Annotated in this window: 38 protein-coding genes and 1 pseudogene; 19 read left to right on the top strand and 20 right to left on the bottom strand. The window is 53.9% G+C overall.

What is annotated here, in order from left to right; all coding sequences use genetic code 11:
* A pseudogene (locus tag QRD42_RS09140) lies at positions 1-493 on the bottom strand (AAA family ATPase); the annotation flags it as partial.
* 555 nt (positions 494-1,048) lie between these two features.
* On the opposite strand from QRD42_RS09140, the gene QRD42_RS09145 reads away from it, so the two are divergent.
* Both QRD42_RS09145 and QRD42_RS09150 read left to right on the top strand, forming a co-directional pair.
* Complete coding sequence (locus QRD42_RS09145; RefSeq protein ID WP_321988674.1) at positions 1,049-2,029, top strand: YadA C-terminal domain-containing protein; 981 nt, start codon at positions 1,049-1,051, stop codon at positions 2,027-2,029.
* A 411-nt stretch (positions 2,030-2,440) separates the two neighbouring features.
* Positions 2,441-3,994 (top strand): peptide MFS transporter, encoded by a 1,554-nt coding sequence (locus tag QRD42_RS09150; RefSeq protein WP_318376141.1) that lies wholly within the window; start codon positions 2,441-2,443, stop codon positions 3,992-3,994.
* 52 nt (positions 3,995-4,046) lie between these two features.
* Here QRD42_RS09150 and QRD42_RS09155 read toward each other — a convergent pair whose 3' ends face one another.
* Positions 4,047-4,658, bottom strand: a complete 612-nt coding sequence (locus QRD42_RS09155) for a response regulator transcription factor (RefSeq protein ID WP_072567459.1) — start codon at positions 4,656-4,658, stop codon at positions 4,047-4,049.
* Between the two features lie 376 nt (positions 4,659-5,034).
* Here QRD42_RS09155 and QRD42_RS09160 point away from each other — a divergent pair, with 376 nt between their 5' ends.
* On the top strand, positions 5,035-9,084 hold the full coding sequence (locus QRD42_RS09160; RefSeq protein WP_321988675.1) for an autotransporter outer membrane beta-barrel domain-containing protein: 4,050 nt from the start codon (positions 5,035-5,037) through the stop codon (positions 9,082-9,084).
* 37 nt (positions 9,085-9,121) lie between these two features.
* Here QRD42_RS09160 and QRD42_RS09165 read toward each other — a convergent pair whose 3' ends face one another.
* Entirely contained in the window at positions 9,122-9,694 is a 573-nt protein-coding gene (locus QRD42_RS09165; protein ID WP_321988676.1) for a DUF1349 domain-containing protein, read from the bottom strand.
* A gap of 58 nt (positions 9,695-9,752) precedes the next feature.
* Positions 9,753-10,553 carry a GNAT family N-acetyltransferase gene (locus QRD42_RS09170; protein ID WP_321988677.1) on the bottom strand — a complete coding sequence of 267 codons (801 nt, stop codon included), beginning with the start codon at positions 10,551-10,553 and terminating at the stop codon, positions 9,753-9,755.
* Between the two features lie 141 nt (positions 10,554-10,694).
* On the opposite strand from QRD42_RS09170, the gene QRD42_RS09175 reads away from it, so the two are divergent.
* Positions 10,695-11,300, top strand: coding sequence for an ATP-dependent Clp protease proteolytic subunit (locus QRD42_RS09175; RefSeq protein WP_072567463.1), 606 nt, complete (start codon positions 10,695-10,697; stop codon positions 11,298-11,300).
* Between the two features lie 74 nt (positions 11,301-11,374).
* Here the strand turns inward: QRD42_RS09175 and QRD42_RS09180 are convergent, their stop codons facing one another.
* From QRD42_RS09180 to bhsA, 3 genes are read right to left on the bottom strand one after another with little or no spacing between them, the layout of a single operon-like run.
* A complete protein-coding gene (locus QRD42_RS09180) occupies positions 11,375-11,584 on the bottom strand; it encodes a YdgH/BhsA/McbA-like domain containing protein (RefSeq protein WP_321988678.1) in 210 nt (69 codons plus the stop codon).
* 60 nt (positions 11,585-11,644) lie between these two features.
* On the bottom strand, positions 11,645-11,833 hold the full coding sequence (locus QRD42_RS09185) for a hypothetical protein (protein WP_318363184.1): 189 nt from the start codon (positions 11,831-11,833) through the stop codon (positions 11,645-11,647).
* Between the two features lie 39 nt (positions 11,834-11,872).
* Positions 11,873-12,130, bottom strand: a complete 258-nt coding sequence (bhsA, locus tag QRD42_RS09190; protein ID WP_321988679.1) for a multiple stress resistance protein BhsA — start codon at positions 12,128-12,130, stop codon at positions 11,873-11,875.
* Positions 12,131-12,376: 246 nt separating this feature from the next.
* Here bhsA and QRD42_RS09195 point away from each other — a divergent pair, with 246 nt between their 5' ends.
* Positions 12,377-13,012: a TetR/AcrR family transcriptional regulator gene (locus QRD42_RS09195; RefSeq protein WP_321988680.1), complete on the top strand. Its 636-nt coding sequence runs from the start codon at positions 12,377-12,379 to the stop codon at positions 13,010-13,012.
* A 164-nt stretch (positions 13,013-13,176) separates the two neighbouring features.
* Positions 13,177-13,449, top strand: coding sequence for a hypothetical protein (locus QRD42_RS09200; protein ID WP_072567468.1), 273 nt, complete (start codon positions 13,177-13,179; stop codon positions 13,447-13,449).
* Positions 13,450-13,511: 62 nt separating this feature from the next.
* Here the strand turns inward: QRD42_RS09200 and QRD42_RS09205 are convergent, their stop codons facing one another.
* Positions 13,512-13,988, bottom strand: coding sequence for a ferritin-like domain-containing protein (locus tag QRD42_RS09205; protein WP_072567469.1), 477 nt, complete (start codon positions 13,986-13,988; stop codon positions 13,512-13,514).
* A 326-nt stretch (positions 13,989-14,314) separates the two neighbouring features.
* Here QRD42_RS09205 and QRD42_RS09210 point away from each other — a divergent pair, with 326 nt between their 5' ends.
* The 5 genes from QRD42_RS09210 (at position 14,315) to QRD42_RS09230 (ending at position 19,398) form a co-directional block, all read left to right on the top strand.
* Positions 14,315-15,049 carry an AzlC family ABC transporter permease gene (locus tag QRD42_RS09210; protein ID WP_321988681.1) on the top strand — a complete coding sequence of 245 codons (735 nt, stop codon included), beginning with the start codon at positions 14,315-14,317 and terminating at the stop codon, positions 15,047-15,049.
* Position 15,050: 1 nt separating this feature from the next.
* On the top strand, positions 15,051-15,374 hold the full coding sequence (locus tag QRD42_RS09215) for an AzlD domain-containing protein (protein WP_318363187.1): 324 nt from the start codon (positions 15,051-15,053) through the stop codon (positions 15,372-15,374).
* A 424-nt stretch (positions 15,375-15,798) separates the two neighbouring features.
* Positions 15,799-17,124 carry a sensor domain-containing diguanylate cyclase gene (locus tag QRD42_RS09220; protein ID WP_234007221.1) on the top strand — a complete coding sequence of 442 codons (1,326 nt, stop codon included), beginning with the start codon at positions 15,799-15,801 and terminating at the stop codon, positions 17,122-17,124.
* A 48-nt stretch (positions 17,125-17,172) separates the two neighbouring features.
* Entirely contained in the window at positions 17,173-18,390 is a 1,218-nt protein-coding gene (locus tag QRD42_RS09225) for a diguanylate phosphodiesterase (RefSeq protein ID WP_321988682.1), read from the top strand.
* 111 nt (positions 18,391-18,501) lie between these two features.
* Positions 18,502-19,398, top strand: a complete 897-nt coding sequence (locus tag QRD42_RS09230; RefSeq protein ID WP_072567474.1) for a helix-turn-helix transcriptional regulator — start codon at positions 18,502-18,504, stop codon at positions 19,396-19,398.
* A gap of 7 nt (positions 19,399-19,405) precedes the next feature.
* On the opposite strand, the gene eutC is transcribed toward QRD42_RS09230, so the two are convergent.
* The 9 genes from eutC to hemB all read right to left on the bottom strand — a co-directional run bounded on the left by eutC (position 19,406) and on the right by hemB (position 29,618).
* Complete coding sequence (gene eutC, locus QRD42_RS09235; protein ID WP_321988683.1) at positions 19,406-20,182, bottom strand: ethanolamine ammonia-lyase subunit EutC; 777 nt, start codon at positions 20,180-20,182, stop codon at positions 19,406-19,408.
* Positions 20,179-21,567 carry an ethanolamine ammonia-lyase subunit EutB gene (locus tag QRD42_RS09240; protein WP_321988684.1) on the bottom strand — a complete coding sequence of 463 codons (1,389 nt, stop codon included), beginning with the start codon at positions 21,565-21,567 and terminating at the stop codon, positions 20,179-20,181. Before QRD42_RS09240 ends, eutC begins: the two co-directional genes overlap by 4 nt.
* Positions 21,568-21,576: 9 nt before the next feature.
* Positions 21,577-22,956: an ethanolamine permease gene (gene eat / locus QRD42_RS09245; RefSeq protein WP_321988685.1), complete on the bottom strand. Its 1,380-nt coding sequence runs from the start codon at positions 22,954-22,956 to the stop codon at positions 21,577-21,579.
* Between the two features lie 162 nt (positions 22,957-23,118).
* Positions 23,119-23,895, bottom strand: a complete 777-nt coding sequence (locus QRD42_RS09250; protein WP_072567478.1) for a YaiO family outer membrane beta-barrel protein — start codon at positions 23,893-23,895, stop codon at positions 23,119-23,121.
* Complete coding sequence (locus QRD42_RS09255) at positions 23,810-24,535, bottom strand: acetyltransferase (protein ID WP_321988686.1); 726 nt, start codon at positions 24,533-24,535, stop codon at positions 23,810-23,812. Before QRD42_RS09255 ends, QRD42_RS09250 begins: the two co-directional genes overlap by 86 nt.
* A complete protein-coding gene (locus QRD42_RS09260) occupies positions 24,459-25,655 on the bottom strand; it encodes a glycosyltransferase (RefSeq protein ID WP_318363195.1) in 1,197 nt (398 codons plus the stop codon). Before QRD42_RS09260 ends, QRD42_RS09255 begins: the two co-directional genes overlap by 77 nt.
* Before the next feature lie 6 nt (positions 25,656-25,661).
* Positions 25,662-26,327, bottom strand: a complete 666-nt coding sequence (locus QRD42_RS09265) for a PIG-L deacetylase family protein (RefSeq protein WP_072567480.1) — start codon at positions 26,325-26,327, stop codon at positions 25,662-25,664.
* 482 nt (positions 26,328-26,809) lie between these two features.
* On the bottom strand, positions 26,810-28,510 hold the full coding sequence (locus QRD42_RS09270) for a lysophospholipid acyltransferase family protein (protein ID WP_321988687.1): 1,701 nt from the start codon (positions 28,508-28,510) through the stop codon (positions 26,810-26,812).
* Positions 28,511-28,646: 136 nt separating this feature from the next.
* Positions 28,647-29,618, bottom strand: coding sequence for a porphobilinogen synthase (hemB, locus tag QRD42_RS09275; RefSeq protein ID WP_072567482.1), 972 nt, complete (start codon positions 29,616-29,618; stop codon positions 28,647-28,649).
* Between the two features lie 475 nt (positions 29,619-30,093).
* Here hemB and QRD42_RS09280 point away from each other — a divergent pair, with 475 nt between their 5' ends.
* Together QRD42_RS09280 and QRD42_RS09285 are read left to right on the top strand one after the other, a co-directional pair.
* Positions 30,094-33,066 carry an autotransporter outer membrane beta-barrel domain-containing protein gene (locus tag QRD42_RS09280; protein ID WP_321988688.1) on the top strand — a complete coding sequence of 991 codons (2,973 nt, stop codon included), beginning with the start codon at positions 30,094-30,096 and terminating at the stop codon, positions 33,064-33,066.
* Positions 33,067-33,150: 84 nt separating this feature from the next.
* Entirely contained in the window at positions 33,151-33,771 is a 621-nt protein-coding gene (locus tag QRD42_RS09285; RefSeq protein ID WP_318376347.1) for a helix-turn-helix domain-containing protein, read from the top strand.
* 14 nt (positions 33,772-33,785) lie between these two features.
* Here QRD42_RS09285 and ampH read toward each other — a convergent pair whose 3' ends face one another.
* The gene (gene ampH, locus QRD42_RS09290) at positions 33,786-34,943 is read right to left on the bottom strand and encodes a D-alanyl-D-alanine-carboxypeptidase/endopeptidase AmpH (protein WP_321988744.1); all 1,158 of its coding nucleotides are present in this window, start codon (positions 34,941-34,943) and stop codon (positions 33,786-33,788) included.
* Positions 34,944-35,148: 205 nt separating this feature from the next.
* On the opposite strand from ampH, the gene QRD42_RS09295 reads away from it, so the two are divergent.
* The 3 genes from QRD42_RS09295 to QRD42_RS09305 all read left to right on the top strand — a co-directional run bounded on the left by QRD42_RS09295 (position 35,149) and on the right by QRD42_RS09305 (position 38,095).
* A complete protein-coding gene (locus QRD42_RS09295; protein ID WP_321988689.1) occupies positions 35,149-35,682 on the top strand; it encodes an isochorismatase family protein in 534 nt (177 codons plus the stop codon).
* Between the two features lie 83 nt (positions 35,683-35,765).
* On the top strand, positions 35,766-36,986 hold the full coding sequence (gene sbmA, locus QRD42_RS09300) for a peptide antibiotic transporter SbmA (protein ID WP_072567487.1): 1,221 nt from the start codon (positions 35,766-35,768) through the stop codon (positions 36,984-36,986).
* A 14-nt stretch (positions 36,987-37,000) separates the two neighbouring features.
* A complete protein-coding gene (locus QRD42_RS09305; RefSeq protein WP_321988690.1) occupies positions 37,001-38,095 on the top strand; it encodes a DUF1615 domain-containing protein in 1,095 nt (364 codons plus the stop codon).
* A gap of 5 nt (positions 38,096-38,100) precedes the next feature.
* On the opposite strand, the gene QRD42_RS09310 is transcribed toward QRD42_RS09305, so the two are convergent.
* Positions 38,101-38,409 carry a DUF2755 family protein gene (locus QRD42_RS09310; protein ID WP_072567489.1) on the bottom strand — a complete coding sequence of 103 codons (309 nt, stop codon included), beginning with the start codon at positions 38,407-38,409 and terminating at the stop codon, positions 38,101-38,103.
* 255 nt (positions 38,410-38,664) lie between these two features.
* Between QRD42_RS09310 and QRD42_RS09315 the strand changes: the two genes are divergently transcribed.
* Complete coding sequence (locus tag QRD42_RS09315; protein WP_072567490.1) at positions 38,665-38,889, top strand: DUF2754 domain-containing protein; 225 nt, start codon at positions 38,665-38,667, stop codon at positions 38,887-38,889.
* Here the strand turns inward: QRD42_RS09315 and ddlA are convergent.
* The gene (ddlA, locus tag QRD42_RS09320) at positions 38,886-39,983 is read right to left on the bottom strand and encodes a D-alanine--D-alanine ligase (RefSeq protein ID WP_321988691.1); all 1,098 of its coding nucleotides are present in this window, start codon (positions 39,981-39,983) and stop codon (positions 38,886-38,888) included. The two genes, QRD42_RS09315 and ddlA, sit on opposite strands and share 4 nt — an antisense overlap.
* Before the next feature lie 106 nt (positions 39,984-40,089).
* Here ddlA and QRD42_RS09325 point away from each other — a divergent pair, with 106 nt between their 5' ends.
* Positions 40,090-40,773 (top strand): extensin family protein, encoded by a 684-nt coding sequence (locus QRD42_RS09325; protein ID WP_321988692.1) that lies wholly within the window; start codon positions 40,090-40,092, stop codon positions 40,771-40,773.
* Between the two features lie 31 nt (positions 40,774-40,804).
* Positions 40,805-42,010 carry a multidrug efflux MFS transporter gene (locus tag QRD42_RS09330; protein WP_072567493.1) on the top strand — a complete coding sequence of 402 codons (1,206 nt, stop codon included), beginning with the start codon at positions 40,805-40,807 and terminating at the stop codon, positions 42,008-42,010.
* Positions 42,011-42,068 lie beyond the last annotated feature (58 nt).

A 42,068-nucleotide genomic window follows, 5' to 3' on the forward strand; every position in this document is an offset into this window, starting at 1 on the left:
CCAGCTGCCAGTCAGGGATCTGCACGGCGGCGATAATCACCACCGTCAGGGCAAAGGGCAGCGCGAGAGTGCTTAAAATGCTGACCACTTTCTCACGTCCTTTACTCAACACCATAAACAGACCCGCGACGATAATAAACGCCAGCCATGCGCGGCTCATTATCGTAATATGAAGATGATCGCTCAGGAGATTATCCAGCGCGTTTACCAGCGATACCGCGTAAACCAGCGTGACAGGAAAATGCGCCAGACAAAAATAAACCCGTACCGCCTTTTGTCCTTTCGCGCCGAAGAAAGTGCCAAACATCGGCAGGGATTTATCTGCCGTCTGGTGATCGCGCATAAACACGCGGCAAATCAGCACGTGCGGTACTATAGACAGCGGGAAGGCGAGAAGCAGAAGCATAAAGAACACCAGCGGCCCACGCGTACCTATTTCTACGGGCAGAAACAACGTCCCCGCGCCAACGGTGGCACCGTAAACGCCGAGCATCCAGATGGTATCTCTGAATTTCCATCGAGGTCGGGAAGTGGCAATGTTTTCTACAATTTGCGTAGTCATAGTGTCATCTTTCATTAAAGGTTATTCAGAATGAGCTTAAGCGTGGCTGATGTATATATGGGTGGCCAGCAGTAAATGGAAATTTTAGTTAACAACCAAAGGCAATTGTTAAATTATTCCTTTGGAAGCTACGATCCATTCTGAAAAAACGCTTCAATTTAAATAATCACCTGCTATTTAATTATCATATTCGCAGGGCGATGGAAAGGGAATTTGTCCGGCATCAATTGCGGGACGCAGTATGTACTAAAAAATCGGCTGAATGTTACAGTTTTAAATAATTCTGCAACATTCGCTGGTGCATTACACTAACAATGTTTTTTAGCGGTTAATTATCGCGGGCGCGATGTAAACGAAGTTAACTAAAGTTAAACTGATAATATGTTAAGCAGCATTAATACTTGATTGAATGTCGGCTGTGCGTTATTTTTTGTTGCCGGGTGCATCCAATGTGCCGTCATTCCTGATTAATAACGATTTAATTTTATGAAAAAGACGCTTTTAACTTTGGCTATTTTATTGCCTGTGGGAAACGCGTATGCGCATGATAATTGTGCTGCGCTGGATAACTGGCAGTCTGAATGCAGCGCCGCAGAGCAGGCGGTGGAGGATAAAATAAACCAGACGCAACAAAATGGTATAGACAGCTGGTTAAACGATATTAACAACGAAGCGGATCGCCTTGGCGTCCATTTTGACAGCCCCGAAGAGGTTAATTACTGGAACGAGCATCATTACATTACGTGGGGCGACACCAGCGTATCCGATGATTTACTTGCTCAGTTGCATGATAGTATTACGGGGCATCACGACACCAGTAATCCCGATAATAACGGCAGCGATAATAACGGCGATAACAATAATAATAACGCCGATAACAATAATAACCCCGACAATACCGACAACCCTAATACTGACCCGGCGGATAACGGCGATACCTCACTGGCTTCGGTGATCGGTTACGCGGATGCTGTTTCCGATCACGCCGAAGCCGCCGCAGAAGGGCACGCCGATGACGCCGCCGCCGCAGCTGAAAAGCACGCCGACGCTCATGCGGACAGCGCCGCGGCTCATGCCAGAGCGCAGGCTAACACCTACACCGATGAACAGTTTGCCGCTGCGGAAGCCTACGCCAAAGTGCTGGCGGAATCCTCCGCGCGTTATGTTGATCAGGGCGTACAGGATGCAAAACGCTATACCGATCGCGTCGCTAAAGGTTTGCAAAAGCAAATTGATCGCAATAACAAAGCGATTAAACGCCTCGGTGCCAGCGCGCAGGCCACCGCTAACCTCCATTACAACGCTAACCGCAGTGGCTATGCCGTATCAGTAGGCGATTATCGCGGCGAAACCGCGCTGGCGGGCGGTTTGCAGTTCAGAGCGGGTAATCACAGTGCCGTTACGGTGCAGGGCAGTTATGACGCTGAAGCCTTTGGCGGCAGCGTCGGTTTACATGGAGACTGGTAACAGATGTCACCTTACATGAAGCTTTTTCTTTATCTGCTCATCGTTGGCTGGGGATTGTTTGAGGGCGTACGAAATAACCCTGATAAATAACCTCCCTGGAATTTACTCACCCGCATAATGTTCATGGCGGGCCATCAGTATCCTCATCAGTGAGATGAGGATACTGACCTCATTTGCAGTGCTGCCTGATGTCAATCACTATCCACAATCACCCAACATAAAATCTGCGAAACTAGACATTTGTCGACTTTTCATCTTAAAGTCGGGATTCTGCTGTCAGACAACGCTGGTGTTCAGTTAACAAATGGTTAAATAATATTTTGCCGGGTGTAAATGACCGACCGAAAACCTCCATGGTCGGCATACAACCGGTGTTTGCAGTCGCTACGACACACCTCTTTGGGAGAATTTATGCATTCCTCTGTTAATAAAAACGAAAGCCGGACTTTCTTCGGGCATCCTTATCCGCTTGGCTCGCTGTTCTTCACGGAAATGTGGGAACGATTCTCCTTTTACGGCATTCGCCCGCTGCTGATTTTGTTCATGGCCGCCACCGTCTACGATGGCGGTATGGGGCTGGCACGTGAAAATGCCTCGGCCATTGTGGGGATCTTTGCCGGTAGTATGTATCTTGCCGCGTTGCCGGGCGGCTGGCTGGCGGACAACTGGCTCGGCCAGCAGAGGGCGGTGTGGTACGGCTCAATTCTGATTGCCCTGGGCCACCTCTCCATCGCGCTGTCGGCCATGATGGGCAACAGCATGTTTTTTATTGGCCTGATGTTTATCGTCCTTGGCTCCGGGCTGTTCAAAACCTGTATTTCGGTGATGGTCGGTACGCTTTATAAAAAGGGCGATGCGCGTCGTGACGGCGGCTTCTCGCTGTTTTATATGGGCATCAACATGGGATCCTTTATCGCGCCGCTGATTTCTGGTTGGCTGATTAAATCCCACGGCTGGCACTGGGGCTTTGGTATTGGTGGCATCGGCATGCTGGTGGCGCTGGTTATCTTCCGCCTGTTTGCCGTACCGGCCATGAAACGCTACGACAGCGAAGTGGGTCTCGATTCCACCTGGAACAACCCGGTGGCGAAGAAAAACGGCGTCGGCGGCTGGCTGCTCGGCCTGGCGGCAGGCGTGGCAATTGTCGTGGCGCTTATCGCGCAGGGCGTGATTGTGATTAACCCGGTCGCTGTCGCCAGCGTGCTGGTATACGTTATTGCCGCCTCGGTGGCCCTCTACTTTATCTGGCTGTTTGTCTTTGCCGGGCTTAACCGTAAAGAGCGCGCCAGACTGCTGGTGTGCTTTATCCTGCTGGTTTCCGCCGCCTTCTTCTGGTCGGCCTTCGAACAGAAACCGACGTCATTTAACCTGTTCGCCAATGACTATACCAATCGTATGATCGGTGATTTTGAGATCCCTGCGGTGTGGTTCCAGTCCATTAATGCGCTGTTCATTATCATTCTGGCGCCGGTGTTCAGCTGGGCATGGCCGATGCTGGCGCGTAACAATGTGCGCATGAGCAGTATGACCAAATTCGTGATCGGCATTTTGTGCGCTGCGGGCGGCTTTGGGCTGATGATGCTGGCGGCGCAGAACGTGCTGGCGAACGGCGGGGCAGGCGTATCGCCATTCTGGCTGGTGGGCAGCATCCTGATGCTGACCCTCGGCGAGCTGTGCTTAAGCCCGATTGGTCTGGCGACCATGACGCTGCTGGCGCCGGAAAGAATGCGTGGTCAGATGATGGGGCTGTGGTTCTGCGCCAGTGCGCTGGGCAACCTGGCGGCGGGTCTGATTGGCGGTCATGTGAAGGCGGATCAGCTGGATATGCTGCCGGATCTGTTCGCGCGCTGCTCTATTGCGCTCCTGATTTGCGCGGCGGTGCTGACCCTGCTTATCGTTCCGGTGCGTCGTATGCTGGAAAATGCCCAGGTGAAAACTGAAGCAAAACCGGTTGCTGATGCCTGAGTGATATAACGACGCTATGGCAGGTGTAAGCCTGCCTTAGCGTCTTGCCGTATCAGGCATAGCGACCAAAGACATGATAAAGACCCGTCAGGTTATTGACTGCAAATTTATGATAAATGTTGCGACGATGGTGGCTCACCGTTTTGCCGCTGACGTCCAGATAACGTGAGATTTCCTTATTATTTCGCCCTGAAATAATGTAGGGCAATAAATCACTTTCCCGCTTCGTCAGGTTCTTCTCTTTTTCAATATGATACAGCCGCCTGTTTTTGGTGACGATAATATGCTGATTGCCGGAGGCAAAATCCTTCAGGCACGCCTTTAATTTGCGGATGGCACTGACGCAATCAATTGAGTAATCGGAAACGGTATTGATAAGAATATTTTCAATGGTGTTTTCGAAGCAGCTTTCACGCGTAATAAATATAAAATAACTATCTGGATACTTATTCTTAACAACCAGCAGATCGATGAGTTGCTGAATGTCTGACTGCCCATAATCCACCACTATCGCTTTTGTTTGACTAAGTATTTTCTTGGTGAATGTATTAATGGTATCGCTGTACATCACCCGTGAAAAGGATTTGCACTCGGTAAGTAGTTGACGGGAAAGCTCATGAAACCCTTCACGAAAGAAGCTGCATGACGTTATTACAGCGATCATTATCCATAACCTTTATTAAAAATATTCATGGTGGCAATAATTACCTGTGACGGCAATAAAAGGCAATTAAGAAATAGGATTTGGATTATAAGAAAACTCTTACCAAAAAAGAAGCAGATCGTGCGGAGAGATTATTTTTATTACGATGGTGCTTAATAACTGTATATAAAACAGGTGGCTATGTTTCTCTTTGAGATAAATCGTATTAGGGCAGCAACTGTCTGAATGGATCGCGAACTTTCCTCTGATATGTTTGGAGTCGTAACAAAATGTGAACTCATTAATTAAAGTACAGGCCCGCTGTCGGTAACGGGAACGCCGTAAACAAATCGCGGCGCATTACCTTAAATAAGGCTGAATACTTAAGGAGTATGGTATGGAGAAGAATTTCCGCATCACCCGCATTGCCAGAAGTGTAGGGCTGGTATTAGGTGGCAGTCTTATCGTTCCTCACCTCAGCGCTGCAAATACCTGTGTCTCTTATAGCGCCGGAACCTGCGGGCTTAAGGAGTTGCAGGTCACTACCAGCCTTAATCCAAAACCGACAGCCTGGTATTTTACCAGCCCAACCCAGGATGCCGCCATTAACGGCGATGCGGCCGCGAAAAGCATCTATTTCGCCAGCGGTACCTCGTCACGTGGCGATAATGACATTCAAAACCTGTTGGTTGATGGCGCGAAATTAGATAACGCTTATATTAACGCCAGTAAAAAAGGCACCGCCAGTATTACGCTGGCGAATAACGCGTCCGTGGACTGGCTGGAGGCTGGCGGCGGCACCACGCATTTACAGATAAAAGTCGATCGCTCCACCGTGAACGGCGCGCAGGCGGACGTGGACTACGATAAGAACGGCAAAACCCCTGCCAGTAAAAACTATGCCAGAGGATCGGCGCTCTACCTCAGTATCACTGATAACGGTAACCAGAAAATCGATATTGTTAACGGCAGCGTGCTGAACGGCAGAGTGTTAACCGGCGGTGGCGGTATTCATGAAATAAATATCGAAGAGAGCCAGTTGAATAAGGGCGGCGTGGTGATCTCCGGTAGCCGCAATAACAATACCATCGCGTTGAAAAATAGCCGTATTGATACCGCCGGCGCGGTGGTGCCAACGGATAAAGCGCTGCACATTACCAGCTTCGCCACCACGGAAATCCAGAACGACATTGCGCTGGAAAACAGCCAGCTTAACGGCAGCATTTCGGTCACCAACCCGAAAACCGGTTTAAATACCCTGACGCTGAACGGCAGTACCGTGACGAAAACCACTAATGCCAATGGCGATGCGATTATCGTGAACGGCGGCACCTCCACCCGTCTGGCGGCGGCGTCCAGCACCATTAATGGCAATATCGCGCTGACCAGCAGCGATCATGTGCAGGTTGATCTGCAAAACGCTCAGCTTAACGGCAATATGACGCTCGGCAACGCCATCGGTATTGATGTAAAACTCAGTAATAATGCGCATATCACCGGCGATGTGATCCTCGCGGGTGACACTGTGCAGAGCGCGAACGTGCTGCTCGACAATGCCGTTATCGACGGTCACCTCTACGGCAGCGTCAACAGCGCCCTGACGCTGGCCCGCTCAATGACCCGTCTGGATGGCAGTAAATTCAGCAATATCAGTAAGCTGAATATTATCGGCCAGACCGCGATACAGGGCGGCTTTACCGACGGTAACGTCGGCCAGGCGTTGCAGGTGAACGGCGGCAAAGTGACGGCCCCCGTCGATCTGAGCCTGGGAAAACTGACGTTCAATGCGGCGCAGATTATGGCGGATACGCTCTCCCTGCGCGATGGCGCCTCGCTTGAGCTGACTAACAAGAGCCTGCTGCAAACCCGGTCAGCACAGCTTTTTAATCAGGACGCCAGCACTGATACCACTGGCGGATTTAACGCTACCGGATCGCGCATCCGCATTAATGACAGCACCCTGGTGTTAACCGACAGCACCTATCAGCTCGGCTACGTGAAGTCGATAAACCAGCTGCTGGAAGGCCACACCAATGGCGCGCTGGTGATGACCGGACAACTGGTCAACGGCGATACGGCCGTGGGCACTGTCACTATCGCCGACGCCGCGGTTGCCGGGGCGGTACTTTCAGAGGTGCAGGTCACGGCGGATAAAAACCATCTGGTGATAGGCGCGTCCGGCGCGCCGCTGCCGGAGGATGCCATCGGCGTGGAAAACAGTTTCGGCGCCGCGCAGCTGGTGCTGGAAGGCACGCAGGATGCAGAGGTTGAAATCACTGGCGGCCAGTCGCTGACGCTGACCGGGGCGATGGGCGGCGCGCTGATTGGTGTCGCCGGGGCGCCTGAGGCAAATGTGAATATCAACGTCAGCAACGGCGCGTTAAACCTCGGTGCCAGGGCCACGGGCAACACCAGCGGCACGCTGCATGGCAATATCAGCGTGGGCAGCGACAGCCAGATGAACGTGGTCGCCGGACACCACAGCGTGACCTCCGGCAACAGCGAAGCGGCCATAGTCAGCAGCGGTACGGTGAATATCTATCAGAACGCTATTTTTGACGCCGATCTGGCGTTGCAGGATGAGGCGCAACTGAACGTTCAGGGGGCGCTTAATGCGGAGCATCTGATCGCAGGGCAGGACGCCATGATCACCGTCGGCAGTCTCACCGCCGCGGGATCGCTGGTGGTGGGCGATGCGGATCTGCAGGGCGCGCGGATGTTTATCGACCCGGCATGGAAGAGCGGCGCCACCCTGAAAGACGCCTCGCAGGTGGTAATGGCCGGTCGCGAGGTGAATGGTCGCCTGACCACCGGGCAGAATGCCCTGCTGGTGCTGGGGGACACGTCCAGCGCAGCTGCGCTGCAACACTTCGCCGACAGCGGGCTTCGCTGGGGCAAAGAGAGTATTACCGCGGCACTGGCGATTGGCGCACCGCAAACGCTGGCGGCAGGAACGGGCGGTCTGCGTATTGATGGCTCGCTGACCAGCGCATCGGCTTCCCGTGACGCCACGGTGAACCACGCTGAATTTGGCGAACATTCACTGCTGATGGTGAATGCTTCCGCCGCCGCAGGGCACGGGGCGCTGAACGCCACTGACGGCACGTTAAAAGTGGCAGACTCGGCCGCGCTTTATATCGCCGACGCCAGAGCCAATAAAACCTATACCATTGCGAACGGTTTCAGTGACATCCAGCGGGAAGGGCAGGGTTGGCAGGGGGCGAACCTGGTGGTGAACAAGCTGCTTGACGCCACCACACAGGAAAATAACGGCGCGGTAACGGTCACCACCTCCGCCAAAGCGTCGCAGGTGGTCCTGCCGGGCGTGGCGATCGGTAATGCGCTCAACAGCATGATCAGCAGCGGGTCGAACTCGCTGGCCAGTCCGCACGCCAGTATTCGCCTGCTGTCGACTGCCATTGAAGATCCTAAAGTGCACAACAGCGAGGTAATCAAAACCGTCAACAGCGTGGCGCAACTGGCTATTGCGGGCGGGGTGCAGAGCAGCACGCTGGCGACCGGTATGGCCGCTGCCGGGGCGATTCAGGACAGACTGTCAGCCACCGGTAACGGGCTGCAAGCGGATAAGGATGCCAGCGTCTGGGTGCAGGCGCTGTATGGCAACCAGCGCAACCGCGATTTGCAGGCCTCGCGCATGACCTATGGCTATGACACCGACTTCACCGGCCTGATAGTGGGCAGCGATGTGGCTTATGAAAGCGCACTGGGGGCGATGCGCAGCGGCGGCGCGGTTCATGCCGGTAACGGTGAAACGGACTCAACGGGTGACTTCAACGCCACCAGTAATGATTTCAGCTTCTGGGGCGTCGCGCTGTATCAGAACTGGGCGAGTCAGGGCGCGAACGTCACTGCGGACATCGGCTACAGCGAAAACCGTAACGACCTTGAACAGCGTATTCCGGCATGGACAAATCTGGATGGCAAAGTGAAGGGCGCGGTGGATTCGCAGTTGTTCACCGTCGGCATCACCGGTGAATATCGGATTAACACGCCACTGGTGGAGATTGTCCCGCACGCGGCCGCTCGCTTCAACCAACTGACCACCCGCGGGTTCGATACTAACGGCAGCCGTCGCGACAGCCTGTTCATAACGGATCAAACGCGTCAGGATATCTGGCAGTTCCCGGCGGGGGTGAAGTTTACTAAAGCCTTCGCGCTGGATGCGGGCTGGGATCTGCGGGCCCAGGCTGATGTCGGGGTGATTGCTGCCGCAGGCGACACGCGCACGCAGAGCAGAGTCTCTGCACCTGGGATCCAGGCTTCTGACGTAATTGCCGCCGATGTGGTCGACAACACCGCGTTCAACGGACAACTGGGCGTGAAGCTGCACAAAGGCAACATGGCCTTCGGCGTTGGCTACAACATCACGGCGTCTGAGCACAGCACCGGTCAGACGATAGGCGCAACCTATAAACTTTCCTTCTGATAACATGAGGATCGCGGGCGTCAGGCCCGCGATTTTTTTAGCTTAAATCATGCAGGGCTTTATCGAGTGGCGGCGTAAGCGCCATCTCCGGAAACTCCACTGCCAGCCCGCGCCGTTCAGGCGTACAGCACATCACGCCCATTTTCGCCGGGCCACGCGGAAACCAGCCTAAACGCAGCAGCGGCCAGTGCTGGCCATCGGTGGAATACTGTAGCCGCAGGCTGTCGCCTTTACGCGTTAGCCGCAGCCAGAAAGTGCGCGGATCGCCCGGAAAAATCCCCGTCGCCCAGTCCGAATTCTCCCGCGTCAGCACGCTGCCGATAGCCGGCGCGCCATCGTTATACTCAATGCCGGCTTTTAACCAGTGGTGCTCGTCGATCATCAGCATGATCCCCGCCTGGTCGTACAGGGTGTTGAAATCTGCGCATACCTTTACCTGGAAGGTAAAGTCATCGGCGACTTCTGTTGCGAAGATATGCCCGGAAAAGCGCTCAAAGCCATACCAGGTCTTTTGCCAGAAGTCGGTCTTTTCGTCGGTAATAACCTGTAATTTACCGTTTTCGTAATGCCACTGCGCGGGTTCATTGATCCAGTTAAAATTTACTGACATGCAGCCTCCAGCGTCGTCAGGATGAAGTCTCAGTGTAGAATCTTTCATACAAAACAGCCTATGGCGTACGCACCATTTCATACTGGGCAATCACCATTTCCTTAAAGCCCGCCCCTTCAAACAATGAAGAAAAAGCGGACGGAACGGCGACGGGCGTACCAATCCCAGGATATTGCGCGTTGATTTTTTGCAGCAGCTTGCGGGCAAGGCCCTGACGGCGGTGCGCGGGATCCACGAAAAGATAGCGCAGCTGCGGCGTGGCTGTCAGCGTGGCGATCACCCCCCAGGCGTGCTCGCCATCTTTCACCACCCGACACGGCAGCGACGGGAAGCAGAGCGGATCGAGCTGCCAGGGCGTATTTTCAGCCGGGCCGCGATAAACCGCGCACAGCAGGCCATCCAGCGAGTCGTCTGCCAGTTCAGTCCTGGGTTCGACAAGCTTGCCCTGATAGCCGCACAGTTCGCGCGCGACGCAAAATCCCAGCGATTGATACAGCGCAATGGCAGGCCTGTTCTCGCGGATCACCTCAAGCGACAGAGAGGTGACCTCTGTTAGCCCGGCAAATAACGCGCTCAGCATCGGTTTGGTCAGCCCTTTACCGCGCCAGCCAGGCTGGATCGCAAAGGCCGCCAGCCGCGCGCGGTTGCCCCGCCGCGTAATAAGCGCGATCGCCACAGGCTCGTTATCCGCAAACCAGACGCAGGAATCTGCAAAGCTCAGCCCCTCGGCAATAAAGCGGGCGGCGAAGTGCTCTGGCGTTAGCGTAAAAGGAACAAAATAATCCTGAAAACAGCGCCCGAGAATATCCGTCAGCTCAGTGATGCTGAGCGCGTAAGCGGGTACGGCGGTAAAAGGCATCGCATCTCTCCATGAACAAATGAGTCACTTACTCTACAGGGTAACGCCGACGGTTACTGTTGGGTTGACGGCAAAAGGCAGCTACACTCAGTTTGCAGATAACATTGCGCATGTTGCGCGCTTTTGCCAGAGGATATGACAATGCACCACACGATGAAAAACGATCCTGAAGATACGTCAAAAGAAGAAACCCAGGGTTCCGGCCTGTTGCAGCAAAAAATGCTCGCCTCCCGCTCGATCATTATTTCCGGCGAGATCAACCAGACGCTGGCCGAAAAAGTAGTGACGCAGCTGATCCTGTTGCAAAGCATCAACAATGATCCGATTAAGCTTTATATCAACAGCCAGGGCGGTCATGTTGAAGCGGGCGATACCATCCACGACTTTATCAAATTCATTCGTCCGGAAGTGCATGTCATTGGTACCGGCTGGGTCGCCAGCGCCGGGATCACCATTTACCTGGCAGCGAAAAAAGAGCACCGCTATTCGCTGCCGAATACCCGTTTTATGATCCATCAGCCGTTAGGCGGCGTGCGTGGTCAGGCAACGGATATTGAAATTGAAGCGCGTGAAATTATTCGCATGCAGGAAAGGGTTAACAAGCTGATTGCCGACGCGACCGGGCAGCCGCTGGAAAAAGTGAAAAAAGATTCAGACCGTAACTACTGGATGTCACCGGAGCAGGCGCTGGATTACGGCGTCGTCGGTAAATTAATTCAGCACTATGATGATTTAAACCTCGACTAAGCCTGTATTGCGCGCATAAAAAAAGCTCCCTCGGGAGCTTTTTTGTCTGGCGGCGCCAGGACAGACTCGCTGACTTATTTTGTCAGTTCAGCGGTCATGTGCACGTTATTACTGACGTTAGCTTCAGTAATTTTATAGGATGCGCCAGCTTTCTCTGCTTTCGCGGCAATCTGCGCTTCAGCGGCGTCCAACGTGGAGGCAGAAGCGGTAACGGATTGTGCGAAAGCGCCGAAAGACATCAGGGACATAGCGGCTACAGCGGCCAGGGTTTTAACGTTTTTCATGATAATTCCTTAAACAGTATATTCGGTAAGAGCGTTAACTTTTTGTTCAGGGATCGCCAGTTACTGGAGATCGCCTGCGGTCAGGTTTTCAGGATCGAAAGCGTGACTGTATTCCAGGTGGTTCTGATGCACGGTGTTATCGATATTCGAACCGGCTTCAGGACGCGGTGTAGAGTTATTGGCTGCCATTGCGCCAAAGGAGACGGTGGCGGCCAGGATAAAAGCAGTAACTACGCTGATGTTTTTCATTTCTTATACCTTCTTTCATCAAGGGTCGTTATCGGCGACTTATTTATAAATGACCGCAGTACCGTGCAGCGTATTCGGGCCGGTAACAGAAGTGATGCGGTAAGACTTCGCGCCCATTTCATCGGCTTTCTGCGCCAGTTCTGCTTCCAGTGATGCGATGTTAGTGCCCGCGTTAGCTGAGATATGCCCCACTTTCTGCTGACCGGCGGGAGTCGCATCAACCTGCACCGCAGCGACGCTTGCGAAAGAGAGTGAACTCAGGATGGTGACGGCGAACAGAGCTTTAACGTTTTTCATAATCAGTACCTTCAGTATTCGGTGTAATGAGTGTCGTAAGTAATTACTTAACGATCGATAGACAAATGATAGATGTGATCTGCATCACACGTCAACCTTATTTTTTAATGACCGTTAATATAATTATTAAACCCATATAAATCATTTAGATACATGAAAAAATTTTTTGTATAAAACCTGCTGGTCATCGCTGCCGACTTGTTTTTATAATGATTACTATATAAATCACTGAAAGCAGGGGGCCGAATGACCATGCAGATGACAAGTTGTACGAAGAAAGGCAGGGGACGACCCAAAGTGTTTGACCGTGAGGCCACGCTGGATCGGGCGATGGAATTATTCTGGCAGCACGGCTACGAAGCGACCTCGCTTGCCGATCTGGTAGAGGCGACAGGCGCGAAGGCGCCGACGTTATATGCAGAATTTACTAATAAAGAGGGACTGTTCCGGGCGGTACTGGACCGCTATGTCAGTACCTTTGCCGCCAGGCACAAAGCGCAGTTGTTCTGCGATGAGAAACCCGTGGAGCAGGCCGTGCGTGACTATCTCACCGCGCTGGCCCGTTGCTTTACCAGCACAGATACCCCGGCAGGTTGTTTTCTGATCAACACTTCCGCCACGGTATCGGCATCTTCAGAGCAAATCGCCTGTGCTGTCCGTACCCGTCATGCACAGGAAGAAGAGATGCTGCTGGCGTTTTTAACGCAACGGCAGGAAAAGGGTGAACTGTCCGCCCACACCGATTTGTCAGCATTGACCGCTTTTATAAGCTGCCTGATCCAGGGGATGTCGGTCAGCGCCCGTGAAGGGGCGTCGCCTGAAGATCTGATGCAAATTATCGATACGACGCTGGCGTTGTGGCCGACGTTAGTTTCGTCTTAAGTCATTAAAATGATTGGTTTTACTGATAAATGGCGATACGGCCGGAAATGTGACCGGATACGATAATAAAAAATTTTCAGATAATTCTGCTAAAAAAGCACAATTTTAAGGCGGTCTGGTATAAACCATCTATAATCTCTATTCATACCTTTGAGGGTGAAAATGTGAACAATGGTTTTTACCGGATCCGGTACAAAGGTATCGTGCAGCTCGCATTCTATACGAATGAAGAAGTAGAAAACCTTGACACCGGTACGCAGACAATGGGTTTCTGGCGCTTTGTTGAGGGCTTTGAAATCGACAACAATGACGAGATTGGTGTACTGGGTGGGCCTTATGACGCCTTTGGAAACTCGCTGACGAGCATTGTATTAAGCAATGAACCTGTTTATACGGGTGGCATTTTCGGCAGCGGCGAACAAACGGAACAAATATAATCTCAGAGAGGCCGATCGGACGATCGGCCTTTCTTTTTACTGCTTAAAAGCAGCAGATGAAATTACGCCTGCTGTTCAGCAAGGATCGTCAGTTTCTCATCTGTGGCTTTTTCTTCTTCCAGCGTTTCACCCAGTAAACGGGCTGCTTCTTTATAACCCAGTTTCACCGCCAGTGCGCGAAGCGTACCGTAAGTGGCGATCTCATAGTGCTCGACCTTTTGCGCAGCGCCAATCAAACCAGCGTCACGTACCGGGCCCGCTTCTACAGAATCGATGATTTCCTGGGCTTCCTCGACCAGACCTTCTAACGCATGGCATTTCATTCGCTTAATGCGTACACCCTCAGTGGCTTCCACCAGTTGATCAAGACGCTCAATCTGACCTTGCGTCTCTTCAAGGTGTTGTTTGAACGCGGCGACCAGTTTCTCATCGGTGGCTGCGCGAGCCATTTTCGGCAGGGCACGCGTAATTTGCTTCTCAGCGCTGTAAACGTCTGATAAATCGTGAATGAATAAATCTTCTAAAGTCTTAATGGTCATTTTGTATTCCTTAAATAATCATTGGAGAAACAATCCGCAAATTATGCGGGATTACGCGATGGTCAGGTTTCAGTTTAGACGATCCTCAAAATTTGCAATGAAAATAAAAATTTAGATTATGGGATGATTCCTGGGGAAAATCAGGCGGGGGATAATTACGTCACCTGTATAAACTATGTGAAAGTAATACTTCTTTATTAATTGCCGGGCCGGGAAATACCAGAACAGCGGTATGATAAGTTGGCAAGTCAGAATTTTCCTTTAATCCTGTACGGAAAACGATACACTTCAACATACGTTGTAATGAAGTCGTTGAGGAAAGAACGATGCTTTCGAATATCCACACCCGTACCGGGCAGCCGTCGCTGTTCCGGGCAGGTGCCCAGGCCTGTTTCCCTACGCTCCCCGGTTACTGGAGTATCGGTATCGCGGCAGGCGCGATAGGGACGTTATCCGGCTTTTCTGTTGTGCAAATCACGCTGCTGGCAGGGTGTCTTTACGCGGGTTCCGCGCATTTCCTTTTTTACTCCTTATGGGCCGCCGGGGCAGAAACCGCCTCCATCGTGCTGAGCGTGCTGCTCGTCAACCTGCGTTATCTGTTGATGAGTTCCTCTGTCAGCCTCTTTTTCCAGCACAGCACCACGTATCAGAAAATTGTCAGCGGCCTGCTGTTGACCGATGAAACCTTTGGCGTGGCCGTACAGTATGGTAGTGAAGCAGGTGAAATTCCCTTTAAATGGATGCTTGGCCTGAACCTCACGGCCTGGATTAACTGGATCATCTCCTGCGTACTGGGAGCCTGGCTGGCGTCGTCGCTGCCTGCCGCACTGATGGAAGGCCTGAGCTTTAGCCTGGTATCGATGTTTATCGGGCTGATCCTGATGACCTGGTTTGCCAGTAAACGACAACGTCTGGAAACGCTGACTATCGTCACCGCGATGGTCATAACCCTGTTATTTCACTCATGGTCGAACACCAGCCTGGTTGTTATTTTTGCCGCTTCAGCGGCAGCTACCCTGGCGACACTGGTGTTGATCAAAATGGAAAAAAGGGGCAAATAACATGGACAGAAATATTATTCTGGCAATTGCGCTGGTGTCGATTGTTACTGCTGCCATGCGCGTCCTGCCGTTATTGTTATTATCCCGTATGCGTTTATCCTTCACGCTGCAACAATGGCTGGCTTTTATTCCCTCCGGAATTATGACCGCCATCGTGGTGACTGAGCTGCTTCAGAAACCAGCGATGACCGCCTCCGGGCTCAGCGTATCGCTGCTGGCGGCGATTGTCGCAACCCTGGTCGGCGCGCTTACCCGCAGCTTATTCGCCACCGTGATTAGCGGTATGGTCGCTTTTTCCGTGCTGCAATTAATGAGCTGGCTATAATTTTTTACCTGTTACTTTTAGTCACAGCTTTTCTGGCGCAGGGGATAACCTCTCCTGCGCCATGGACGACGGCCAGATCGCGCCATAATAAATGAAATTTGCGCTAAGCGCGTTTTGTAATGTAAAAGCCACAATAATTAAAAGTGAATAGCCCTATTTAACCGTTTTAATTTCGATGATATAAATATTCCGAGCATGTCACATCCCTAATTCAGGTAGTGCGAATTTGCCTAAATGAGATAACTACGCATCCGCCAGCACGTAAAAATGAAATATGCTTAACCGCTGTTGGTTTCTGGATGTAATAGAAACAATAATCTACATGCAATTCGCGAGGCCTGAATGATTATTCTCATTACCCTCAGTCAGAGGCTGTGCCTGTGTTAATGATCGCTGTTCGCTTTCGGGAGCAACGCCAGTAAAAATGATGACTGATGATAAAAAAACCTTTAATCCCAGGGATGTAGACCTGAAACACCTGAACGATCTGCTTAATCATAATTCCGACTGGATTTGGGAAGTGGATGCGCAAGGACGTTACACCTGGTCGTCGGAGGTGGTCACCAGTCTGCTGGGATACACGCCGGACGAAGTGATTGGTTGTACGCCCTTTGATTTTATGCCGCCGGGTGAGGCCGAGCGGGTGGCCGGTGCGTTTCTGGCTATTGTGCAGCAACAGATCCCCTTTTCCGGGCTGGTTAACCGCAATAAGCGGGCGGACGGGGAAGTGATCGTGCTGGAAACCAGCGGCATTCCGCTGTTCGACGAGAAGGGCGAACTGCGTGGCTATCGGGGTGTGGATCGCAATATCTCCACCCTGGGCGAACGCGTCCTGCAACTGGAAACCATCTACGATACCACGCCGGTGGCGCTGTGCATGATCGACCGCAACGGGCAGATGGTGATGTCCAACAAAGCCATGGCGCGACTGTTGAACCGCACCAGCAATGAAATTAACGGCAAGCCTGTTGTTGAGCTGATGCCGGCCTGCTGGCAGCACTTCGAGCGGGATTTTACGCTGGCGGATAGCGGCGCTGAACTCGCCGGGCGCGAAACCCACTGGGAAGGGCGCACCTTCTCATTGCATCCGGTGCCGGTACATGATGCGGCGGGTAATGTTGTCGGGCTGTCCGTCACCTGGGTGGATGTGACCGAACGGTATCAGGCCGAACAAAAACTGGCGGATGCCAATCAGGTATTACAGCAGCACGCCCAGCATGATTATCTCACCGGGCTGTTCAACCGTCGCTTTATGGACGAGTGCCTGAACCGTGAAATTATTCGCGCCTGTGAAAAGGGCTATTTTCTGTCGGTATGTCTGGCGGATATTGATTATTTCAAACGTTTTAACGACAGTCAGGGCCACCAGGCGGGGGATGCCTGCCTGCGGGATGTCGCTAACGCGCTGACCGCCGTGCGTCACCGGCCCGATGATAACGTCAGCCGTTACGGCGGCGAAGAGTTTCTGGTCATTTTACCCTGCACCGATCGCGAGGAAGCGCAGGCCATTGCCGAGGGTCTGCGTGAAAGTATTGAAGCGCTGCGGATCCCGAATGCCGCAAGCCCGACCGGTTTTTTAACTATCAGCATCGGCGTCGCCACACTCAATGGCAGCAAAACGCTGCCGCAGGACAAACCGCTGCCTATTATTGCCAGTGGCTTAATACGCCGCGCGGATAACGCGCTGTATGCCGCGAAAAATCAGGGCAGAAACCGGGTGGTTATTTCCCGGGAGCCGGAAGGCCATTAGCCCTGCACGTTATACTGATGTTGTTAACCGTTTTTTAGGATCTGGAGCATGATTTCTACCCTGATTTACCGGAGTCGCCTGACAAGCAGCTTTGACCCTTCAAAGCTGAGCGAACTGGTATGCGTCTCCCGGACCCGTAACGCCGCTATGGGTATCTCTGGCATCCTGCTGTTTGACGGTAGCCATTTTTTGCAGGTGCTGGAAGGCCCGCTGGAAAAGGTTAACCAGCTGTACGAGAGTATTAATGCCGATCCGCGCCACGACTCCGTGGTCGAACTGATGCGCGACTATGCGCCAAAACGCCATTTCCAGACTAACGGCATGGCGCTGTATGATTTACGCACCGGCAATCCGCGCGCCATCCTGCGCTCGGTGATCAGCGCCGGGGCGCTGAATTTCAGACTCGCCAGCGATGCCCGGGTGTACAAGTTTATAAAGTCCTTTATGCGCGGGCGCTGGCGCGATATTAATCCACGGCTGTCAGAGCCCGCTAACTGGGAATTTGTTGCGGAGAATCTGACCTTCACGCAACCGCAGGCGATGCTGTTTGCCGATCAGCCCTGCCAGTTTGCCATCCAGCCGATTGTCGAGCCGCTGCGCGGGCAAATTAGCTCCTTTGAAGCGCTGATCCGCAGTCCCACCGGCGGTTCGCCTCATGATTATTTTGCCTCCATACCGCCGGGGAAAATTCACGAGGCTGATTTGCTGTCCAAGGAGTATGCTTTTGCGCTGGCGAAAAAAATCGGCATTGGCAGCAATAAACTTTCCATTAACCTGTTGCCGATGTCGCTGGTCAAAATCCCTGACGCGGTAAATATCCTGCTCGATCAAATTACCCGCAACGGCCTGGTGCCGGAACAGGTGATCGTCGAGGTGACGGAAGATGAAGTGATTTCCGGCTACGACGCCTTCGCCTTTGCCATTATGCAACTGCGCTCGGCGGGGATTGGCCTTGCAATCGACGATTTCGGTGCGGGCTTTGCGGGGCTGTCATTATTAACCAAATTCCAGCCCGGCGAGCTGAAAATCGATCGCAGCATTATTACCGATATTCACCTGCACGGCCCGCAGCAGGCGATCCTCAATGCCATCATAAAATGCTGTGCCGAGCTGGAGATCGACGTGGTGGCGGAGGGCGTCGAAAAGGTTGAAGAGTGGTGCTGGCTGGAGGCCGCAGGCATTAAACATTTCCAGGGATATTTATTTGCGCGTCCGGGTCTCAACCGTGTACCGCCGATCCGCTGGCCGGTAAAAATCAAAAACTGACGCCGCTTTTTCCATCCTGTTGATTTATCTGCGCCTTAACCCTAAAGATCCGCCCGATAATGCCGTTATGCTTTGCAGGGTTATATTTAATGTCTGGCAAGGATCCGCATTATGGAAAATAAACACCAACTGCTGGCTACGCGTCTTGGGGAAATTCTCGGGCGTTTTAATAATGGCGAGACGCTTTACGTAAACCAACTGGCGGAAGAGTATGGCGTGCATCCGCGCACCATTAAGCGCGATATTCTCGAACGCCTGAGTTTTCTGGATATTGAGCCACAGGCGGAACGCGGCGGTTACAAAATTGCGCCCGGACTGCTGGGACGCTTCGATGCCAACAGCATCGATCTCTTTGCGCGGCTGGCGGGCGTCAGCGAACTGTTTCCGGGCTTTAATAAGCGCATGCTGTCATCCATGCATTCGGCCACCGCCAGTCAGACCATCACGGTACACGGGCATCGCTATATTGACAGCGAACTTCAGGCCGTTCACTTTTCCCGTTTACAGCGCGCCATTGACGAGCACTGCTGCGTGAACTTCCGTTACCTGCGTCGTAACGAGGAGCGCCGTTATGCGGTGGAGCCTTATCAGCTCACCAATCTGAACGGCATCTGGTACCTGGCGGCGCGGCATGAAAACCGCATGAAAAACTTCACCTTAACCAAGATCACCGCGCTGGATTGTACCTTTGAAACCTTTGAGCCGGATGGAGAACTGCTGGCAAAAATGCGTCAGGAACCGAGCGTGTGGGGCGTGGAAGATAAGTTCAGCGTGACGCTCAGCGTGGCGCCGGAGGTGGCGGAGTATTTCCAGCGCCGGGATCTGCTCAACGAGCAGGTGATCGAACAGCACACCGCCGATGGCGGCCTGATCGTCACCACTCAGGTGGCGCATAAAAAAGAGATCCTGCCGGTGGTGCAGTACTGGATCCCGCACCTGAAGATCCTCGCACCTGCATCACTGCAAAGCGAAATGGAAGCGGAGATCAAAAGCTGGCTGACGGCGTAAACGCGTTTCAGGTCAGCGGCACGCGCGGCTTCACCAGGCCGTGCAGCGCCGGATTATCGCTTTCATCCTTTAGTTTTACGCCGGTCAGACGGCGTAAAAACGCCTGCTCCAGCAGCCATGCCAGCTTAAACGCCGCCGCATCGTGGCACAGCCCTTCCGGACGGATATTGGAAATGCAGTTGCGCTCCGACTCCAGCCGCGTGCGGCCCGGTTTCCACGTCAGGTAAACGCCCAGGCTGTCCGGCGACGACAGGCCGGGGCGCTCGCCAATCAAAATCGCCACCGCCTGGCTGTTCAGCGTTTCGCCGATGTCATCCCCCAGCGCGACCCGTGACTGATGCGCCAGCACCACAGGTGCGAGGGACAATCCCAGCGTATGCAGATACGGCAGCAGGGCGGCGATCAGCGGCACCGCCTGGCGATGCACCGCATGGGACGAGAGCCCGTCGCCAATCACCAGCAGCAGATCGTGTGCGGCAACGGGATGATCGCGCAGTGCGTCACGGCTTTCCTCACTCAGTTTGCGCCCCAGATCCGGGCGATTTAAATAAATATGCCGATCTGCCGCCGCGCTGTGAACGGTCAGGGTTTGCAGGCCGAGCGCCGCTAATTCGTTTTCCAGCGAGCGGCTGTCAAAGGGCTGGTGGATGGCGTCGCGCGCCTGCGCATGGGCGAGACCAAAATTCAGTACCTCGCGGGTCGGCAGGCTGGCCCCGCTGCGGCCGAGGGCGATACGCGCATCGGTAAATTCCCGCAACAATGACCAGGCATCGGGATTTTTCATACTGTCGCTCCCTGCGGCAGAATGCTGAGCAACGGGTGACTGGCACCGGTTAAGCGCAGCTGGCCGCTATTGTCGATGATCTGCATACGGGTCAGCCATTCGGCGAACTCCGGGGCATGTTTCAGGCCGAGCAGACGGCGGGCGTAGAGCGCATCGTGAAAGGAGGTGCTCTGATAATTGAGCATGATGTCATCCGCGCCCGGCACGCCAATCAGGAAGGTCAGCCCGGCGTTGCACAGCAGCGTCAGCAGGGTATCCATATCATCCTGATCCGCCTCAGCGTGGTTGGTGTAGCAGACGTCGCAGCCAATCGGCAGTCCCATCAGTTTGCCGCAGAAGTGATCTTCCAGCCCGGCGCGGATGATCTGTTTGCCGTCATAGAGATATTCCGGGCCAATAAAGCCCACCACGGTATTCACCAGCAGCGGATCAAAATGCCGCGCCACCGCGTAGGCCCGCGCTTCGCAGGTTTGCTGATCGACGCCGTGATGCGCTCCCGCCGACAGGCAACTGCCCTGGCCGGTTTCAAAATATATCAGGTTACTGCCGAGCGTACCCCGTCCAAGACTCAGCGCCGCCTCCTGCGCCTCGCGCAGCAACGCCAGATTGATGCCAAAACCGCTGTTCGCCGCTTCGGTGCCTGCCACCGACTGAAATACCAGATCGACAGGCGCGCCGCGCTCAATCAGTTGTAGCGTGTTGGTGACGTGCGTCAGCACGCAGGACTGGGTGGGGATCGCAAAGCGGTCAATGATATCCGCCATCATATGATTCAGTCGCTCCAGCACCGGCAGGCTGTCGCTGGCGGGATTAATTCCCACTACCGCGTCACCTGCGCCGTACAGCAGGCCGTCGAGCATACTGGCGGCAATGCCTTTTAAATCGTCCGTGGGGTGATTCGGTTGCAGGCGCACGCTAAGGTGCCCCGGCAGACCGATGGTGTTGCGAAAACGAGTGATCACCCGGCATTTACTGGCGGCGAGGATCAGATCCTGGTTGCGCATAATTTTGCTGACGGCCGCCGCCATTTCCGGCGTGATGGCGCGGGCGACGCGGCTTAATGTCTGCGTGTCGGTACTGTCCTCCAGTAGCCAGTCGCGAAAATCTCCCACCGTCAGGTGACTGATGTCGCGAAATGCTTCCTGGTCATGGGTATCGATAATCAGCCGGGTGACTTCGTCCTGCTCGTAGGGGATAAGCGGATCCGCAAGGATGTTACGCAGCGGCACCTCCGCCAGCGCCATTTTTGCCGCCATGCGCTCTTCCGCAGACTCTGCGCTGACGCCCGCCAGCACATCCCCGGAGCGCGCCGGGGACGCTTTCGCCAGCAGATCTTTCAGGCTGGCGAAGCGGTAGGTCCGGTGCGCCAGAGTGGTTTTATACATGGTGTCTCCTCAGGAGATCGCCCGCAATTGCGGATCCAGCGCCGCCTGCTCGCGGGCCGACGCGGTTTTGCGAAACCACAGATAACCCGCGAGCATCATGGCGGCAAAAATCAGCGCCAGCAGCGGGTTATACCAGACCATCGCCACCAGACAGAGCACCGCCATCGCGAGCGCGAAGGCTGGCGCATACGGGAACAGCGGCGCGCGGAACGGCCGGATCAGCCGGGGTTCGCTGCGGCGCAGTTTGAACAGCGCGGCCATGGAGGTGATATACATAACAATAGCGCCAAATACCGACATCGTCACAATGCAGGCGGTAAGCGGCATACCGCTGATGGTGATGAGCGAATCGGAGAAGATCGCCGCGATCCCTACCACGCCGCCCGTGAGGATCGCCAGATGAGGCGTGCGGGTGCGGCGGTTAAGGGTGGCGAGCCGCGCCGGTAAGTAACCCGCCCTGGCCAGAGAGTAGATCTGGCGGGAATAGCCCATGATGATGCCGTGAAATGACGCCACCAGGCCAAACAGCCCGAGCCACACCAGCATGTGCAGCCAGCCGCTGCTGCTGCCGACCACCGCTTTCATCGCCTGCGGCAGCGGATCGTTAATGTTCGACAGGGCGCGCCAGTCGCCAACGCCGCCGGCAAATATCATCACGCCGACTGCCAGCACAGTGAGCGTCAGAATACCGCCGCCCAGCGCGCGGGGAATGGTGCGCTGGGGATCTTTGGCTTCTTCGGCCGCCATGGATGCGCCTTCGATGGCGAGGAAAAACCAGATGGCAAAGGGGATAGCGGCAAACATCCCCGGCAGCGCCAGGCTGCTGAAGCTTTCCGCGCCAGCCCAGCCGTGGGCGGTAAAGTTGTCCCATGAGAAGCCAGGCGCGACCACGCCCATAAACACCAGCAGTTCGAAAATCGCCAGCAGGGTGACGATCAGCTCAAAGGTGGCGGCGATGCCGACGCCCAGAATGTTCAGCGTCATAAAGATGACGTAAGCGCCGCAGGCCACCCATTTTGGATCCAGCGACGGGAACTGAACGTTGAGGTAGGCGCCAATCGCCATGGCGATCGCCGGTGGCGCAAACACGAATTCTATCAGCGTAGCGAATCCGGCAATAAACCCGCCGGTCGGCCCGAAGGCGCGATATGCATACGCAAAAGGCCCACCGGCATGAGGAATGGCGGTGGTAAGCTCCGTAAAGCTAAAAATAAAGGCGCAGTACATGGCGGCGATCAGCAGGGCGACAATCAAAAACCCGAGCGTGCCCGCCTGCGACCAGCCGTAGCTCCAGCCGAAATATTCCCCTGAAATCACCAGTCCAACAGCAATGCCCCACAGACGGAAGCTGCCGAGCGTTCTTTTTAACGTGGTTGTTTCTGTGTTCATCGTGAAGTGCCTCGCCATTAAACCCAGTCGGAAAAGGCGTTGCAAAGGCGATGCCAGAAATAAACCTCATCAATTTCATGTGGATAGCGTAAAGGTGAACACCCACTGCACCGTCATGAACGTTATGACGGTGCAGTTTGCTCCGGCGTAGTGAAAGGGCGATTAAAATATCCAGGTGAGATCAAGCGCCGCATTGACGCCAGTATAGTTTTCCAGCGGCATATCGTACCACTGCTTGCCGAGGGTAATGCCCAGCACCCAGTGCGCATTCAGAGGCTGTACGCGGCGCAGGCTGACGCTTTGCGTGGTGCCGGTGTAGCTCTCCGGCGCCCAGTCATAGTTATAGGCACCGCTGCCCCAGGCAAACCACATCTGGGTGCTGCCTTTGCCAGCGGCGTCGTTGAGTTTCAGCGACACCACATGACTGTAGCTGTCCCCGGCGCCGTGTGAGTCGTACCAGGTATAACGCCAGTTGGTGATGGTCGGCCCCGCGTAATACGTTAATCCTGCGGACCAGGCGTCCACATCGACGCCGCCATAATACCGGGCAGTGCGATAGCCTCCCGTGACCAGCAGTGGTTTAAGCACTTTGAGCGTTACATCCTGCTGGAGATCCTGGCGGGCGAAAACGGGCGTATCTTCTGCCAGCGCGATGCTGCTGCGGGTGGACAGCCTGTCATTCCAGCGATGCCAGAGGGACGCGCGGCCCCGCACGCTGTGATAGCGTTCACCGGCCGCGTATTCCCGCTCCCCTTCGCTGAGATTAACCACCAGCGCGCCCTTATCCAGCGTATTTTTGATTTCAGCAAACAGCATATTCCGCGAACCATGGGAGCCGGAATAGTCGTTAAAATCATAGCCGGCGGTCAGGCTGGTGAGCTCCGCGTGCAACGGCGCGCACATCAGGGTTGCCGTTATTGCCAGCGCAATTCGCCTCATCTGTCATCTCCTTATGAATGATTTCCTGTTTCAGGCTGTAGCGGCCGGATGGCAGATTTTTCTCCACCAGAATACGCGGCCCCAGCAGGGTATCCGGCGCGATAATGCGTCCCGGCAAAATGATCACCTGGATGCCCAGCCGCGCACCCCGGCCAATCCAGGCGCCGAGCTTTTCACAGCCGGTGTCGATCCGCTCTCCTGCTATATCGACGCTGACGGTTTTGCCATCAAGCCGGTGGTTGCTGGTGCGTACCTGCGCCCCCAGATAGGCGTCCTGCCCGATCGCCGAGTCGGCAATAAAACATTGCGGCCCAATGGCGACGTTCTTTTCAATGACCGCGTTTTTGATTTCAGTGGCGAAGCCCACCCTGACATTGTTGCTCAGCACGCTGCCGGGACGAATAAAGGCGTAGTTGCCGATCAGGCAATGAGCGCCTATCACCGCGGGCCCCTGGATCACCGCGGCGTGGCAAATTTTTGTGCCCTGGCCGATGCGGACTTCCCCCGCGCTTTCGTCGATCAGCGCCGTCGGGGCAATCTCCACAGGAGCGGTTGCCGAAGGCTCAAGCCTGAGATAGCTGATCATCAGCGGCGACAGGTTTGCCGGTTGCAGCGGGCGGCGTTTCCACCACGGCAGCATAACGGGTGGGTTTGTCGCGCTGAGGTTCACGTCCAGTGAAAAAGGCAATAATTCCATAAACCATCCATATGGCGTAGGCCAGTAATACGTAAAACACAGAGAGAGGTGCCAGCGGAATTAATAGCCAGCAGCGATGATACCAGGCGCTGAAGGTGCCGATCACACAGACGATCCCCACCCAGATCAGCGGGAAGACAGACTCCACAATCCCTATGGGCCCGTGCGTAATGATGCTCCACGTCCAGACCATCGCGTAGGTCATGACGCCGTAAATCACCACCAGCACCATGGGCAGGATTGAAAATATGCCGAAGCGGCTTAAGATCAGCGATTTATGCAAACGCATGCAGACGGCGTAACCCACAATCCAGCGTCGCCAGCGTTTCCACTCATCCCGAAAGGTATTGCACTCCTGGGGGTAAACGACGCAGCGATTGGCCTGGCGGATGCAATAACCGTTGGCGATCAGCGTCCAGGAGAGATCGAGATCTTCAACTTTGGTGCGATCGGAAAAGCCATATTTACGCAGTACCCGGGTACGGAACATGCCGCAGGCCCCGCTGATGATGAAGGGCGCGCCGCCGAGAAACTGCTGTAAGGTGCGCTTCATGACAATCATCGGCAGCTTTACCGTGGCGCGAATATGGGGAAGAATGCCCGCACCCTGAAGGTGGGTTGATGGGATACCGCCAACGGCATCCGCGCCGCTGTCAATTTCCGCCAGCATGTAGCCGATCCCGTCCTGATCGTAGGGCACCCAGGTGTCGGCATCACTCAGGAAAACCTGATCGCAGGTGGCGTATTGCAGACCATTCATCAGCGCGCCGCCTTTGCCGGTATTTTTTTGCGTCACGGCTATAAAACGGTCGCCCCACTTTTTTTTCACCTGCGCCATTACGGCTTCTGTATTATCGGTTGAGCCATCATTGACGCAAATGACCGTGCGGAAATAAGGATTACGCAGCAGATTATCCAGTGACTGGGCGAGGCAGGGGCCTTCGTTATAGGCGGGAATAATGGCATCCACTTCACCATATCGCCGGCTGGGTTTTTTATTTAAGCGCAGCAGGATCCAGCAAAGGATAGTGATACTCATCATAATAAAAATGATAGTTTTCATTTTTTCTCACAAAATCATTTTTTGCACAACGAAACCTTCGCACAAATTCATGCCTGCCTGTAAACCACGAAATTGAGCCAGCGCTCTTATGGACTCAGGCTGCATATAATCGCGATGTTTCTGGCTTTGATGAAATTTAAGGGCGGCAATTTTATTCGTCAGCGCCTTCTCATCAAACTCTTCAAAGGCTTGCGGAATAAAAGACAGACGACAGCTTGGCGTTTCATAACACAATATTTGCGGTATGGTGCGACAGGCGACCATCGAGGCCTGATAGGTTGCGCGGTGGTCCTGATGGCGGTCTTTATCGTGCATGGTGTAAGTACGCACAAACCTGATACCAGCGTCTTCCTGTGCTTTTATCACCTCACCGATGCTGTTGATAATAGCATCCAGATAATGATCGGTGCGGGTATCCTGATAATGAAACGGGAATAAATCCTGACAGCCCAGCGTGTTAAGCGCCAGCCGGGATTCATCATGACGGCTTATTCCCGCAGGGCAACCGGCATTACCCGCAGTAAGAATAATAGCGGTAATGTGAAAGCCTTTTGCAGCAAGATTAGCCAGGGTCGCACCGCAGCCAAGTTCAATATCATCCGGGTGCGCGCCAATTGCCAGAATACCGGGTTTACGGTTTTGTATAAAATGATCAGAAATACCGACGTGCATTTTACTATCCACAATAGTCATCCTTTATTGTAGTTTTTTTGTTGTTTTTATAATGGTGCGGGTGCGCGGGCTATTGTGTTTCTGAGCGTAGTAAAATGTCCTTTGTCGATAGTTTGCATTTTATAAACAACAGGCATGATTTTATCTTGAATAAAATTAGAAGTTGAGAACGTTAAAGATATTAATTTGGGGTAGGGTAAGTGTCAATCATTATGTTTTAGGGCATCTTTTAACAAGATTTATTAATTGTCTGGTAAATATATTGCTGCACTCATTTTCTCAATTTTTAGGATTCTATTTAGATAAAAATGATGCGCCATTCACGAAAAAGGGATTGTTTTATTAAGTGAATGGCATCATCCCTCTCTTAAGCCAAAGTATGAGGGAAAATTAATTTTGTAAACATTCACCTGTGAAATGAAAAAAATGTCACACCATTAACCGTAAAATGGCGTCTTTCCCGGCGGGAAGACGCCGCAGGTTTAACGGTGCACCCCAATGTAGCGCTCGTAGCGATTGGTTTTAAGATAGGTGAGATCCACCAGCACCAGCCCGTCCACGCAGTGGTTAAAATCGGGATCGCTGCCGAAATCAATAAACTGCACGCCGCCCGGCTCGCACAGCTCGGAATACTGTTTGTACAGCGGGGGAATGCCGCAGCCCAGATTGCCGAGCAGGGATTTCAGGCGCGTAAGATCGGAGGTGTAATCTTCGCCGGTAAACTGTGCCAGCACATCCGGCAGACTGGCAGGATAAGGGCGGCGCGAGGCGGCGAAGGGGTGCGCAGGCGGGAACCACAGGCGGTAAAAGGCCACCAGCAAATCCCGCGCGGCGGGAGGCAGACCGCCGGAAATGGAAACCGGTCCAAACAGATAGCGATACTGCGGAAAACGCGCCAGATACGCCCCGATACCGGACCATAAATAGTCCAGACCCCTGCGTCCCCAGTAGCGCGGCTGAATAAAACTGCGCCCCAGTTCGATGCCCTGTTGCAGAATATCGGCCATTTTGTCGTCGTAATGGAACAGGCTGTGGCTGTAAAGCCCTTCGATGCCCTGTGCGTTAAGGGCGCTGGCAGCAGGCTTAAAACGGTATGCGCCAACCACTTCCAGATCCGCTTCATCCCACAGGATCAGATGCAGATAGTCATCATCGTAGCGATCCGTGTCACGGCGTTTACCGCTGCCTTCGCCCACCGCGCGAAAGGCGATCTCACGCAGGCGACCCAGTTCGCGCAGGATCGGCGCATCTTCTTCGCCGTTACGCTGCCATAAATAGATGGTTTTCCCGTCGGCGGTTTGCCCCAGGCATTCAGCTTTGCCCAGCGCCCGCTTCAGCGTGAGACGATCTTCCGGACGGGCAATGGCGCACTCGGTTCGCAAGATGCCGGGCTGGTTTTTGCTTAAATGCATCAGGTGCTGACGGCATTTTTCGGCAATCTCCCGCGAGGCGCTTTGCGGACTGTACCAGCTATCCCAGGGAATGCGCTGGCCGATGTTGATCGGCAGGCTGCTGTTGCGACGGCGGAACATCTGTTGCATCAGCAGCAGCAACGGCAGCGTCCGGGAAATCAGCGTACTGGCGTAAAACAGCGCGCTGTTGTGGGCGCGGATATGCACCGGCAGCAGCGGAGTGCGGAATTTCGCCGCCATTTTGACAAAGCCCGCCTGCCAGCTGCGATCGCGTATGCCGCTGCGGGTCAGGCGCGACACTTCCCCCGCCGGAAAGAAGATCAGCACGCCGCCATCCTGTAACTGATTTTCCATCTGTTGCAGCGAGGCTTTTCGCGTGCGCCCGCCCAGATTATCGACCGGAATAAACAACGAGCTCAGCGGCTCCAGATGGCTCAGCATGCGATTGGTGACCACTTTTACATCGCGGCGCACGCGGGAGACGGCATACAGCAGGGCCAGGCCGTCAAGCGTACCGGTAGGGTGGTTGGCGACGATCACCAGCGGGCCATGTTCGGGGATTTGTTCAAGGTCGTGAGCGGGAATGGTGCAGCGGATCTGTAAGTGTTCAAGCACCTGCTCGACCATCTCCAGCCCTTTCAGATGACGATGCCGGGCGGCGAACTGCTGAAACTCTTCTTCATAGAACAGACGTCGCAACGCATTTTTTTGCCAGGGTGCCGGTCTGGCCTGCGGCCAGAGGTCGTCGAGTACATTATCGAGGCTAAACATGTTGGCTCCTCCTCCCGTCCTGATGCAGACAGTAGAAGGGCATGATGACGTTTACATTTCAGCGGTATGAATAAATAAAATCGTTAAGCGGGAATATAAAAGGCATAAAAAAGGCGGGATAACCCCGCCCTGTTGATTAGAGGATCTTGCGTTCCGCCAGATCCAGCGCGAAGTAACTGAAGATCAGATCCGCACCGGCGCGTTTGATCGCGCCCAGGCTTTCGAGGATCACTTTATCTTCATCAATCGCGCCCGCCTGAGCGGCGAATTTGATCATCGCGTACTCGCCACTTACCTGGTATGCGCCAAGGGGCAGCTGCGTGCGTTCACGAATATCGCGCAGAATGTCCAGATAAGCGCCTGCCGGTTTCACCATCAGGCAGTCTGCGCCCTGGGCTTCGTCGAGCAGGGATTCGCGGATCGCTTCACGACGGTTCATGGGGTTCATCTGATAGGTTTTACGATCGCCTTTCAGCGCGGTACCGGCGGCTTCACGGAACGGGCCGTAAAACGAAGAGGCGAATTTGGTGGAGTAGGACATGATGGCGGTATCGTTGAAGCCAGCCGCATCAAGCGCCTGACGGATCGCCTGTACCTGACCATCCATCGCGGCGGACGGGGCGATAAAATCAGCGCCGGCGGCCGCGGCGACTACCGCCTGCTTACCAAGATTGATAAGGGTTGCGTCGTTATCGACACCGTGCTCGCACAGCACACCGCAGTGGCCGTGGGAGGTGTATTCACAAAAACAGGTGTCGGACATCACGATCATTTCCGGCACGGCATCTTTCGCGATCCGCGACATACGCGCCACCAGACCGTCTTCTTTCCAGGCATCGCTGCCGGTGGCGTCAGTGTGGTGTGATATGCCGAAAGTCATCACCGAGCGGATCCCGGCCTTCGCAATGCGTTCAATTTCGCGGGCGAGAAACTTCTCCGGAATGCGCATCACGCCCGGCATGGCATCGATGGCCTTGTAGTCGGCAAGTTCTTCTTCAACAAAAATTGGTAACACCAGGTCGTTAAGGCTCAGTGTTGTCTCTTCAAACATGGCGCGGAGTGCGGGTGATTTGCGCAGACGGCGCGGGCGGGTGATTAAGTCGGTCATGATTTGCCTGATGTTGGTGGGACACCATGGCATTTTACCTCAATTTGACCGCGATGTTTCACCAAACTGGCCTTACAGACCGCCGTGGCAGACTGGCGTAACGTGAATTCGTAATATATTTCCTGCAATATAAATTCGTATTAATATATTTATTTGCTAACTACGTTTTTCATTTTTATAAATAATTATAGGTTTGCTAAATGACGATTTTTAAATAATCATCGATATCAATGTATATCTGGATTTTAATCTTAAAAGATCGTCCCCTGATGAAAATGAGCTGGTATAACCAGTTGTTTTCACTGGATAATTAACATGTTGGCTGTCGTGCCTGTTTATTATGTCTGGATTCGTACTTTATGAGCGGATTAGTTGAACTTTCCTAACCCTCCACCGCATAATTCCCGGGGTGGCAATATTATTGCTGTTCTATTTTTACGAGCTAACGAATTAAATCCCTGAGGAGGGATGACAAATGCACTCCTGGAAAAAGAAACTCGTTGTATCTCAACTGGCATTAGCCTGCACTTTGGCAATCGCTTCTCAGGCAAATGCTGCAACCTATAATACCTGGGGCTATCACGACAATACTTCTACTGTACTGGACTGGGGTAACATGGATGCTCCAGGCTCTGATGGCAACTATGTCACTTACAGTGGTTTTATTTATCATAACAACACCAACGCTGATTATGATCAATCCTTCAATGGTGATACCGTTAATGGTACCATTTCAACTTATTATTTAAATCATGACTATGTGTCAGGTTCAGATAATACGGTAAACATCGCAAACTCAAATATTCATGGTTCCATTACCTCAGAATTGCCGTTTGGTTATTATGGTATAACCCCTGCCTCCACCGACCCGGACACGGGCGACTACCTGCCTCGCACCTATGAAGGGTATTCTTTCAACGACGGCACGACCATCGTTGATACTAACTGGTACGATGGCGATATATTTACACTGAACGTCGCCAATTCTACCATTGACGATGACTATGAAGCGCTTTACTTTACAGATACTTATCTGGACGGTACGACAGGGAAATCCACGAACGAGTCTTTCTATACCTCCCGCGGCGTAGCCGTTAATCTGGATGTAGAAAGCAATATTAATATCTCTGATAACTCACGCGTTGCAGGTATTGCGTTGAGCCAGGGGGATACCACCAATACGAATTACGGCTCCGAATATCATCAGTGGGATAACACTATCAGTGTGGCCAATTCCACAGTGACTTCCGGTTCGCAAAGTCCGCTGGAATCATATGAGGACGATAATTTCGGCGTGTTTGGCGGTCATTTCGGAAACTCAGAAGAGCCGAGTGATTACGCAGGAAATGGTGGCGCAAATGACGTAGCCCTGTCTTTCACAGACAACGCGGCTTCACATTACTCAATGAAGAACAACGTCTATTTCAATCATTCTACTCTGCTGGGCGATGTTGAATTTACCAGTAACTGGAATGATGACGGCGAGTTTTTCTATTCAACGGGTCATGATTCTAATGGTGACGGCATTCTGGACACTAATGGTGGCTGGGTTGACGACGCACAGAATGTTGATGAGCTGAATATTACTCTGGACAACGGCAGCAAGTGGGTAGGTTCAGCAAATATTTATGCTGACGATATTGCGCCTGCGACAATGTACGATGTGGCGACTAATAGTCTTACTCCGGGCGCTATCGTTGAAGCCAATGACTGGGGACGCGTTGTCAGCAATCAGGTATTCCAGAGCGGCGTGTTTAATGTAACCTTAAATAACGGTTCTGAATGGGATACCGTTAATGGTTCCGTTATTGATAGCCTGGCAGTAAATAATGGCTCTCAGGTAAACGTAACTGACTCTGGTTTAACTTCAGATACCATCGTATTAACCAACGGTTCTTCAATGAACATTGGTGAAGATGGTCAGGTAAACACCGATCACCTGACGATTAATACCTTCAGTACCGTTGCGCTGAATGATGACGTCACTCACTATGGTGATTACTCTCTGTACGCCAATACCATCACCGTAACAAACGGCGGCGCATTAGATGTTAATGTCGATCAGTATGACAACGGCGTCTTCAGCACCGATAAACTGGAACTGACCAGCGGTAACGTTGCGGATAACCATGGTGATGTGGTGTCCGGTGTGTTCAATATCCACAGCAGCGATTATGTACTGAATGCGGATCTGGTCAACGACCGTACCTGGGATAAAACGCAGGCTAACTACGGTTACGGTACTATCGCCATGAATTCTGATGGTCACCTGACCGTTAACGGTAACGGCGATATCAATAATGGCGATGAACTGGATAACAGCTCCATTGACAACGTCATTGCTGCGACCGGTAACTATAAAGTGCGTATCGATAACGCCACCGGTGCCGGTTCTGTTGCCGAATACAAAGATAAAGAACTTATCTACATTAACGACCAGAACAGTAACGCTACCTTCTCCGCTGCCAACAAAGCCGACCTGGGGGCTTACACCTATCAGGCTGAGCAGAACGGCAATACCGTTATCCTCAAGCAGAAAGAGCTGACCGATTACGCCAACATGGCGTTGAGCATTCCGTCTGCCAATACCAATATCTGGAACCTTGAGCAGGACACGTTAGGCGCTCGCCTGACCAATGGCCGCCATGGTCTGGCCGATAACGGCGGGGCATGGGTAAGCTACTTTGGCGGCAGCTACAACGGCGATAACGGCACCATTGCTTACGATCAGGATGCCAGCGGTATCATGGTGGGTGTTGACTCCCTGGTTGAAGGCAACAACGCTAAATGGACCATCGGTGCTGCGGCGGGCTTCGCAAAAGGCGACATCAGCGACAGAACGGGTCAGGTTGATCAGGACAGTCAGTCTGCCTGGTTGTATTCTTCCGCTCGCTTTGCCAACGATGTCTTCCTGGATGGTTCATTAAGTTACAACCGTTTCAATAATGACCTGTCAGCCACTATGAGCAACGGCCAGTATGTTGATGGTGATTCTTCAACAGACGCCTGGGGCTTCGGTCTGAAACTGGGTTATGACTTTAAGTTCGATAACACCGGTTATCTGACGCCTTATGCCAGCATCAATGGTCTGTTCCAGTCGGGCGATGACTATCAGCTGAGCAACGACATGCGTATGGACGGTCAGTCTTATGACAGCCTGCGTTATGAACTGGGCTTCGATGCGGGTTACACCTTCAATTACGGTGCCGACCAGGCGCTGACCCCGTACTTCAAACTGGCGTGGGTGTATGACGACGCCGACAACAGTGCAGAAATTAACAACGACGACATCGACAATGGTGTTGAAGGTTCAGCGGTTCGTGTTGGACTGGGTACCCAGTTTAGCTTTACCAAAAACTTCAGCGCTTACAGCGATGCAACCTACCTGGGCGGCGGCGACGTTGAGCAGGATTGGGGCGCGAATGTTGGTGTGAAATATACCTGGTAAGAACAGTATCGTTTTTGTTCACCTGTTGTGTAATAAAGCCCGCCAGGCAACTGGCGGGTTTATCAGCAAGGAAAGACAGTAAAAATGATCAACAGCCAACCGGTAGACGAGTTTCATCGTCTGAATCATCGGTTAATGCCTTCAGGAACGCCCTTTGAATATGCCCAGGGCAGCGTTATCGTTCCGGAAGAGAGTAATGAACTGCGTACTTACGTTTTCCTTGAAGGGGCAATTTCTTTAGAACGCCAGAATAATCGGTTGCTGCTTGGCGTCGTAGCCGCACCGGGGATTTTTGGGCTCGGTATCGGCGCAATGCCGACGCAGGAACACTATCATCTGCATGTTGAAACATCCTGTCGCGGCTATCATCTTCCTGCCAGTACCACGTTACAACTTCTGGATAAATATCAGCTTTGGCGGGACGCCTTCTACTGGATGACCTGGCAAAACCGGGCGCTGGAAGCGCGCGACCAGCAACTGATTGGCACCAGCTCCTATGCGCAAATACGTGCAACGCTGCTGACGATGGCGAAATGGGATGATGCTCTGCGCGCCCGTATAGGCGTTATGACCTATATCCAGCGGCGCACGCTGATTTCACGTTCGGTCATTGCAGAGGTGCTGGCGGCACTGAGGCAGGGTGATTATATTCGCATGGAGAAGGGCAAGCTGGTCTGCATTAACCGCCTGCCCCTGGATTACTGAACGTGCGCAGCGGCTCAGGATGCCGGGATCACTTCCGGCTTATGGCCACTCAGCTCACTGACCAGGTCGTTTACGCCGTCGCTCATATTTACAAAACGCGTCAGCGGTGAACGGGTGACCACAACAAAAACGCCGACATTGTTTTTCGGCACCATCGCCATATAGGTAATAAAACCGCCGCCACCGCCGGTTTTTTGAATGATCCCAGGACGGCCATTTTTAGGTGACATGTACACCCAGCCAAGACCGAGCGCATCAGCCTTGCCGGGGACGTCCATTCCGATCACTCGCGTAAGCTGCGTGCGCTGATAGATCAGCGTCTGCATCCGATCGGCCTGATTATTACGCGCATAAAAATCGGAGGAGAGGAACTGCTGCATCCAGCGCATCATATCGCCCGGCGTCGAGTACACGCCGCCGCTGCCGATGGCTGCCAGAGTGTTATTACAGGGACTCGCGCCTTTCTCGGCCACCATCAACCGCTTGCACTGATCCGGCGACGGCGTAAAAGTGGTGTCTTTCATACCCAGCGGACGGGTAATTTGCTCTTCGAAAAGCTGCGGATAGGGTTTGCCTGCTGCGGTGGACAACGCATCCGCCAGCAGATCAAAGGCCAGGTTTGAATAGGCTGCCTGCGCTCCCGGCGCGCTTTTCAGCTTAGCGGTAGAAAGCCAGTTCCAGCGCTGCTCGCGTGTTGGCCAGACAAATACCGGACGATGCGCCGCGCCGCCCGGCTGTTCACGCGGTAACGCGCTGGTATGGGTGGCAAGGTTAACCAGCGTAATAGGCGTGCCGTTATAAGTCGGAACACGTGCGCCTGGCGGGGCATACTTGCTCAGGGGATCGTTAAGTTTAACCACGCCCTGATCCAGCAGTTTCACCAGCATCTCGCTGGTCATCAGCTTGGAAATCGAAGCGATGCGGATCACGGAATCAAGCTGCGGATGGACGTTGCTGCCCGGTCGAGTTTCACCAAAACTTCGAAACACCCGCTGGTTACCATCGATCACCACCATCGCCATGCCGGTGGCGCCGCTACCGTAATAAATATGGTTTGCGTAGCGATCGACAACATCAGAGGCAAATTCCGGATCGAGCGAGGGTTGTGCGGCATTGGCCGACGAGAAGCTCAGCACGCCCAGCATCACGGATAAAAGCAGACAACGTTTCAACGAAGTATCCATCAAAGAATTAAGAAGATTATGCGTATTTATACTATTTAGTTGCCCGATGCAAAGCCCGGAAAAGGGCATTATTCGCGGTTAAAACGTAACGATGCGTAAACAGACGGGTTTTCTTGCCCCCTAATGTCTGCTTCTGTGACGCCAGCCTTATGGTAACCTCCTAAACTTCGGCAATTTTCTCAGGGGCAAAGCGATGTCAGCCAAACGGGTAGTCATGATTGTGGATATGCAGAACGGTGTTTTCGCCACTCCGCGTTTGCAGCGTGAGCAGTGCGTCATGTGTATTAACCAACTAACACAAGCCGCAGACAGGGTGATTTTTATCCAGCACTGCGAAGAGGGTGGTCTGGAAGCCGGGAGCGAAGGCTTCGCATTATTACCCGAACTTGTTCAGCCAGAACGGGCGAACTATGTGACGAAAACCGCCTGCGATGCTTTTTATAAAACCGAACTGGCGCAGCTGCTGGAAGATAACGGCATTAGCGAATTTGTGATTTGCGGCTGTGCGACAGATTACTGCGTCGATACCACGATCAAAACCGGGGCCAGCCGCGGTTACGCGATCACAGTGGCAGAGGATGCTCACACCACAGCGAATCGCGCCGCGGTCGACGCGGCGTCGCTGATTGCTCACCACAATGAGGTCTGGCGCACGCTGATCATGCCCGGCAATCCGGTGCAGGTGAAATCCACAGAAACAATTCTTGGCGAGTGGCAGGCGAACTAAGCCACCGCCGGTTGGTCTGAAAGGCGGATTTCATCCGTTAAGCACGTTGTTCGCTATAAAAATGAGAAGCTTCAGGAGCAGATATGTTTAAGTCTTTTTTCCCAAAGCCGGGACCATTCTTTTTGTCGGCATTTATTTGGGCGCTGATTGCCGTTATTTTCTGGCAGGCTGGCGGGGGCGACTGGCTACAACACATTGCCGGTGCGTCTGATGACGTCCCGATTGGCGCTGCGCGCTTCTGGTCGGGCGGCTATCTGGTCTTTTACGCTTACTACGCCCTCTGCGTGGGGATTTTTGCGCTGTTCTGGTATAAAGCCGCGCCGCATCGCTGGCAGAACTGGTCGATTCTGGGCACGGCACTGATCATCTTCGTCACCTGGTTTATGGTGCAGGTGAGCGTGGCGATTAACGCCTGGTACGCGCCTTTTTACGATCTGATCCAGACCGCGCTCAGCGCGCCGCACAAAGTTACCCTGGGCCAGTTCTATCGCGAAATCGGCGTCTTCCTGGGTATCGCGCTGATCGCGGTGCTGGTGGCGGTGCTGAATAACTTCTTCGTCAGCCACTATGTGTTCCGCTGGCGCACGGCGATGAACGAATATTACATGGCGCACTGGCAGCGTTTACGCCATATCGAAGGGGCCGCGCAGCGTGTGCAGGAAGACACCATGCGCTTCTCCAGTACGCTGGAAGACATGGGCGTCAGTTTCCTCAACGCCATTATGAAGCTGATCGCTTTCCTGCCGATTCTGGTGACGCTGTCGGCACACGTGCCGGAGCTCCCCATTATCGGGCATATCCCCTATGGTCTGGTGGTGGCGGCTATCCTCTGGTCGCTGGTGGGCACCGGCCTGCTGGCGGTGGTGGGTATCAAACTGCCGGGGCTGGAGTTTAAAAATCAGCGCGTGGAAGCGGCCTATCGTAAAGAGCTGGTGTATGGCGAGGACGATCCGGAGCGTGCCGATCCGCCTACCGTGCGCGAGCTGTTTGCCGCGGTGCGCCGTAACTATTTCCGCCTCTATTTTCACTATATGTACTTCAATATCGCGCGTATTTTTTACCTGCAAATCGATAACGTTTTCGGCCTTTTCCTGCTGTTCCCGTCGATTGTTGCCGGTACCATCACGCTCGGACTGATGACGCAGATCACCAACGTATTTGACCAGGTGCGCAGCTCCTTCCAGTATCTGATCAACTCCTGGACAACGCTGGTGGAACTGATGTCTATCTACAAGCGTTTGCGTACCTTCGAACGCACCCTCGATAACGAGGAAACGCCGGACGTTGTCACCACACTGAGCTGATACAGGGAAAGAGTATGTCTTTGATCGCACCACGTTTTATCCCGATTCTGGCCGGTCTTATCCTCGCCGGATGTAGCACAGAGCGTGCGACGCCGCTGAAAGAGGGCGAGAAGCCGGTTGATGTGGCAGGCGTGGTGCGGGCGAAAATGCCCGCCAGCGTGAAAGATCGCGATGCGTGGGCGAAGGACCTGGCAGCCACCTTTGAAAGCCAGTCGCTGGCGCCGACGCTGGAAAACATCTGCTCGGTGCTGGCGGTGGCGCAGCAGGAGTCTAACTATCAGGCCGATCCCCCGGTGCCGGGGCTGAGCAAAATCGCCTGGCAGGAGATCGACAAGCGCGCCGCGCGGCTGCACATTCCCTCGTTTGTTGTGCACACCGCGCTGAAAATCAACTCAACGACGGGCAAAAGCTACAGCGAGCGTCTTGATAACGTGAAGACCGAAAAGCAGCTCAGCGCGATTTTCGACGACCTGATCGACCGCGTACCGCTGGGGCAGACGCTCTTTGGTTCGCTGAATCCGGTGCACACCGGCGGGCCGATGCAGGTGAGCATCGACTTTGCTGAAAAGCATGCCAGCGGTTACCCGTGGAAGATGGACGGCTCGGTGCGTCAGGAAGTGTTCACCCGCCGCGGCGGTCTGTGGTTCGGGACTTATCACCTGCTTAACTATCCCGCCAGTTACTCCGCGCCGATCTACCGTTTCGCCGATTTTAATGCCGGATGGTACGCCAGCCGCAATGCTGCGTTCCAGAATGCGGTCAGCAAAGCCAGCGGCGTGAAGCTGGCGCTGGATGGCGATCTGATCCGTTATGATACGCGCGAGCCGGGTAAAACCGAGCTGGCAGTGCGAAAACTGGCGGGCAAACTGGATATGAGCGAGCGTGAAATTCGTCAGCAACTGGAGAAGGGCGACAGTCTGGCGTTTGAAAAGACCGCGCTCTATCGAGAAGTGTATCGTTTAGCAGAGCAGAAAAGCGGGAAAGCGCAGCCGAAAGAGATGTTGCCCGGCATTCAGCTGGAAAGCCCGAAAATCACCCGCAACCTGACGACCGCCTGGTTTGCTAAGCGTGTGGACGATCGTCGGGCGCGCTGCATGGGACAGAAATAAAAGGCTTAGTCGTAACGCCGCCAGCGCAGCAGCAGGGCAATGACGCCAAGAATGGCGCTACCGATGAGGAAGGGGACCAGACCAAAAATGGTCCCTACGCCCAGCCCCATTTCAACGTGCGGCCGGTTTACATCCTGCATCTGCATCAGATGTTCAAACACGCCAGGCGCATGCACCAGCAGATTTAACAGTTGCGCACCGGCCCAGAAGCAGAGCAGTACAAATACGGCATACGCAATGTTACCCGGGGTGGAGGCGTCACGCTTTTTTCCTTTCCGATCCGAAAAGGGTTTCGACAAAGTAAAGTCTGCCATATCGACCTCCGCTACTCATGATGAACGTCGGCTCAAAGCCGGTGATACTGAGTTTATTTTGACAGGACATTGTGAATGTCAATATCAGATTGGTGACAAATTGCACCGTAACGCGGGGAAGAATAATCAATTTTTGCTGGCACTCACATTTTTGTAACATATATATTTATTCATTAACATTTAAGATTTTCCGCATGCCGCACAGACGTGCAGGCGCAAATATGCGAGGATATTTTTTTAGCCTACGGAGTTGTTATGAAACTGCCTGAGAAAATTCGCCGTGACTGGCATTATTATGCGTTTGCCATTGGTTTGATCTTCATTCTTAACGGCGTGGTGGGACTACTGGGATTTGAGGCGCAGGGGTGGCAGACGTATGCCGTCGGGCTGGTGACCTGGGTGATTAGCTTCTGGCTGGCGGGGCTGATTATTCGCCGCCGCCCCGCAGAAGACGAGACGGCGGCGAAAACGCCGGATTAATTCATGGTGCTTTTCAGCGCGCTGTCGGCCTGATGGCGCGCTAACGCCAGATCGATCAGACGGCTAATCAGATCCGTATAACCGATACCGCTTGCCTGCCACAGCTTGGGATACATACTGATATTGGTGAATCCCGGCAGCGTGTTGATTTCGTTAATAATCACGTCATTTTCCGCCGTCAGGAATACGTCCACGCGCGCCATCCCGGCGCAGCCCAGCGTCTGATATGCCTGTACCGCAATATTACGGATCGCGTCATTGACCGCCGGATCGATATCCGCCGGGACCACCACCCGCGCGCCGTTATCATCAATGTACTTGGTATCGTAAGCGTAAAACTCACTGTTAAGCACGATTTCGCCGCAGGTGCTGGCTTCAGGCTCATCGTTACCCAACACGGCGCATTCGATTTCGCGACCGACAATGCCTTTTTCCACCACGACTTTATGATCGAATTCGAAGGCCAGACGCACCGCCGCCTCATACTGCGCTTCAGTGGTCACTTTACTGACGCCAACGGAAGACCCCTGGTTTGCCGGTTTAACAAACAGCGGCAGGCCGAGCGTCGAGGTCATCTCAGCGAAAGAATAGCGCTGGCGGTTTGCCCGCGTCAGGGTGATAAAGGGGGCGATGTTCAGTCCGGCATCGCGCAGCAAGCGCTTGGTGACGTCTTTATCCATACAGGCGGCGGATCCGAGCACGTCTGAGCCGACAAACGGCAGGTTCGCCATGCGCAGCATACCCTGCAAAGAACCGTCTTCCCCCAGCGTGCCGTGCACGATCGGGAAAATCACGTCAATGTGCGGCAGCGGCTCGCCATTGTCGGCGTTAATCAGCGGCTGTTCCGCCTGGCCTGGGATCTGCGCCAGGCGGGTTGCGGAAGGATTGAGCGCAATGCTCGCCGGATCATGGGCATTCAGCAGGTAATTTTCTGCATCATTAACGTGCCACTGTCCCTGCTTATCAATACCCAGTAACACCACCTCGAAGCGGTTTTTGTCCATCGCTTCCACGATGTTTTTCGCCGACTGCAATGAGACTTCATGCTCCGCCGATTTACCGCCAAACACCACGCCTACCCGCAACTTCTTCATCACCACATCCACTCATTAACGTCATGAAAGTCTCTACCTTACCACGTCAAAACGGCGGATTCCCGGCCTTCTGATATAATGTTTCTTCAGCCTGAAAGGAGAACGCGTGAAAGGAAAAAGCCTGATTGTTGTCGCGGTTCTTTTGGGGGCGGGCGTGATGGCGTATCGCCATCTGCCCTCCTGGTATAACCCCTTAACGCCGCTGCGCTTAAGCGATCCGCCCGGCGTCATTACCCAGTTTAAGCTGCGACGCTTGCCGCCTGAGCAGTGCGCCGCCTTGCTGGCAGAGGCCAATCAGCAGCGGCTGATCACCACGCGGTCGGTCGCCAACACCACCGGCAGCTGTCCGCTCACCAACGCGGTGCGGGTGCGCGATTTTGGCCCGGTAAAGCTCAGCAGCAGTTTTCTGGCCTCATGTCCGCTGGCGTTAAGCTCGGCGCTGTTTGTCGATCAACAGGCGCGGCCTTTGACGCAGAAGTTTATGGGTAGCTCGCTGGTGCGCATCGACCATTTCGGCAGCTATGCCTGCCGTAATATTTATCACCGCGAGAATGCGCGCCTCAGCGAACACGCCACGGCGGATGCGCTGGATATCAGCGGATTTCGTCTCGCCTCCGGTCAGCAAGTCAGCGTACTGCGTGGCTGGAAAGTGGATAAAACCCAGCCCTGGCTTCAGGCGATGCTCAGTGCCAGCTGCGACTATTACGGCAACGGGCTGGGCCCGGAGTACAATGCGGCCCACGCAAATCATTTTCACCTTGGCATGCGCGGCTACGGCCTGTGCCGCTAATGGGTGATCTACACAAGAAAGACAACCTGTTATGGAAGCCTGGAAAGTAAATCTTATCTCCGTCTGGTTCGGCTGTTTTTTCACCGGCCTGGCGATCAGTCAGATCCTGCCTTTTCTGCCGTTGTATGTGGCGCAGCTCGGCGTCACTTCACATGAAGCGCTGTCAATGTGGTCAGGGCTGACCTTCAGCATTACCTTTCTGGTGTCGGCCATTGTTTCGCCGATGTGGGGCAGCCTCGCGGATCGCAAGGGCCGCAAGCTGATGCTGCTGCGCGCCTCGCTGGGCATGGCCATCGCCATTCTGTTACAGGCCTTCGCCACTAACGTCTGGCAACTCCTGTTGCTGCGCGGCATCATGGGGCTGACCTCCGGCTACATTCCCAACGCGATGGCGCTGGTCGCCTCGCAGGTGCCCCGCGAGCGCAGCGGCTGGGCGCTCAGCACCCTGTCCACGGCGCAAATCAGCGGCGTGATCGGCGGCCCGTTGATGGGCGGCTTTCTGGCGGATCATGTTGGTCTGCGGGCGGTATTTTTCATTACCGCTATCCTGCTGGTGGTCAGTTTTCTGGTCACGCTGTTCCTGATCAAAGAAGGCGTACGGCCAAAAATCAGCAAAGCGCAGCGTTTGTCCGGCAAAGCGGTATTTGCCTCGCTGCCTTATCCGCGGCTGGTGATCAGCCTGTTCGTCACGACCATGGTGATCCAGTTGTGTAATGGATCCGTGGGACCGGTGCTGGCGCTGTTTATTCAGTCGCTGTCACCGGACAGTACCAATATTGCGTTTCTTAGCGGTATGATCGCCGCCATTCCGGGCGTATCGGCGCTGATCTCCGCGCCCCGGCTCGGTAAGCTTGGCGATCGCATCGGTACCGCCCGCATTCTGATGGCGACGCTCATCTGCGCCGTCGGGCTGTTCTTCGCCATGTCTTTTGTCACCTCGCCGCTGCAATTAGGCATCCTGCGTTTTCTGCTTGGCTTTGTGGATGGCGCCATGCTGCCGGCAGTGCAGACGCTGCTGCTAAAATATTCCAGCGATCAGGTCACCGGACGCATTTTTGGCTACAACCAGTCGTTTATGTATCTGGGCAACGTCGCTGGTCCGCTGATGGGCGCGACCGTCTCCGCGATGGCCGGATTCCGCTGGGTGTTTGCCGCCACAGCCGTAGTGGTTTTGCTTAACGTCTGGCAGCTGGCGGCCGAACTCAGGCGCACCCGCCTTCGCATTGATAAAAAATAAGTAAGCAGATTTAAACTATTATTTAACGGGGCTTAACGCCCCGCCAGTCTGTTGTTTT

This window comes from Enterobacter sp. PGRG2, assembly GCF_030291195.1.
In the GTDB taxonomy this organism is placed as follows: Bacteria; Pseudomonadota; Gammaproteobacteria; order Enterobacterales; family Enterobacteriaceae; genus Enterobacter_D.

Coding starts and splice junctions, on each gene's coding strand:
- QRD42_RS09315 (WP_072567490.1), top strand. CDS start 38,665: ATGAAACTGCCTGAGAAAATTCGCCGTGACTGGCATTATTATGCGTTT.
- QRD42_RS09225 (WP_321988682.1), top strand. CDS start 17,173: ATGATTTCTACCCTGATTTACCGGAGTCGCCTGACAAGCAGCTTTGAC.
- QRD42_RS09330 (WP_072567493.1), top strand. CDS start 40,805: ATGGAAGCCTGGAAAGTAAATCTTATCTCCGTCTGGTTCGGCTGTTTT.
- QRD42_RS09265 (WP_072567480.1), bottom strand. CDS start 26,327: ATGCACGTCGGTATTTCTGATCATTTTATACAAAACCGTAAACCCGGT.
- QRD42_RS09215 (WP_318363187.1), top strand. CDS start 15,051: ATGGACAGAAATATTATTCTGGCAATTGCGCTGGTGTCGATTGTTACT.
- QRD42_RS09220 (WP_234007221.1), top strand. CDS start 15,799: ATGATGACTGATGATAAAAAAACCTTTAATCCCAGGGATGTAGACCTG.
- ddlA (WP_321988691.1), bottom strand. CDS start 39,983: ATGAAGAAGTTGCGGGTAGGCGTGGTGTTTGGCGGTAAATCGGCGGAG.
- QRD42_RS09305 (WP_321988690.1), top strand. CDS start 37,001: ATGTCTTTGATCGCACCACGTTTTATCCCGATTCTGGCCGGTCTTATC.
- QRD42_RS09285 (WP_318376347.1), top strand. CDS start 33,151: ATGATCAACAGCCAACCGGTAGACGAGTTTCATCGTCTGAATCATCGG.
- QRD42_RS09170 (WP_321988677.1), bottom strand. CDS start 10,553: ATGCCTTTTACCGCCGTACCCGCTTACGCGCTCAGCATCACTGAGCTG.
- QRD42_RS09240 (WP_321988684.1), bottom strand. CDS start 21,567: ATGTATAAAACCACTCTGGCGCACCGGACCTACCGCTTCGCCAGCCTG.
- QRD42_RS09145 (WP_321988674.1), top strand. CDS start 1,049: ATGAAAAAGACGCTTTTAACTTTGGCTATTTTATTGCCTGTGGGAAAC.
- QRD42_RS09230 (WP_072567474.1), top strand. CDS start 18,502: ATGGAAAATAAACACCAACTGCTGGCTACGCGTCTTGGGGAAATTCTC.
- QRD42_RS09260 (WP_318363195.1), bottom strand. CDS start 25,655: ATGAAAACTATCATTTTTATTATGATGAGTATCACTATCCTTTGCTGG.
- QRD42_RS09165 (WP_321988676.1), bottom strand. CDS start 9,694: ATGTCAGTAAATTTTAACTGGATCAATGAACCCGCGCAGTGGCATTAC.
- bhsA (WP_321988679.1), bottom strand. CDS start 12,130: ATGAAAAACGTTAAAGCTCTGTTCGCCGTCACCATCCTGAGTTCACTC.
- QRD42_RS09205 (WP_072567469.1), bottom strand. CDS start 13,988: ATGACCATTAAGACTTTAGAAGATTTATTCATTCACGATTTATCAGAC.
- QRD42_RS09195 (WP_321988680.1), top strand. CDS start 12,377: ATGACCATGCAGATGACAAGTTGTACGAAGAAAGGCAGGGGACGACCC.
- sbmA (WP_072567487.1), top strand. CDS start 35,766: ATGTTTAAGTCTTTTTTCCCAAAGCCGGGACCATTCTTTTTGTCGGCA.
- eutC (WP_321988683.1), bottom strand. CDS start 20,182: ATGAAAAATCCCGATGCCTGGTCATTGTTGCGGGAATTTACCGATGCG.
- QRD42_RS09175 (WP_072567463.1), top strand. CDS start 10,695: ATGCACCACACGATGAAAAACGATCCTGAAGATACGTCAAAAGAAGAA.
- QRD42_RS09150 (WP_318376141.1), top strand. CDS start 2,441: ATGCATTCCTCTGTTAATAAAAACGAAAGCCGGACTTTCTTCGGGCAT.
- QRD42_RS09295 (WP_321988689.1), top strand. CDS start 35,149: ATGTCAGCCAAACGGGTAGTCATGATTGTGGATATGCAGAACGGTGTT.
- QRD42_RS09310 (WP_072567489.1), bottom strand. CDS start 38,409: ATGGCAGACTTTACTTTGTCGAAACCCTTTTCGGATCGGAAAGGAAAA.
- QRD42_RS09255 (WP_321988686.1), bottom strand. CDS start 24,535: ATGCTGCCGTGGTGGAAACGCCGCCCGCTGCAACCGGCAAACCTGTCG.
- hemB (WP_072567482.1), bottom strand. CDS start 29,618: ATGACCGACTTAATCACCCGCCCGCGCCGTCTGCGCAAATCACCCGCA.
- QRD42_RS09280 (WP_321988688.1), top strand. CDS start 30,094: ATGCACTCCTGGAAAAAGAAACTCGTTGTATCTCAACTGGCATTAGCC.
- eat (WP_321988685.1), bottom strand. CDS start 22,956: ATGAACACAGAAACAACCACGTTAAAAAGAACGCTCGGCAGCTTCCGT.
- QRD42_RS09180 (WP_321988678.1), bottom strand. CDS start 11,584: ATGAAAAACGTTAAAACCCTGGCCGCTGTAGCCGCTATGTCCCTGATG.
- QRD42_RS09210 (WP_321988681.1), top strand. CDS start 14,315: ATGCTTTCGAATATCCACACCCGTACCGGGCAGCCGTCGCTGTTCCGG.
- QRD42_RS09250 (WP_072567478.1), bottom strand. CDS start 23,895: ATGAGGCGAATTGCGCTGGCAATAACGGCAACCCTGATGTGCGCGCCG.
- QRD42_RS09160 (WP_321988675.1), top strand. CDS start 5,035: ATGGAGAAGAATTTCCGCATCACCCGCATTGCCAGAAGTGTAGGGCTG.
- QRD42_RS09155 (WP_072567459.1), bottom strand. CDS start 4,658: ATGATCGCTGTAATAACGTCATGCAGCTTCTTTCGTGAAGGGTTTCAT.
- QRD42_RS09270 (WP_321988687.1), bottom strand. CDS start 28,510: ATGTTTAGCCTCGATAATGTACTCGACGACCTCTGGCCGCAGGCCAGA.
- QRD42_RS09185 (WP_318363184.1), bottom strand. CDS start 11,833: ATGAAAAACATCAGCGTAGTTACTGCTTTTATCCTGGCCGCCACCGTC.